This window comes from Pseudomonas sp. MF08875 (assembly GCF_059862525.1).
The window spans coordinates 1-57,671 of the sequence record NZ_JCBCUW010000024.1; the positions used below are offsets into that span (position 1 = coordinate 1).

Annotated in this window: 48 protein-coding genes and 2 pseudogenes (1 of these 50 running past the window's edge); 29 read left to right on the top strand and 21 right to left on the bottom strand. The window is 62.7% G+C overall.

Annotation, left to right across the window (positions count from 1 at the left end):
* The 4 genes and pseudogenes from AC19YT_RS15450 to AC19YT_RS15465 form a co-directional block, all read left to right on the top strand.
* Positions 1-120, top strand: a pseudogene (locus tag AC19YT_RS15450) (IS30 family transposase); the annotation flags it as partial.
* Positions 121-320: 200 nt separating this feature from the next.
* A complete protein-coding gene (locus AC19YT_RS15455) occupies positions 321-836 on the top strand; it encodes an ABC-three component system protein (protein ID WP_500610592.1) in 516 nt (171 codons plus the stop codon).
* A 3-nt stretch (positions 837-839) separates the two neighbouring features.
* Positions 840-1,271 carry an ABC-three component system middle component 2 gene (locus AC19YT_RS15460; RefSeq protein WP_096144583.1) on the top strand — a complete coding sequence of 144 codons (432 nt, stop codon included), beginning with the start codon at positions 840-842 and terminating at the stop codon, positions 1,269-1,271.
* Entirely contained in the window at positions 1,271-3,088 is a 1,818-nt protein-coding gene (locus AC19YT_RS15465; RefSeq protein ID WP_096144582.1) for a hypothetical protein, read from the top strand. The genes AC19YT_RS15460 and AC19YT_RS15465 overlap by 1 nt, the downstream gene beginning before the upstream one ends.
* Positions 3,089-4,266: 1,178 nt before the next feature.
* Here AC19YT_RS15465 and AC19YT_RS15470 read toward each other — a convergent pair.
* Positions 4,267-5,517, bottom strand: coding sequence for an MFS transporter (locus tag AC19YT_RS15470; protein ID WP_095109753.1), 1,251 nt, complete (start codon positions 5,515-5,517; stop codon positions 4,267-4,269).
* 102 nt (positions 5,518-5,619) lie between these two features.
* On the opposite strand from AC19YT_RS15470, the gene AC19YT_RS15475 reads away from it, so the two are divergent.
* Entirely contained in the window at positions 5,620-6,588 is a 969-nt protein-coding gene (locus AC19YT_RS15475) for an AraC family transcriptional regulator (RefSeq protein WP_500610554.1), read from the top strand.
* A 66-nt stretch (positions 6,589-6,654) separates the two neighbouring features.
* Here AC19YT_RS15475 and AC19YT_RS15480 read toward each other — a convergent pair whose 3' ends face one another.
* Together AC19YT_RS15480 and AC19YT_RS15485 are read right to left on the bottom strand one after the other, a co-directional pair.
* Positions 6,655-8,049, bottom strand: coding sequence for a sensor histidine kinase (locus tag AC19YT_RS15480; protein ID WP_500610555.1), 1,395 nt, complete (start codon positions 8,047-8,049; stop codon positions 6,655-6,657).
* A complete protein-coding gene (locus AC19YT_RS15485) occupies positions 8,046-8,705 on the bottom strand; it encodes a response regulator transcription factor (protein WP_500600002.1) in 660 nt (219 codons plus the stop codon). Before AC19YT_RS15485 ends, AC19YT_RS15480 begins: the two co-directional genes overlap by 4 nt.
* A 132-nt stretch (positions 8,706-8,837) precedes the next feature.
* Between AC19YT_RS15485 and AC19YT_RS15490 the strand changes: the two genes are divergently transcribed.
* The 4 genes from AC19YT_RS15490 to AC19YT_RS15505 all read left to right on the top strand — a co-directional run bounded on the left by AC19YT_RS15490 (position 8,838) and on the right by AC19YT_RS15505 (position 12,886).
* The gene (locus AC19YT_RS15490) at positions 8,838-9,161 is read left to right on the top strand and encodes a PepSY domain-containing protein (protein WP_095109757.1); all 324 of its coding nucleotides are present in this window, start codon (positions 8,838-8,840) and stop codon (positions 9,159-9,161) included.
* A 93-nt stretch (positions 9,162-9,254) separates the two neighbouring features.
* Positions 9,255-9,725 carry a DUF2271 domain-containing protein gene (locus AC19YT_RS15495; protein WP_500610556.1) on the top strand — a complete coding sequence of 157 codons (471 nt, stop codon included), beginning with the start codon at positions 9,255-9,257 and terminating at the stop codon, positions 9,723-9,725.
* Between the two features lie 25 nt (positions 9,726-9,750).
* Positions 9,751-11,931, top strand: a complete 2,181-nt coding sequence (locus AC19YT_RS15500) for a PepSY domain-containing protein (RefSeq protein WP_500610557.1) — start codon at positions 9,751-9,753, stop codon at positions 11,929-11,931.
* On the top strand, positions 11,915-12,886 hold the full coding sequence (locus tag AC19YT_RS15505) for an FAD:protein FMN transferase (RefSeq protein WP_500610558.1): 972 nt from the start codon (positions 11,915-11,917) through the stop codon (positions 12,884-12,886). Before AC19YT_RS15500 ends, AC19YT_RS15505 begins: the two co-directional genes overlap by 17 nt.
* A 105-nt stretch (positions 12,887-12,991) precedes the next feature.
* Here AC19YT_RS15505 and AC19YT_RS15510 read toward each other — a convergent pair.
* A pseudogene (locus AC19YT_RS15510) lies at positions 12,992-13,132 on the bottom strand (aldehyde dehydrogenase family protein); the annotation flags it as partial.
* Between the two features lie 28 nt (positions 13,133-13,160).
* On the opposite strand from AC19YT_RS15510, the gene AC19YT_RS15515 reads away from it, so the two are divergent.
* From AC19YT_RS15515 to AC19YT_RS15565, 11 genes are all read left to right on the top strand, one after another.
* On the top strand, positions 13,161-13,457 hold the full coding sequence (locus AC19YT_RS15515; RefSeq protein ID WP_500610593.1) for a LysR substrate-binding domain-containing protein: 297 nt from the start codon (positions 13,161-13,163) through the stop codon (positions 13,455-13,457).
* Between the two features lie 160 nt (positions 13,458-13,617).
* Positions 13,618-15,666 carry a mechanosensitive ion channel family protein gene (locus AC19YT_RS15520; RefSeq protein WP_095109760.1) on the top strand — a complete coding sequence of 683 codons (2,049 nt, stop codon included), beginning with the start codon at positions 13,618-13,620 and terminating at the stop codon, positions 15,664-15,666.
* A 278-nt stretch (positions 15,667-15,944) separates the two neighbouring features.
* Positions 15,945-16,904 (top strand): AAA family ATPase, encoded by a 960-nt coding sequence (locus AC19YT_RS15525; RefSeq protein WP_003218556.1) that lies wholly within the window; start codon positions 15,945-15,947, stop codon positions 16,902-16,904.
* Between the two features lie 5 nt (positions 16,905-16,909).
* Positions 16,910-17,848, top strand: a complete 939-nt coding sequence (locus tag AC19YT_RS15530) for a DUF58 domain-containing protein (RefSeq protein WP_095109761.1) — start codon at positions 16,910-16,912, stop codon at positions 17,846-17,848.
* Positions 17,845-18,339 carry a DUF4381 domain-containing protein gene (locus AC19YT_RS15535; protein WP_095109762.1) on the top strand — a complete coding sequence of 165 codons (495 nt, stop codon included), beginning with the start codon at positions 17,845-17,847 and terminating at the stop codon, positions 18,337-18,339. The genes AC19YT_RS15530 and AC19YT_RS15535 overlap by 4 nt, the downstream gene beginning before the upstream one ends.
* Positions 18,332-19,408: a vWA domain-containing protein gene (locus AC19YT_RS15540; protein ID WP_500610559.1), complete on the top strand. Its 1,077-nt coding sequence runs from the start codon at positions 18,332-18,334 to the stop codon at positions 19,406-19,408. Before AC19YT_RS15535 ends, AC19YT_RS15540 begins: the two co-directional genes overlap by 8 nt.
* Positions 19,405-21,129: a vWA domain-containing protein gene (locus AC19YT_RS15545; protein ID WP_500610560.1), complete on the top strand. Its 1,725-nt coding sequence runs from the start codon at positions 19,405-19,407 to the stop codon at positions 21,127-21,129. The genes AC19YT_RS15540 and AC19YT_RS15545 overlap by 4 nt, the downstream gene beginning before the upstream one ends.
* A complete protein-coding gene (locus AC19YT_RS15550; RefSeq protein WP_500610561.1) occupies positions 21,126-22,754 on the top strand; it encodes a BatD family protein in 1,629 nt (542 codons plus the stop codon). The genes AC19YT_RS15545 and AC19YT_RS15550 overlap by 4 nt, the downstream gene beginning before the upstream one ends.
* 117 nt (positions 22,755-22,871) lie before the next feature.
* Entirely contained in the window at positions 22,872-24,122 is a 1,251-nt protein-coding gene (locus AC19YT_RS15555) for an exonuclease SbcCD subunit D C-terminal domain-containing protein (RefSeq protein ID WP_500610562.1), read from the top strand.
* On the top strand, positions 24,119-27,760 hold the full coding sequence (locus AC19YT_RS15560) for an AAA family ATPase (protein WP_500610563.1): 3,642 nt from the start codon (positions 24,119-24,121) through the stop codon (positions 27,758-27,760). Before AC19YT_RS15555 ends, AC19YT_RS15560 begins: the two co-directional genes overlap by 4 nt.
* Positions 27,757-28,359, top strand: coding sequence for a glutathione S-transferase (locus tag AC19YT_RS15565; protein WP_500610564.1), 603 nt, complete (start codon positions 27,757-27,759; stop codon positions 28,357-28,359). The genes AC19YT_RS15560 and AC19YT_RS15565 overlap by 4 nt, the downstream gene beginning before the upstream one ends.
* Positions 28,360-28,374: 15 nt before the next feature.
* Here the strand turns inward: AC19YT_RS15565 and AC19YT_RS15570 are convergent, their stop codons facing one another.
* Both AC19YT_RS15570 and AC19YT_RS15575 read right to left on the bottom strand, forming a co-directional pair.
* Complete coding sequence (locus tag AC19YT_RS15570; RefSeq protein ID WP_176465129.1) at positions 28,375-28,548, bottom strand: hypothetical protein; 174 nt, start codon at positions 28,546-28,548, stop codon at positions 28,375-28,377.
* 176 nt (positions 28,549-28,724) lie between these two features.
* On the bottom strand, positions 28,725-29,027 hold the full coding sequence (locus tag AC19YT_RS15575) for a DUF5629 family protein (RefSeq protein ID WP_500610565.1): 303 nt from the start codon (positions 29,025-29,027) through the stop codon (positions 28,725-28,727).
* A 172-nt stretch (positions 29,028-29,199) separates the two neighbouring features.
* On the opposite strand from AC19YT_RS15575, the gene AC19YT_RS15580 reads away from it, so the two are divergent.
* A complete protein-coding gene (locus AC19YT_RS15580) occupies positions 29,200-34,014 on the top strand; it encodes a hypothetical protein (protein WP_500610566.1) in 4,815 nt (1,604 codons plus the stop codon).
* A 60-nt stretch (positions 34,015-34,074) separates the two neighbouring features.
* Here AC19YT_RS15580 and AC19YT_RS15585 read toward each other — a convergent pair whose 3' ends face one another.
* The 8 genes from AC19YT_RS15585 to AC19YT_RS15620 form a co-directional block, all read right to left on the bottom strand.
* Positions 34,075-36,450 carry an efflux RND transporter permease subunit gene (locus AC19YT_RS15585; protein ID WP_095109771.1) on the bottom strand — a complete coding sequence of 792 codons (2,376 nt, stop codon included), beginning with the start codon at positions 36,448-36,450 and terminating at the stop codon, positions 34,075-34,077.
* 35 nt (positions 36,451-36,485) lie between these two features.
* On the bottom strand, positions 36,486-37,538 hold the full coding sequence (locus AC19YT_RS15590) for a WD40/YVTN/BNR-like repeat-containing protein (protein ID WP_095109772.1): 1,053 nt from the start codon (positions 37,536-37,538) through the stop codon (positions 36,486-36,488).
* 369 nt (positions 37,539-37,907) lie between these two features.
* Entirely contained in the window at positions 37,908-40,565 is a 2,658-nt protein-coding gene (gene pepN / locus AC19YT_RS15595; RefSeq protein WP_500610567.1) for an aminopeptidase N, read from the bottom strand.
* Between the two features lie 12 nt (positions 40,566-40,577).
* Positions 40,578-41,408 carry a DUF2797 domain-containing protein gene (locus AC19YT_RS15600; RefSeq protein ID WP_095109774.1) on the bottom strand — a complete coding sequence of 277 codons (831 nt, stop codon included), beginning with the start codon at positions 41,406-41,408 and terminating at the stop codon, positions 40,578-40,580.
* The gene (locus tag AC19YT_RS15605; RefSeq protein WP_095109775.1) at positions 41,405-41,665 is read right to left on the bottom strand and encodes a YeaC family protein; all 261 of its coding nucleotides are present in this window, start codon (positions 41,663-41,665) and stop codon (positions 41,405-41,407) included. The genes AC19YT_RS15600 and AC19YT_RS15605 overlap by 4 nt, the downstream gene beginning before the upstream one ends.
* Before the next feature lie 34 nt (positions 41,666-41,699).
* Positions 41,700-42,572, bottom strand: a complete 873-nt coding sequence (locus AC19YT_RS15610) for a rhomboid family intramembrane serine protease (RefSeq protein WP_095109776.1) — start codon at positions 42,570-42,572, stop codon at positions 41,700-41,702.
* Positions 42,569-43,543: a metallophosphoesterase gene (locus AC19YT_RS15615; protein ID WP_500610594.1), complete on the bottom strand. Its 975-nt coding sequence runs from the start codon at positions 43,541-43,543 to the stop codon at positions 42,569-42,571. The genes AC19YT_RS15610 and AC19YT_RS15615 overlap by 4 nt, the downstream gene beginning before the upstream one ends.
* Complete coding sequence (locus AC19YT_RS15620) at positions 43,540-44,430, bottom strand: NAD(+) kinase (protein WP_095109778.1); 891 nt, start codon at positions 44,428-44,430, stop codon at positions 43,540-43,542. The genes AC19YT_RS15615 and AC19YT_RS15620 overlap by 4 nt, the downstream gene beginning before the upstream one ends.
* A 101-nt stretch (positions 44,431-44,531) precedes the next feature.
* Here AC19YT_RS15620 and AC19YT_RS15625 point away from each other — a divergent pair, with 101 nt between their 5' ends.
* Together AC19YT_RS15625 and AC19YT_RS15630 are read left to right on the top strand one after the other, a co-directional pair.
* Complete coding sequence (locus AC19YT_RS15625; RefSeq protein ID WP_500610568.1) at positions 44,532-45,467, top strand: DUF1853 family protein; 936 nt, start codon at positions 44,532-44,534, stop codon at positions 45,465-45,467.
* A 58-nt stretch (positions 45,468-45,525) separates the two neighbouring features.
* Positions 45,526-45,744 (top strand): DUF2970 domain-containing protein, encoded by a 219-nt coding sequence (locus tag AC19YT_RS15630; protein WP_095109780.1) that lies wholly within the window; start codon positions 45,526-45,528, stop codon positions 45,742-45,744.
* Between the two features lie 6 nt (positions 45,745-45,750).
* Here AC19YT_RS15630 and AC19YT_RS15635 read toward each other — a convergent pair whose 3' ends face one another.
* Entirely contained in the window at positions 45,751-46,833 is a 1,083-nt protein-coding gene (locus tag AC19YT_RS15635; RefSeq protein ID WP_095109781.1) for an ABC transporter substrate-binding protein, read from the bottom strand.
* A 478-nt stretch (positions 46,834-47,311) separates the two neighbouring features.
* Here AC19YT_RS15635 and AC19YT_RS15640 point away from each other — a divergent pair, with 478 nt between their 5' ends.
* Together AC19YT_RS15640 and AC19YT_RS15645 are read left to right on the top strand one after the other, a co-directional pair.
* A complete protein-coding gene (locus AC19YT_RS15640) occupies positions 47,312-48,970 on the top strand; it encodes a nitrite/sulfite reductase (protein ID WP_500610569.1) in 1,659 nt (552 codons plus the stop codon).
* A complete protein-coding gene (locus AC19YT_RS15645) occupies positions 48,954-49,448 on the top strand; it encodes a DUF934 domain-containing protein (RefSeq protein WP_095109783.1) in 495 nt (164 codons plus the stop codon). Before AC19YT_RS15640 ends, AC19YT_RS15645 begins: the two co-directional genes overlap by 17 nt.
* Positions 49,449-49,511: 63 nt before the next feature.
* On the opposite strand, the gene sohB is transcribed toward AC19YT_RS15645, so the two are convergent.
* Positions 49,512-50,534, bottom strand: coding sequence for a protease SohB (gene sohB, locus AC19YT_RS15650; protein ID WP_500600289.1), 1,023 nt, complete (start codon positions 50,532-50,534; stop codon positions 49,512-49,514).
* 207 nt (positions 50,535-50,741) lie between these two features.
* Here sohB and AC19YT_RS15655 point away from each other — a divergent pair, with 207 nt between their 5' ends.
* From AC19YT_RS15655 to AC19YT_RS15670, 4 genes are all read left to right on the top strand, one after another.
* Positions 50,742-51,452, top strand: a complete 711-nt coding sequence (locus AC19YT_RS15655) for a histidine phosphatase family protein (protein ID WP_095109785.1) — start codon at positions 50,742-50,744, stop codon at positions 51,450-51,452.
* A gap of 51 nt (positions 51,453-51,503) precedes the next feature.
* Entirely contained in the window at positions 51,504-51,818 is a 315-nt protein-coding gene (locus AC19YT_RS15660; RefSeq protein WP_095109786.1) for an SCP2 sterol-binding domain-containing protein, read from the top strand.
* Between the two features lie 109 nt (positions 51,819-51,927).
* Complete coding sequence (locus AC19YT_RS15665; protein ID WP_500610570.1) at positions 51,928-52,791, top strand: LysR family transcriptional regulator; 864 nt, start codon at positions 51,928-51,930, stop codon at positions 52,789-52,791.
* Positions 52,792-52,884: 93 nt separating this feature from the next.
* Positions 52,885-54,009, top strand: a complete 1,125-nt coding sequence (locus AC19YT_RS15670) for an SRPBCC family protein (protein ID WP_500610571.1) — start codon at positions 52,885-52,887, stop codon at positions 54,007-54,009.
* 45 nt (positions 54,010-54,054) lie between these two features.
* Here AC19YT_RS15670 and AC19YT_RS15675 read toward each other — a convergent pair whose 3' ends face one another.
* The 5 genes from AC19YT_RS15675 to AC19YT_RS15695 all read right to left on the bottom strand — a co-directional run.
* Complete coding sequence (locus AC19YT_RS15675; RefSeq protein ID WP_095109789.1) at positions 54,055-54,288, bottom strand: HP1242/YdcH family protein; 234 nt, start codon at positions 54,286-54,288, stop codon at positions 54,055-54,057.
* A 240-nt stretch (positions 54,289-54,528) separates the two neighbouring features.
* Positions 54,529-55,188 (bottom strand): DUF799 domain-containing protein, encoded by a 660-nt coding sequence (locus AC19YT_RS15680; RefSeq protein WP_095109790.1) that lies wholly within the window; start codon positions 55,186-55,188, stop codon positions 54,529-54,531.
* The gene (locus tag AC19YT_RS15685; protein ID WP_095109791.1) at positions 55,185-55,559 is read right to left on the bottom strand and encodes a DUF4810 domain-containing protein; all 375 of its coding nucleotides are present in this window, start codon (positions 55,557-55,559) and stop codon (positions 55,185-55,187) included. The genes AC19YT_RS15680 and AC19YT_RS15685 overlap by 4 nt, the downstream gene beginning before the upstream one ends.
* Before the next feature lie 30 nt (positions 55,560-55,589).
* On the bottom strand, positions 55,590-56,264 hold the full coding sequence (locus tag AC19YT_RS15690; protein ID WP_176465133.1) for a CsgG/HfaB family protein: 675 nt from the start codon (positions 56,262-56,264) through the stop codon (positions 55,590-55,592).
* Between the two features lie 153 nt (positions 56,265-56,417).
* Positions 56,418-57,671, bottom strand: the end of a protein-coding gene (locus tag AC19YT_RS15695; RefSeq protein WP_500610572.1) for an error-prone DNA polymerase. 1,848 nt of this gene lie beyond the right edge of the window; only the last 1,254 of its 3,102 coding nucleotides appear in the window; its start codon lies off the right edge, out of view; the stop codon is at positions 56,418-56,420.

The window sequence follows — 57,671 nt, forward strand, 5'->3', positions numbered from 1 at the left end:
CTGACCGTCGAAGCCGTCAATCGGACAGTAGCGAGGATCAATCTACGCCCGCGCAAGCGCTTGGGCTGGAAGACGCCGTACGAAGTGCATACAGGGGTGAGCGTTGCACTTATGTGTTGAATTCAGGTCGTTTTGTCACACCGAAAGGCTGTAGCTCTGATTGCATTGATATGCTGGTCAATAAGTCTCGCATCAAGACGGAGATCATACAGCGGTGGGATATGGAGTGTCGTGACAAAATCACAAAGACAGAGTCGATCCTGCTTGAGGGTGCTTTACTGAATTATCTGAATACTATCGACTTCTCCTTTATTGACGAAATGTCTGCCCAGGAATTAGTCGACAAACATCAGAAGACACCGTACCACTCAGCACGTTTTGGTAGTTATCATCTAAAACGCCCGCAATTGAAACAAAATATTCCTGAATTAGTCGGGGATAATGAAAAGATTTATATCGAAGCTCTTCTGCATGCTTTTTCCGATGTTGATGGAAAAGAATATTCACATGCGGACGCTTTGAGCAGTGACTATGCAGAGGATCTTGAGCGGGCCAGGATCAACTTCTTCAGTGCCGAATCTTTAGAGGTGTTTTCACGGGACGCATTTCCCGAAGGTTGTTATCGGGAGCTCAAAGATGATTGCTATGAAAGTTTGCATAGTGTATTGCGCCAGGATCACAAAAATGGATATGAGCGATTTCTTCAAGTAAGCACCCAGGCGGTTAATGTTCCATATGATTCCCATCCGCTTGTTCACTACATCCGGCCCTCCGATCGGAAAGGGCTGTGTCATCAACTGGTGAATGATAAAAAAATTAAGTGGGTCAGGAGATAGTTCATGAATTCCAGGGATGTGTTTAATAGCTCTATAGAAGTCGGAGCGAGAATCGTTCTTTTGCTTGCCGGGCTTGGTCGGAAACTTGATCTGGACGACCTTGTATATTTTGACTATGCGTCTATTTATAGTGGTGACTTTCAAGGTGAACCAAGCCTGCATCCGGTATTGGTGAATCGTCTAGCTGAACTTGTTAGAAGGCGTGAAATTTTCCCGGCTGCCATAAAGCTCTTCACTTCGAAAGGACTAGTTAGCTCCCAAGTGGATGAACTTGGCGTTCGATATTATACAACCAAGGAAGGCAGTGATTTCGCCGGCAAGCTCTCTTCTGATTATCACACTGATTTTCGGCGTCGGGTTTCGTGGGTTGACGCGAATTTTGACCACCTCACGGCTCAGCGCAGCACTATTTATAAAATTGACAGGGTGATCTGATGTTTATTGAAAGTGTTGTTGTTAGTGGCCCTGAACTCCCGGATGCTTCTGTTTATTTCACGAAAGGTGCCAATGTCGTTCAAGGCGGGTCTGACACGGGCAAGTCTTATATTGTTCAATGTATCAAGTTTGCTTTGGGTGCGACCGAACCGCCAAAGCCAATCGCTCTTTCGAGGGGCTATACCTCCGTTAAACTCAAGTTTGAAAACGATGATGGAAGTATCTTTACCCTAGAGCGGCCGTTAGTAACGAACGCGAAAGCCACTCTGGTAGATGAAAATGGAATAGTTTCAATTCTAGGCGCAAAGCACAGTGCAAAAAGAACAGATACCATATCCAGCCATTTTTTGCGCAAGATGGGACTCGATGGGAAGTTATTGCTTTCAGGCGCCGAATCACTGAATAGCAGCTCTTTTTCATTTCGTGATTTTGAAAAGACTCTTCTGATTGATGAGTCAAGGATCGTTGCTGATTATTCACCGCTGGGCACCGGCCAGAATTCGGAAAAAACCAAAGAGAAATCAATATTGAAATTACTGCTCACAGGGCAGGACGATTCTGCGGTGAAGGGTGCAAAGAGGGATTTGGCTTCAAAAGTTTTATTGAAGCACAAGGTGGATGCCGTTGAAGAAGTTGTAAGGAAATTCTATCCGGATGATGACGGCGCTCAACTTCAAGAGCTTCAAAGGCTGGACTCCTTCAAAAGCCAAGTGACTGTTCGATTGGGCTTGGCCGAGGCCGAATTGAAAAGTGCTTTCGAATCAAGTGGTGATCTTTTTGAACAGAAAGCACGGCGCATCTCAGAGCTAGAGGTGGCCGAAATCAAAGTTTCTGAGGATAAGGCGCTCCTAAGCCGATTCAGCATGCTTGGCCAAAAGTATGAATCAGACCGGCAACGACTAGTTGGAATTGAACAAGCGGCAACCCTGCTTGATGCTTCTGATACGGTGCTCTGTCCCACCTGCGGTAACAAATTCGACTCTGACACGTGTACATCTGATGTAGATGACATCCGGAAGGGTGTTTCCTTCGAGCTCGATCGCATTTCGAAGAATATTCATGAGCTTTCGGAAGCTCAGGGCTCCCTGTCTGCGGCAATTGAACGAAACACCTCCAGCGCGCAGTCCTCGAAAGCCGCCATTGCTACATTGGAGAAACAGATAGCCTCAGAGCTCCAGGATTCAGTACAGGCCGTCAGTGACCTCAAGGAACTTTCCTCGTGTATCAAGCATGATTGGACTGCCCTGGAAGAGCGAGTAGCCGCTAAGACCAAGCTGACCGAAGAGTTGAAACGGCTGGGCCTTCTTCTGCTGGAGGAACAAGATGGGTACACCGCTGATAGCTTTGAAGACGCCGTGAAGCCACTGGTTTCGGAGATTCAGTCAATCCTTGGCCGCTGGGGATTCCCAAATTATCTTCCAGTGGACTTCGATTTCAAAACGAGAGATATCACTATCGGTGGCAGCGCAAGAGGTCATTTTGGTAAAGGGTATCGGGCCGTTGCGTTCTCTGCCTTTGTTCTGGGGTTAATGAATCTATTGAAGCTCTCTGGCCGACATCCTGGCTTCGTGGTGCTCGACTCGCCACTGACTACTTACAAAGAGGGAGACGAACTACCGGATGACGAGCGCGACGAAGTCTCCGGTGACCTCATATACGCTTTCTATCGCGATATTGCGGACAGCTTCAAAGACTCTCAAATCATAATTTTTGAGAACCAAGAGCCTAATATGTCCGTAATCCCGGCGCTAAATTATCAACACTTTACTAAAAATCGGGGACACGGTCGATATGGCTTCTTCCCATTGAGAGACTAGCTCACATACATTCAGCCCGATTAGAACTATAGGTCAAGCGGCGTCGGATGCTGAGCGCGCAGTTCTGCGAGCGGATACGTGAGCCACCACGTATCCGCTCGCCATGTACTAGCGGGATAACAGCAGAGTTTTTTTCCAAACGGCGCTTTGCTCGTTCTGCTCGGTTGATGAATGGCCACAAACGAATATTGGCATTCAGTCATGAGAGAATGATGGCTAGCTAAAAATGCCCGAGTTCCCATCCCCCTAACCAGTCACTCAAACGGGGAAAATCATGAACATCCATCCAATAAAACCAACCGAAAGCCCCAGCCAAGGCCATGATCAAATTTTCTTCGGAGAATACGAACTTTATTGTATTTACAGGTTTCGGGTTCACCACGCCTTGCGGCGCTACCTATCGCCCTCGCCCGAAGCTCCTTGCGGACCGTCCAAATTGGCAACTCATTAACACTCGCCTTCACTATTCAGGTTCTGCACTGAAGGGCTGCCCAGGGACACGAGACTCAGCCGTCTCTCAGATGGCATAGCTACCAAGATCCAAAATATCCGTGGGAGTAAATGTGGGAGTAATTTTGTAGACATGAAAAATCCCAACCTTCTCAGATTGGGGTAAGTCATTGAAAAATATGGTCGGGACGGAGTGATTCGAACACTCGACCCCTAGCACCCCATGCTCGCGCACATCGCCCCCCAGTCCTCACAGACTACGCAGGCGCTGCAGACAGACCTCTGCTTGTTGGCGCTGATGCGATTTTGACGCAGGCTACCGGAATTCATTGACCCACTCGAGTACTCAAGAAATGATGACCTTGCGGGTGATCTCGGAGGCAGCGTGTGGGTCAGTCAAAATCAGCAACCTGGGTCAAAATCGCATCAGCGCCGACCTCTAGGCAGCTTGGGTTGCTGATCCAGTACACGGAGGCGCACTGAATACCAGCCACGTCCACCCCGCCCCGCTTCAGAAATCGCCATTCGCGATCGCTCGCACACCCGTTGTAAATGGGGGCAAAACTGGGGGCACAATTCTATTTTTTCAGGCTGTAACTACTGCCCTAGAGCCCAGTCAAAATGTTTTTTGGCGATCCTGAGAGTCTTTAGGCGTCGTCGGGCAGGCGCAGAACTCGTCCAGTTTCAGTCCTGATTACGGACGAGTCGCGGCGCTGTGGCAAACCGGATCAAAGGTGCAACGCGGGCTTGGGCTGGCGAACGTCATAGGCTGAAGGGACGCGGACGCGCAACGCAATCAGCAACGCGGCGAGCAGCATCAGCACGGCCGCCGCTACGAATACGCCTGCGCTGCCACTGAGGCTGAACATTGCACCGCCAGCGGCCGCGCCGGTGGCAATGGCTGACTGCACAGAGGCCACTACCATGCCTCCGGCGCTTTCCGCCTGATCGGGTACCGAGCTGGCGACCCAGTTCGACCACGCCACCGGCACACCACCAAAGGCCAAGCCCCAGACCGCCAGCAGTGCCGCCTGCCCCGGCACCGAGGCCGGCAACAGCACCAACGCCAGTGCTGCAACGCCGACCAGCGCGGGCATCAGTACCAAAGTGGCCAGCGGGTGGCGCTCCAGCAGCCTGCCGGCCAACAGCGTGCCGACGAAGTTCGCCGCACCAAAACCCAGCAGCATCAGTGACAGCCCTTGCGGGCCGATGCCGGTAGTCCCTTCAAGGAACGGCCGAACATAAGTGAACATCGCGAAGTGGCCGCTGTGCACCAGCACACAACCGAACATGCCGATGGCGATGCCTGGGCGCTGTAACACCTCGAGCACGGTGCGCAGACGTGCCGGCCGGCGCGGCGCGAGGCGCGGCAGAGTGAGCGACTGGAAAGCCAGGGTCACCATGCCGACCGCCGCCGCTGCAAAGAACGCGCTGCGCCAGCCATATAGCCCGCCCAGATAGCTGCCCAGCGGCACAGCAACAACCGTGCCGACGGCAATACCGCTGAAAATGATCGACAGCGCCCGGGGCAACAAAGCACTGGGCACCAAGCGCATCGCTACCGCTGCCGCCATGCTCCAGAACCCGCCAAGGGCAATGCCCAGCAAGATGCGCATCAACAACAGCACCGCGAAGCTGGAGGAAACGGCGACCAACAGATTGGAGGCGACCATCAGCGTGGAAAAACCCAGCAACACCCAACGGCGGTCGATGCCGCGGGTCAGGCCTGGCACCAACAAGCCAGCGAACAGCGCCACCACGGCGGTCACGGTTACCGCCTGGCCAGCCAGCGATTCGGACACTCCCAGGTCGGTCGCCATCAGCGTTAATAAACTGGCCGGAAGGTACTCAGCGGTCAGTAATCCAAACACACCCATTGCCAACGAGAAGACGGCCATCCACGCGGGCGTCGCAGGCTCTACATCCGCGCCGACGCCGGGATGGCGGTCGGACACGGCGTTACATACACAGTCAGTCATTGCACGGATCTCCCAATATTCATTGCGAGCCGAAGTCTAGGCGCCGAAAACTGGATGATCTATGATCCAAAGTCTCTACTTTTTGACTAAAACACCTGAACGATGCCTGCAGATCAGTTTGCGCTTTCCTCGGACCTCATCAACGAGCTGTTGCGTGGCATGCGCCTACGTGGCGTTGAATACCGGCGTATCCAAACGGGCCCAACCTTTGGTTTGGGTTTCGCGGAAAAACCTGGGCATGCCTGGTTCCACTTCATGGCCGTCGGCCATGCGCTAATGCGAATGGAGGACGGCAGCACCTACGCGCTGTCTGCCGGCAACGCCGTGTTCATCTCCCACGGCGCAGCCCATCAACTGTCTTCCCATTCCCACGTGCCTGTTCAAGACATCGACCGTCTAAACGGCGCGCCCTTAGGTGACACCGTCAGCGCGGTGGATACCGGAACCGATGCCAGCCCCACGCCGAGCACCCTTGTGTTCAGTGGTTGCATGGAGTTTGAACTGGGCAGTATCCATGGCCTTGGCCGGCTGATGCCGGGCCTCATGCTGATTGATGCCGGCGGCCAGCGTTACCCCGGGCTGGTGCCAATCCTGACCACCATGGAACGCGAGGTCAGTGCCGCCCGTGTCGGCTTCGCCGGTATCCTCGCGCGGTTGGCCGACGTGGTGGCCGCCATGGTCGTTCGCGGTTGGGTGGAGTGCGCCTGCGGGAATGCTTCTGGCCTGGTCGCCGCCTTGCGCGATCCACGCTTGGCCGGTGCACTGCTGGCGCTCCATCAACAACCGGGCCGCGACTGGACCGTCGCGCAGTTGGCAGAGCAATGCAATACCTCGCGTTCGGTCTTCGCGGACCGCTTTCAAGTGACGATTGGCATGACCCCGCTGCGCTATGTCACCGAACTGCGAATGCGGCTTGCAAGCCAGTGGCTGACCCTCGAAAGGCTGCCGATTGAAGAGGTGGCGCAGCGCTTGGGCTATACCTCCCAGGCCGCTTTCAGTCGCGCATTCAAGCGCATTACGGGCAAGACCCCGGGTTTGAGTCGCAAGGTGAGGCAGCACGCGGTTACTTGAAGCCGAGCGCAAGCAGTGGATGATCCGTGCCTGTGATTCATTTACCGCCCGTGCCACGCCACGAATTCAACGCTCGGGGGGTGTTCTCGACGCGCAGGGAGCGCCAAGCGCAGCCTGGCGACCGGCTGGGATTTTGGCGAGCGGTAACCAGACGCAGACCTCGAACCCCTCCTGTCGCCCTGTTGCAGGGGAGACCAATTTCATTCTCGCGTTGACACCCTGCACAACGGCTTTGGCAATCGCCAACCCCAGCCCTGAACCGCTGATTTCACTGTGACCGCGCACAAAACGCTCGGTGAGTTGCTGCAACACCGGCGCGGGCACCGGCGGACCACCATTGACCACCCGCAGCAGCGCCTGATGGGTGAGGCTGACTTCGACTGGTTGATCCGCAGCGCCATACTTGAGTGCGTTCTCGATCAGGTTGCGCAACAGAATGGCGAAGGCGTCCGGGTCTATCGTCGAGTACACACTCGTCTGGGTTGGCAGGTGCAGCTCGATCCGGTGCCCACTGCTGTGGTACCACTCATCGACCACATGGGCCAGCAGCGGGATGAGGTCCTGGGGCGTTTCGGACAACAGCCCGCCCCCCTCGGCCTTGGCCAACTGCATGAGTTTTTCCGAGAGCCGAGCCAGTTCGCGCAACGCGCTTTCGATTTTAGCCGCGCGTAACCGCAACGGGCCCTCGGGCGCTTCGTGTTGCAAACGCTGAATCTGCGCCAAGGTCGCGGCCAGTGGCGTGCGCAGTTCATGGGCACTGTTGGCCGTAAAGCTGCGCTCGGCCTCCAACGCCTTGCGCAAACGTTCCAGTAGATGATTGACCGCCTCGGCCAGTGGCGCGATTTCCGCCGGCAATCGCGCTCCGCTGATCGGCGACAGATCACCCACGCCCCGCGCTTCCACGGCACGACGGTAGGCCAATACGCTGCGCAGGCTGATGCGCACAAACATCCAGGTGCCTAACAGGCTGATGGGGATCAGCACCAGTAGGGGCAACAACAAGGCAAGCGACGCTTCCCACGCTGCTTCACGGCGGTGCTTCAGCGGTTCGGCGACTTCGATGAACACCGTCTCACGCAGCGCACTGGCGCCGTACAAACGGTATTTTTTAGTGGTTGAAAAGCCTTCGACAGGGTGTGGGTTGAAGATCTTCGGGTTGGCGTCGTGGGACTGCATCAGCACCTGGCCCTTGGCATCGCGCACTAGGTACGTCAGGTGTTCCTTGTGCATTTTCAGGGTGGCGACATGCTGCGCCTGCGTGGGGTCTTCCCGGTTGCTGATTTCCAGCACGGCCAGGGGCAGGATGCGCTGTGCAGTCTCTTGCAGCGCGCTGTCGAACACCTCGTTCAATTCATGTTGCACCACCAGCCAGGCACCGACGGTCGCCGCCAGCCACAGCAAGGTCGTGCCCAACGTCAAACCCAGGCCGAGACGTTTTTGCAGGCTTGACGACGGCTTCATACGGACATCAACCGGTAGCCCATGCCCCGCACGGTTTCAATCAGCTCGCGGCCGAGTTTTTTACGCAGCCGGCTGATGTAGACCTCGATGGTATTGCTCTCGATTTCGGCGCCGAAGGCATACAGCCGGTCCTCCAACTGCGACTTGGACAGCAACGCGCTGGGGCGTTGCACAAAAGCCTCGAACAGCGCCCACTCCCGCGCCGTCAGGTCCACCGTCGCGCCGGCCCGTTGCACTGTGCGGGCGCTCATGTCGACCTGCACATCACCGAGCTTGATCTGCGGATTGGGGTTGCCGCTATAACGTCGGGCCACCGCTGCCACACGGGCCGAGAGTTCAAACAAGTCGAACGGTTTGACCAGGTAGTCGTCGGCGCCAGCATTGAGGCCGGCAATACGATCGGAAATCTGATCCTGTGCAGTCAGGATAATCACCGGGGTCACGTCCCCTGCCGAGCGTTGCTGACGTAAAAATTCCAGCCCCCGGCCATCCGGGAGCATCAGATCCAGAAGGATCAAGTCGTACACCGTGGTACGCACGCTGTTGCGCGCATGCTCCAGGCGCTGCACCCAATCGACGGCGTGGCCATCATCGGCAATCTGTTCGCGCACTGCCTCCCCCAACCCCGCTGCGTCCTCGACCAATAAAACCCGCATCTGGCATCTCCTGGGATGGTTGTCGTGCAGCAGCTTAATTGCCTTACCTGACGTGAATCTGAAGATTCAGCTGGTTGTCAGGAATGCACCTTAAGGTACGCCCCTGACGCCGACCTCGGCAGGAGACAGATCATGAAATCAGGTTTTATTGCCAACACCACGCTGCTGAGCCTGCTGCTCAGTGGTTACGCCCTGGCGGATGACCATTGCAGCGACCCGGTGAGCGACTGGCAACCGCGCGAAACCCTGCGTCAGCAGGTAGAGCGGCAATACGGCTGGAGCGTGCAACGCATCAAGGTCGACGACGGTTGTTACGAGCTCAAGGGGTTGGACCGCAAAGGCAATGCCATCGAAGCCAGCTATTCGCCGGCCTCACTGCGCCTGCGCACGTTCGAGATCCATTTCCTCGACGACGGCGATGCCAGGGATTACCTCGGCACCCCGCTCACCGAGTGATGCCTTACCTGCCGATGAGTTTTTCCTGCGCTTCAGGTTGCTGTCAGCAAGCAGGTCCAGGCTCTTGGCCTAACGATCAAAAAGGACACCCCCATGAAAAAGATCATCGCAGCCACTTGCCTTGCCGGCGCCATTGCCCTGCCGGGCCTGGCCCAGGCCCGTGAAGTGACCTTGACCACCCAGCTCAAGAACTACAGCGGCAATGAAGCTTACCTGGCGATCTACGTGACCGACGCCAACGGCCAATACCAAAAAACCCTTTGGGTGGCCGGTAAGAAGGCCAAGTACTACAAGCATCTGGGCGACTGGGCCCGGGGCAGCGCAATGAACCCAAGCGAGTTCGACGGGGTCAGCGGCGCCAGTGTCGGCAGCGGGCGCACGCTCAAAGTCAGCGTCGAACTGACCGACACCCTGATTGATGCCGGGTATCAGATCCGCATCGACAGCGCCGTCGAAGACAAACGCGATGCCCGCGCTGATGTCAGCGTGCCCTTGACGTCTGAGGGCGCAGGCAAGCCGGCGCCCGGCAATACCTACGTCAGTTCCTTTACTTACGACCTGTAGCACCCGCCATTTCTGGAGGCTGAACATGCTTCGCCAGTTCCATTCCCTACCTGGCCTGATCGCCGCCCTGTTGGTCATGCTGTTGGCCATCAGCGGCGCGATCCTGTCCGTCGAGCCGGCCCTGGAGCACCTGCAAAGCACGCCCACTTCTACTGGGCAACTCAATGTCGGCCAACTGGCCGGACGCATTGCCAGCCACTTTCCGGGCGTGGAGCAGATCCAGCGCACAGCGTCCGGCACGGTGCTCGTCTACTACAACCAGAACGGCCAGGCCGGGGCGCAAACGGTCAACCCACTGACCGGCCAAGGCCTCGCCCCATACGAGCCCTCCCCGTTCTCCCGTTGGGTGAAAGAACTGCACCGCTCACTGTTTCTTGGCACGCCGGGCCACGGCGTATCGGGAGCCGGCGCGCTGTTCATGCTGATGCTGTCGGTGTCGGGTGCGCTATTGCTGGCCCGGCGCCTGGGCGGCTGGCGCAACCTGCTGCGGCCACTGCGGGGTACCTTCAGCCAGCGCTGGCATGCTGAAGTCGGGCGCCTGGCACTGCTCGGGCTGCTGCTGTCGGCATTGAGCGGGCTTTACATGTCCGCCACCGGCTTCGGTTTTATCGCCGACGGCAGTCAACCAGAGCCTGCCTTCCCCGCCCACGTCAGCACCGGCCCGGCCTTGCCAGTAGGGAAGCTGCAAGCGTTGCAGGCCACCGACCTGAACGACCTGCGCGAGCTGGTCTTCCCCAGCCCTGGCAACCCGCGCGATGTGTTTTCCCTGCGCACGGCCCAAGGCGAAGGGTACGTGGATCAGGCCAGCGGCGCCTTGTTGTCGTATCAAGCCTACGACCCGATGCACAACCTCTACGAGTTGATCTTTCGGTTGCACACCGGCGAAGGCCTCTGGTGGCTAGGCCTGCTGCTTGGGCTCTGCGCCCTCTGCGTGCCGCTGATGAGCGTGACCGGCATCCTGTTGTGGTGGCGCCGCCGCAAGGCTGGCCCGACTATCCGCCACAACACCCCGGCCCACTGCGCCGACAGCGTGATTCTGGTGGGCAGTGAAAACAACAGCACCTGGGGCTTTGCCAACACCTTGCACGACGCACTGCGCCGCAGTGGCCATCAGGTGCATAGCGCGCCGATGAATGAATGGACGGGCGACTACCCCACTGCCCAACGGGTGTTGATCCTCACCGCGACCCACGGAGACGGCAATGCACCGGCCTCGGCTTCGCAGTTCCTGGCGCGGTTGGCCAAGACCGGCCTCAAGCCCGGCCTGCCCTTTGCCGTGCTGGGCCTGGGCGACCGCCAGTTTACGCAGTTCTGTCAGTACGCCCATCAGGTCCAGGAGGCAATGTCCCAGGCCGGTGGCTCGCCCTTGCTGGGGCTGGAAACCGTCAACCGCCAGTCCTCTCAGGCGTTTGCGCGCTGGGGCCACGCGCTGGGCGAAGCGTTGGGCCAGGAACTGCTGCTGGTTCACACCCCGCAGCCGCCGCGTACACATCAATTGCAACTGACAGAGCGGGTTGTCTATGGCGAACAGGTGAACGCGCCGACCCACATACTGCGCTTCAAAGCCCGCGGCAAATTGCCGGGCTTTCTGGCCGGCGACCTGGTGGGGATTGTGCCCCCCGGCAGCCCGATCCCGCGTTTTTACTCGTTGGCCAGCGGCTCCCAGGACGGCGTGCTGGAGATCTGCGTGCGTAAACACAGCGGTGGCCTGTGCTCGGAGTTCCTTCATGGCCTGGGCATCGGCGCGCATATTGAGGCGTTTATCCAGCCCAACCCGCAATTTCGCCCGGCATCGGGCGCCCACCCGGTGATCCTCATCGGCGCCGGCACCGGCATCGGTCCTCTGGCCGGTTTTATCCGTAACAACAAGGCCCGGCACCCCATGCACTTGTATTGGGGTGGGCGCAACCCGGCCTCGGACTTTCTCTACGAGCCGCAGCTTAACCAATACTTGTCGGACCACCGCCTCACGGCACTGCGCGCCGCCTTCTCTCAGAGCCAGGACCACAGCTATGTGCAAGACCGGCTGATCGGCGATGCGCCGGCCTTGCGCCGACTGATTGAAAAAGGCGCCCAGGTGCTGGTGTGTGGCAGCCGCGAAATGGCCAAAGGCGTGATGCAGGCCCTCGATGAGGTGTTGGCGCCTCTGAACCTGAATGTGCTGACCCTCAAGGCACAAGGACGCTACCGTGAAGACGTCTACTGAGTTGCCGCGCCACAGCCTGAGCGGTGAAACCATGGGCACTCGCTACACCGCCCTGTTTTATGCCAACGCCGGGATCGATGTCGACGATGTTGGCCGTCGCCTAGCCCACGCCGTGGCTCGGGTGGACCAACAAATGTCCACCTGGAAACCCGGCTCGGACCTCAACCACCTCAACGCCGCCCCCGCTCACGAATGGGTGCCCGTTCCCAAGGAACTGGCCACGGTGCTGGCTGCTGCACTGCGCGTCAGTCAGCAATCCGGCGGCGCCTTCGACATCGCGGTGGGTGATCTGGTCAACGCCTGGGGGTTCGGCCCTGGGGAGCAGACGGGCCCGGAGCAAGCGCTCGGTACCCTGGCGCCGAGCCCCCGCGTGTTGTCCAGCGCCGCGCTAGTGGTTGACTCGCAACGCAATCAGGTGCGCAAGCGCTCGGCGCTGAACCTGGATTTGAGTGGCATCGCTAAAGGTTTTGGCGTGGATGAGCTGGGCCGTTGCCTGGAGGGTTTGGGTATCACCCGCTACCTGGTCGGCATCGATGGCGAGATGCGCGCCCGGGGCATGAAACCTGACGGCCGGCGCTGGGCCGTGGCCCTGGAAAAGCCCACCCGCGGCGTGCGTGAAGTGATGGGTGTGATGGAACTCAGCGATGCCGCTATCGCGACCTCCGGGGACTATCGACATTGGGTGGACGTGGCCGGTCAGTCCTATGCCCACACCATGAACCCGGCTACCGGCGCACCGCTGCGCAATCGGCTCGCCGCCGTCACCGTGGTGGCGGCCTCGTGCATGCTCGCCGATGCCTGGGCCACGGCGCTGATGGTCTTGGGCGAAACCCAGGGCCCACGCCTGGCCCAGGCACGCGGGATGGATGCGTTGTTCGTGCTGCGCGAGGGTCAGCAGTACAAAGAAATCTCGATTGTTGGCGGCCAGTTGCAGGCGCAGATTGAAAGCCGCTGACACCGAAAACTGGAAGGTGGGCATCACAAACAGGTCCGCTAGCAGCGGCCAGGCCTCGGAACGGCTATTCAGGGCGACAACTAAACTGTCGCCCTTTAGGCTCCCCTAGAGCGGCAAGTACCCGAACAGCGACTTGCTCTCCAGGTACTGGTCAAATCCCGCCTCACCCCACTCGCGCCCGTTACCCGACTGTTTATAGCCGCCAAAGGGCGCGGCTTGGTCGGCTCGGGCGCCGTTGAGCTGGACCCTGCTCTACAACGAACCCATCGCCATGATGGCCAATGCCACACAGACCGCCGGTATCGACGATGCCGTGGAGTTGCTCAAAACCCAGCCGTTCATTCGCTACGACAGGTCCACGGCGGTGGGCCGCAAAGTGCAGTCGATCATCAAGAGCGAATCGGTCGAGCCGTTGGAGATTCTGGAACTGAACTCGATCATTGGCATCGCCGACCTGGTTCGCCAACAGGTCGGTGTAGCCATCGTGCCGTTGCTCAAGAACTTCGACTGGCATAAAGACCCCGGCCTGCGGGTGCTAAACCTCCCCTTCGCCCTACAGGCCGATCGCTGACCATTGTTTGGCTACCTGTGCTTCTGGTGGTCGTGGGCTGGTTACGCGTTGGGCGCCTGGCCCAAGCCTGAAGCCAGGGCCGCCGCAGGCAGATAAAACCGAACTCCCAGGGCTAAAACCGATCAGTTCCTTACAGACCCTGGCGTAAGGAGCCTGCATTTTGTTCACGTCCCGTACCGCCCGACTGCTCGGCGCCTGGCTGTTGTGCGCCAGCGCCGCGCTGCATGCAGCCCCTGAACCCACCCCGGCCGCCGAGCCTGAGCCGGCCAAGGCCGAACTGTTGGTCGAGGGCGGTTTGCTCGGCGCCATCAGCTCCAGCATCGAACAAGTGCAAGACAAACTGGACCTCAACGAGCACCTGATCGACGCCTGGCGCTTACGGGCCGACCGCGCTGCGGATGAGGTGGGGCGCTTGGTCAACCAGCCGTCGCAGCGCTCGCCGTGGAGCGTGGCCGGGGATTTTGTGCTGTTGTCGGCCCTGTGGGTCGGTACCTTCGCCACCCTGAACCTGCTCGGGCGCTGGGCGGTGGCGCGTTTGCAGCGTCGCGGTTTTGTAAAGGCCCGCCCACGCCTGCTGGCGGTGTTGGGCTATGCCCTGCCCTGGACGTTGCCCGCGCTCATCTGCCTGCCCCTGACGCTGTACGTCAGCCACTGGCTGCCCACGTCGGTGGGCCGCGCCCTGGCTTTGTGTTTTGCCTATGCCACCAGCAGCGGGATTGTCTCCACCTCGGTGCTGCTGGGCGTGATCGTGATGTTCAACCTGGGGCACAAGCGCCCGGCGGTACGGATCATCCGCCACTACTGCCCGCAGCCGTTGTTCTTGATCGGCTTTCTCGCCGCTCTCAGCGATGCCCTGACCAGCCCGCAGATCGCCCGGCAATTGGGCTCCAACATCACCAGCAGCGTCGCGGTGCTCACCGGCCTGCTGGCCTCGGTGGTGTTCGGCCTGCTGGTGATCCGCCTGCGCCGCCCGGTGGCGCACCTGATCCGCAACCGCTCCCTGGCCCAGCGCTTGAAGCAACCGGCGCTACAGGAGTCGCTGCGGATTTTTTCCGGGTTGTGGTACTGGCCCATCCTCCTGATGGTGCTGGTGTCGGCAATCAACCTGATCGGCGCCGGCGAAGACAGCCAGAAAGCCCTGCGCTGCGCCCTGTTCACCACCGTGCTGCTGATTGCCACGGTGTTCCTCAGCACCCTGTTGCAGCACCTGTTCAGGTCCCGCAGCGCGGTGGCGGTGCAACGCAGCAGCGCCTATAAGGAACGCTTCCTCAGCCTGTTGCATGCGCTGTTGCGCATCGTCATGGCGGTTGCCTTTATCGAGATCCTGGGGCGCATCTGGGGGGTGTCGCTGTTCGAGTTTGCCCAGCGCAACGCCGTGGGCCGGGCCATCAGCGACTCGTTGAGCAGCATCGGCTTGATCCTGCTAGTCACCTGGCTGTTCTGGGTGGTGCTGGACACCGCCATTCAGGAAGCCCTCAAGCCACCGGCCAACAAGCGCTCCAGCCGCCAGCCCAGCACCCGGATCAAGACCATCCTGCCGCTGCTGCGCAACGCGGTGAAAATCATCCTGGTGGTGATCTGCGCCATCACCACCATGGCCAACCTGGGCATCAACGTCGCGCCGCTGTTGGCCGGTGCCGGGGTGGTGGGCCTGGCCATCGGTTTTGGTTCGCAGCAACTGGTGCAGGACGTGATTACCGGCCTGTTCATCATCATCGAAGACACCCTGTCCATCGGCGACTGGGTGGTGCTCGACTCCGGCCACGCCGGCACCGTCGAAGGCCTGACCATCCGCACCCTGCGCCTGCGCGACGGCAAGGGCTTCGTGCATTCGGTGCCGTTCGGCCAGATCAAAGCCGTCACCAACCAGTCGCGGCAGTTTGCCTATGCGTTCTTCTCGGTGCAGTTCACCTACGACACAGACGTGGACAAGGCCTTGGAGCTGATCCGCGAAACCGGCCATTCGATCCGCGAAGACAGCTTCCTCAAGTACAACCTGCAAGGCCCGCTGGAGGTATTCGGCGTCGACAAGATGGACCTCAACGGCGTGACCCTCACGGCGCAGTTCCGCACCGTGTCCGGCGGCCAGTACGCGGTGAGCCGGGCGTTCAACCAGCGGCTGAAGAAATTGGTGGATGGCGCGCCGCAGGTGCAGTTTGCGCAGACGTTTGGCAATGCCGCTGCCGGGGCGCTTGCGCTGAGAGGCTGATGCAACGCCTGTGGGAGCGCAGTATTCCCACCGCGATAAATGCTTGCCTGTACCGGCCTCATTGCGGGCAAGGCCCGCTTGTGGCGGGCGGGAACACCCCCAGCTCGACAACCGGCAAGTACCCCTGCTCGCGATGGTGGCGCCCATCCGGCCTCTGTAGTGACGGCTAGCGGCGAAAAAGCCGTTAGTCGCCACCCCCCGCGATGGATTAAAGTAGCCACCCCAGCCCGCGGGTTATTTCGACGCCTCGGGCCACCCCCTTCCAGGAACCGTCATCGATGGAACATCGTGAAGCGCTGCTCGCGCTGCGAACCTTTCTTTCAACGCAGATTCTCGGCCAGGAAAAACTCATCGAGCGCCTGCTCATCGCCTTGCTCGCCGACGGCCACATGCTGGTCGAGGGCGCGCCGGGGCTGGCCAAGACCAAGGCCATCAAAGAGTTGGCCGAAGGCATTGAAGCGCAGTTCCATCGCATCCAGTTCACTCCCGACCTGCTGCCCGCCGACATCACCGGCACCGAGATCTATCGCCCGGAAACCGGCAGCTTCGTGTTCCAGCAAGGGCCGATCTTCCACAATCTGGTGCTGGCCGACGAAATCAACCGCGCCCCGGCCAAGGTCCAGTCGGCGTTGCTCGAAGCCATGGCCGAGCGCCAGGTCAGCGTCGGGCGTAGCACCTACGAGTTGTCACCGCTGTTTCTGGTGATGGCCACGCAGAACCCCATCGAGCAGGAAGGCACCTACCCGCTGCCCGAAGCCCAGCTCGACCGCTTCCTGATGCACGTGAAAATCGGCTTCCCCGATGCCGCCGTCGAGCGGCGCATCCTGCAACAGGCCCGTGGCGAAGCCCTCAACGGCGAAACCAAGCCCGAGCGGCGGGTCAGCCAGCAGGCGATTTTTGCCGCGCGCAAGGAAATCCTCGGCCTGTACATGGCCGACGCCGTGGAGGAATACCTGGTGCAACTGGTGATGGCCACGCGCACACCGGCCAAATTCGACCCGGAAATGGCCGAGTGGATCGCCTATGGCGCCAGCCCGCGCGGCTCCATTGCCCTGGACCGCTGCGCCCGCGCCCACGCCTGGCTGGCGGGGCGCGACTTCGTCAGCCCCGAAGACATCCAGGCTGTGCTGTTCGACGTGCTGCGCCACCGCATCATCCTGTCCTTCGAGGCCGAGGCCGCGGGCATCGACCAGGACCGCGTGGTGCAACGCATCCTCGACGTCGTAGCCGTCGCTTGAGCCCCATGGCCGCCAGCGAACCGGGAATCCGCGTCAGCCTGGGTGAGTTGATCCAGATGCGCCACCGCGTGCGCGAAGTGCAGCTGTTTTCCACCCCCAGCCAGCGCAGCCCGCTGATCGGCCTGCACCACTCCAAGCTGCGCGGGCGCGGCGTGGACTTCGACCAGGTGCGGGTCTACCAGGCCGGCGACGACGTGCGCACCATCGACTGGCGCGTCACCGCCCGCACCCAGGAACCCCACACCAAGCTGTTCCACGAAGAGCGCGAGCGGCCGATTTTTATCATGGTCGAGCAAAGCCGCCGGTTGTTCTTCGGCTCCGGGCTGATGTTCAAATCGGTGCTCGCCGCCCAGGCCGCCAGCCTCATCGGTTGGGCCGCACTGGGCCACAACGACCGGGTCGGCGGCCTGGTGTTCGGCGACAACCAGCACTACGAAGTCAAGCCGCGGCGCAGCAAGCAGAGCCTGCTGCAACTGCTCAACCGCCTCGTGCGGGTCAACCAGGGCCTGGGCACCGACAGCGAACCAGACCGCGACGCCCTGGGCATGGCCCTGCGCCGCGCCCGCGAGGTGCTGCGCCCCGGTAGCCTGGTGATCGTGATCTGCGACGAACGCGCCTTGTCCGACGGCGCCGAACAGCAATTGAGCCTGCTGTCGCGCCATTGCGACCTGCTGTTGCTGCCGCTGTCCGACCCGCTGGACCACGCCCTGCCCGCCGCCGGCCTGTTGCGTTTCGCCGAACGCGGCGCGCAACTGGAACTGGACACCCTCAACTACGACTTGCGCCAGGCCTACCGCGCCCAGAGCGAAGCGCGCATCGCCCGTTGGGAACTGCTGGCGCAAAAACTGCGGGTGCTGCTGATGCCCCTGAGTACCCAAAGCGAGATGGTCGAGCAACTGCGCGAATACCTGAACCCGCAGCAGCGCCCGGGGAAAACCCCATGAACGAACTGGCGCAGTTGCAACCGCTGATTGCCCCGCCGCCCGTGGCGTTCTGGCCGCCCGCGCCGGGCTGGTGGCTGCTGGCATTGCTGCTGCCGGCACTGGGGTTCGGCCTGTGGCAACTGCGGCGCTTCCTGCCACGCCGGGCACCGCTGGCCCGCACCGAACAACCCCTGGACCCAGTGCGCCTCGCCGCCCTGGCCGAACTGGCGCTGCTGCCCAAACCCTACGACGGCGCACCGGCCGGCGCCTGGCTGCAACAGCTCAATGGCCTGCTCAAGCGCCTGTGCCGCAACCACTACCCCTATAGCCAGAGCCACACCCTCAATGGCCGCAAATGGCTGGCGTTCCTCGACAACCGCTGCCCGGCCGCTGGCCTGACACGCTGGATGGTGTTGGTCGAAGGCGCCTACAAGCCCGAATGCAAGCTCGACGACAAGGCCATCGCCGGCCTGACCCAAGCGGTCGAAACCTGGATCCGCAAACATGTTTGAGTTCGCCTGGCCCTGGCTCTTCGCCCTGCTGCCGCTGCCCTGGCTGCTGCGCATCCTGCTGCCGGTGGCCGACAGCGGCGAGCCGGCCCTGAGCGTCAGCTTCCTCGCCGACCTCGAAGGCCTGGCCCGGCGCCGCGCCCGGGCCAACCTGCCCACTTGGCGCCAGCAGGCCCCGTTTATCCTGTTGTGGCTGTTGCTGCTGGGCGCCGCCGCCCGCCCGCAATGGCTCGGCGAGCCGCTACCGATTGCCGCCAGTGGCCGCGACCTGCTGGTGGCGGTGGACGTCTCCGGTTCGATGGACTTCCCCGACATGCAATGGCAAGACGAAGACGTCAGCCGCCTGACCCTGGTCAAGCACCTGCTGGGCGACTTCCTGGAGCAGCGCGAAGGCGACCGCGTAGGCCTGATCCTGTTCGGCAGCCAGGCCTACTTGCAGGCTCCGCTGACCTTCGACCGCAACACCGTGCGCACCTGGCTCGACGAAGCCCGCATCGGCATCGCTGGCAAGAACACCGCCATCGGCGACGCCATCGGCCTGGGCCTCAAGCGCCTGCGCCAACGCCCGGCCCAGAGCCGGGTGCTGATCCTGGTCACGGACGGTGCCAACAACGGCGGCGAAATCGACCCACTCACCGCCGCACGGCTGGCGGCTGAAGAAGGCGTAACCATCTACCCCATCGGCATCGGCGCCGACCCACAGCAAAGCGGCACCCTGAGCGTACTGGGGGTCAACCCGAGCCTGGACCTGGACGAACCGACCCTAGAAGACATCGCCCGGGTCACCGGCGGGCGCTACTTCCGCGCCCGCGATGCCGAGCAATTGCAGGCTATCCGCAACACCCTCGACCAACTCGAACCCGTCACCCAGCAACCGACCCAGGCCCGCCCCGCCCAGGGCCTTTACCACTGGCCGCTGGCGCTGGCCCTGTTGCTGAGCATGCTGCTGGTGGTGCGCGAGCGCTGGCCGGATAACCCGGTGCAACGCCTGCTCAACAAAAAGCACTTCCTGCAACCGCTGCCAGACTGGCGCCAACGCCTTAAACGCCTGCGGCTGCGGAGGCGCCGATGATTGCCCTCTGGCCGCAATGGCTGCGCCCCGGCTGGCTACTGGTGCTGCCCCTGCTGGGGTGGTTGCTGTGGCACCTGTGGCACCGGCAAAAACGCGCCGGGCGCTGGCAGATGATTCTGCCGCCCGCCTTCCACCGCGTGCTGCTCACCGGCGGCAATGGCCGCGAAAGCCGCTTACCGTGGATCGTGCTGGGGCTGGCGTGGCTGTTGGCCGTGCTGGCGCTGCTCGGCCCCAGTTGGGAACGCGTGGAGCAAACCAGCCAGAAACCCGCCGACCCGCTGGTGGTGGTACTGGAATTGACCCCGCAAATGCTCGCCAGCGACGTCACGCCCAATCGCCTGGAACAAGCGCGGCGCAAACTGCTGGACCTGCTGCACTACCGCAGCGACGCGCAGACCGCCATCGTCGTCTACGCCGGCAGCGCCCACACCCTGGTGCCGCTGTCCGATGACCTGGCCACCAGCCGCAACCTGCTGGAAACCCTCAAGCCCTCGATCATGCCCCAACCCGGGCAACGCGCCGACCTGGCGGTGGAAAAGGCCCTGACCCTGCTCCAACGCGGCGCCCTCGGCCAGGGCCGCATCCTGCTGATCGGCTCGACCCTGTCGGAGCAGGAACGCCAAGGCATCCGCCAGGCCCTGGGTAGCCACGGCCCGCAGTGGCTGATGCTCGGCATCGGCAGCCGCGAAGGCGCGCCCGTGACCCAGGAGGACGGCAGCCTGCTCAAGGACGAACAAGGGGCGATTCTCGTCTCTCGCCTGGACAGCCCCAGCCTCAGGGCCTTTGCCAATGACTTGGGCGGGCGCTACCGCCAGGCGCGCCTGGACGACAACGACCTGCGCGGCCTCGGCCTGTTGGACGGCCCCCGCGCCTTGCGCAGCGACGGCCAGACCCTGCGCCTGGATACCTGGGCCGACCAGGGCCATTGGCTGCTACTGCCATTGTTGCTGCTGGCCGCGTGCGCCGGGCGCCGGGGCTGGCTGTTTTGCCTGCCGCTGCTGTTCATGCTGCCGCAGCCCAGCCAGGCCCTGGACTTCAACGACCTGTGGCTGCGCCCAGACCAACAGGGCCAGCGCCTGCTGGAGCAACAGCGCCCATTGGAGGCCGCCCGGCACTTCCAGGACCCGCAGTGGCAAGGCGTGGCCCTGTATGAAGCCGGCGACTACGCCACTGCCGCCGAGCGCTTCGCCCAGGGCAACGACGCCCGCGCCCACTACAATCGCGGCAACGCCCTGGCCCGCAGCGGCGAACTGGAGGCCGCGCTGGACGCTTACGAACAGGCCCTTGAGCGGCAACCCGAGTTGCAACCGGCCCTGCGCAACAAAGCCCTGATCGAACGCTTGCTCCAGCAACAGCCGCCCGCCCCGCAAGCCACCCAGCCGCCGGCCGACAACGACGGCGAACCGGCTCAGTCCAACCCCGGCGGCGCCCCCAAGGCCGGCGACAGCGACCAGCCATCCACCGAACAACCTTCGGCCGCAGGTGAAGGGCAACCCCAGGAGCCACGGCAACCGGGCCATACTGACAACCCGCCTGGCGAGCCGAGTGATGACGCCACCACCACCCCGCCCCTGCGCGGCGCCGTGGCGGGCAGCGACGAAGAACACCGCCAGGCACTGGAACAGTGGCTGCGCCAGATCCCCGACGACCCGGGCGAGCTGCTCAAGCGCAAGTTCTGGTACGAACAGCAACACCAACAGGATCAGGGAAAAACTCGATGACCCGCTGCGCCCTTCTCTTGCTTGCCCTGACGCTCTGCGCCACCCAGGCCCAGGCCGCGCAACTGCTCGCCAGTGTCGACCGCAGCCGCCTGAACGCGGGCGAAACCGTGGAACTGACCCTCGAATCCAACGACGTCACCCTGTTCGGCAAACCCGACCTGACGCCCCTGGACAACCTGTTCGAGGTACGCGGCACACGCCAGGTCAACCAGCTCACCACCCTGGGCGACGACAGCCGCGCCACCACGCGCTGGATCATCACCCTGCTGCCGCGGCGCACCGGCAGCGTAGAAATCCCATCGCTGCAACTGGGCCAGGCCCAAAGCCCGGCCATCGCCCTGCAGGTGCTGGAAAACGCCACCAACGAGCGCGTCGACAACCTGCAAGCGGTGTTCATCGACGCCAGCCTCGACCAGGCCAGCGTCTATGTGCAGGCCCAGGCCATCCTGACCCTGCGCATCTACCACTCGGTGTCGCTGTACGACGACAGCAGCCTGACCCCACTGCACATCCCCGACGCGCGCATCGAACAACTGGGGGAATCGCGCACCTACGAAAAGCTCATCAACGGCTTGCGCCACGGCGTGATCGAGTTGCGCTACGCGATCTACCCGCAACACAGCGGCGAACTGCTGATCCCGGCCCAAGTGTTCAGCGCCACGCTGGTGGACACCGAGAACGGCCAGCCCCCACGGCAGGGCAAGTTGATGCGCGTCAGCTCGGCGCAAATACCCCTGGAGGTCAAGGCCAAACCCGCCGCCTACCCGGCCGACACGCCCTGGTTGCCGGCCCGCAGCCTAAGCCTGAGCGAAAGCTGGAACCCCGATCCGGCGCAAAGCCAGGTCGGCGACTCCTTGACCCGCAGCCTGACCCTCAAGGCCGAAGGCCTGTCCAGCGCCCAGTTGCCACCGCTGCCGGCCACCGCCGTCAACGGCTTGCGCCGCTACCCGGACCAACCGGTGCTGAGCAACCAGAACACCGAACGCGGCCTGATCGGCAGCCGCGAAGACCGCGAGGCCCTGGTGCCCAGCCGCAGCGGCACCTTCGAGCTGCCGGCCGTGGAGGTGGTGTGGTGGAACACCCATGAAGATCATCTGGAGCGCAGCAGCCTGCCGGCGCGTACCCTGCAAGTGGCGGTCAACCCCAGCCTGGTGGTCGATACCCCGGCCAGCGCCACGCCGGGCACCGCGCCCGCCGACAACCGCGCGCTGTGGCCATGGCAACTGAGCACCCTGGTGCTGGCCATCACCACCCTGCTGGGTTTCGGCCTGTGGTGGCGCGCACGCTGGCAACCCGCGATCCTGCGCGCCACGCAAACCGGCCCGAGCCCGCGCACCCTGCTGGACGACCTCAAGCGCGCCAGCCTGGCCAACGACCCGCAAGCCACGCGCCAGGCCCTGGACGCCTGGGCCCGGCAGCAGGCAGAAACCCTGGCCGACATGGCGGCGCGCTTCGTGCCCTTGTCCGATGCCCTGGACGGTCTCAACGGCGCGCTCTACAGCGAAACCGGCCAGCACTGGCAAGGCGAAGACCTGTGGCGCGCGATCCGCACCCTGCCCCAAAGCGAACGCGTGCAAGACCCAGTCAGCGACAACGGCAGCCTGCCGCCGCTTTATCCCAAATGATTTTTTGTCTGTTGCCAGGTAGCAAGCGGGCTCACCCGCGCTGGGGGCGCAGCGCCCCTGGGCGGGCGAGCGCGTTTGCTACAACAACAACCCTCGCTGAATTTCACGGAGTCTGCCTTGCGTCTGTTTCACACTTCCGACTGGCACCTTGGGCAAAGCCTGCACGGCCAGGATCGCGATTTCGAGCACAGCTGCTTCCTCGCATGGCTGTTGCGCCAACTGGCGGCAGAACAGCCCGATGCGCTGCTGATCGCCGGCGATATCTTCGACACCGTCAACCCGCCGGTCACCGCCCAGGAGCGGCTCTACGACTTCATCGTCAGTGCCCATGAGCAACAGCCGACGCTGACCATCGTGATGATCGCCGGCAACCATGACTCTGGTTCACGCATCGAACTGCCCGCGCCGCTGATGCGCCGTTTGCGCACCCACGCCATTGGCCGCGTGCTGTGGCTCGACGATGGCCAGCTAGACGCCGAACGCCTGCTCATTGCGTTGCCACGGGCCGACGGCACCCTCGGCGCCTGGTGCCTGGCGCTGCCCTTCCTGCGCCCGGCCGAAGTCACCGGTACGCACCTGGGCGACGACTACCTGCGCGGTATCGGCCAGGTGCACGAAGGGCTGATCGCTGCCGCCAACGCTCGACGCGAGCCGGGCCAGGCCCTGATCGCCATCAGCCACGCCCACATGGCCGGCGGTTCGGTGTCCGAAGACTCCGAGCGCAGCCTGATTATCGGCAACGCCCAGGCCCTGCCCGCCAGCCTGTTCGGCCCCAGCATCAGCTATGTCGCCCTCGGCCACCTGCACAAGCCGCAGAAGGTCAACGGCGAAGCGCGCATCCGCTACTGCGGCTCACCCATCCCGCTGTCGTTCTCGGAAATCGGCTACCAGCACCAGATCCTCGACGTGCGCCTGCGCGGCGAAACCCTGGTCAGCGTCGAGCCACGGCTGATTCCCCGCGCCGTCAACCTGCAACGCCTGGGCCCGGCCCCCTTGGCCGACATCCTCGTGCAACTGGCCGACCTGCCCGACATCGACCTGCTGGCCGACACCCAGCGCCAACCCTGGCTGGAGGTGCGGGTGCGCCTCGACGAGCCGCAACCGGACCTGCGCCAACAGGTGGAAACCGCCCTGCAAGGCAAAGCCGTGCGCCTGGTGCGCATCGCCGCCGAATACGCCGGCACCGGCACCGGCAGCCGCGAGGGCGAGGCCGACGGCGCGCGCCTGATCGAGTTGGACCAACTCACGCCCCAGGAGCTGTTCAGCCGCGCCTGGCACGACAGCTATGGCAGTGCGGTCGATGAACAGACCCTGAGCGACTTTGCCCAACTGCTGCAAGACGTGCAGATGCAGAGCGAACAACCATGAAAATCCTTGCCATCCGCCTGAAAAACCTCGCCTCCCTGGCCGGCCCCATTGAGATCGACTTCACCGCCGAACCCCTGGCCAGTACCGGCCTGTTCGCCATTACCGGGCCCACCGGCGCCGGTAAAAGTACCTTGCTCGACGCCTTGTGCCTGGCCCTGTTCGGCAGCGTGCCACGGCTGAACAACACCGGCCGCGACGCCAAGGTGCCGGACGCCGACGGCGAAATCGCCACCAGCGACCCGCGCACCCTGCTGCGCCGGGGCACCGGCGAAGGCTACGCCGAGGTGGATTTCGTCGGCATCGACGGCCGCCGCTACCGCGCCCGCTGGGAAGCCAACCGCGCCCGGGACAAGGCCAGCGGCAAACTGCAAGCCAGCCGCCAGAGCCTGCGCGACATCGACCAGGATCGCTTGCTGGCCAGCCAGAAAGGCGAATACAAAACCCAGCTCGAAGCCGCCCTGGGTCTCAACTTCGAGCAGTTCACCCGCGCCGTGCTGCTGGCGCAGAGCGAGTTCAGCGCCTTCCTCAAGGCCGACGATAACGACCGCAGCGAACTGCTGGAAAAACTCACCGACACCGCCCTCTATACGCGCCTGGGCAAGCGCGCCTTCGACAAGGCCAAGGAGGCCCGCGAAACCCACAAACTGCTGCAGGATCAGGCCAGCGGCGTCACACCCCTGGCGCCCGAGGAGCGCGCGGCCCTGGATGTGCGCTTTAACGAAGCGCAGCAGCAGCTCAAGGCGCGCCAGGCCAGCCTCAAGCAGTTGGAAGCCCAACACGGCTGGCTCAAGGAACTGCGCCAGTGGCAAGCGCAGCAACACAGCGCCGCCGAGCAACTGCACCAGGCCCAGCAGCACTGGGACAGCCTTGCCGGGCAGCGCTTGCAGGTCGCGCGCTTGGAGCAACTGGCACCGCAACGCCATGAGTTCGCCCGCCAGGCCCACCTCGCCCAGCAGCTCACGCCCCTGGCGGCGTCTATCGAACAGCACCTGAGCCAACAAAGCGCCCTGCAAGCGCAACAGGCCCAACTCGAACGGGGCCAGGCGCAGGCACAACAGGCCCTGGCCGAGGCCGAACAAGGCCAACATCGCGCCGCGCCCCTGCTGCGCCAGGCCTTCGCCGAACAACTGACCCAGGCCCGCTTGGCCAAAGACTGCGCCCACAGCGCCGAGCTCAAGCAGCAAGCCGAACAGGCCTGCGCCGAAGGCCAAGCCACCCTCGACGCTTTGCGCGCACGGCAAACGGCCGTCGCTGCGCGCTTGGACAACATCGCCACGCAACTGGCCCAAAGCACGCCACTCGCGCCCCTGGCCGACGCCTGGAACGCTTACCGCGATCGCTTGCAGAACCTGGTGCTGGTGGGCAATCGCCTCAACCAAGGGCAAGCGGAGCTGCCGGAACTGGCCCGCAGCGCAGCCGTCGCCGCCGAGCAACTGACCCAGCAGCGCCAACAGCTGGAGCTGCTGTACCAAGAGGCCGGGGCCGAGCCTCAGGCCGTGGCCGAGCAGATCCAGTTGCTCGGCACCCTGTTGCAGGACAACCGCAAGCACCTGCGGGCTCTCGAAGAACTGACCCGTCTGTGGCGCCAACAGCAAGAGCTGGACAGCCGCAGCCTCGACCTGCAGCAGCGCCAACAACAAGCCCTGCAACACCGCGAACGCCTGACTGGTGAAGGTGTACAGGCCAAGCAGCAACTGAGCGTCGCCGAACAGGCCCTCAACGTCACCCGCGAACTGCTGGAGCGCCAACGCCTGGCCCGCAGCGCCAGTGTCGAAGAACTGCGCGAGCAATTGCAGGACGACCAACCCTGCCCCGTCTGCGGTAGCGCCGAGCATCCCTACCATCAACCCGAAGCCCTGCTCCAGAGCCTGGGCAAGCACGACGAAGGCGAGCTGACTCGCGCCCAACACGCCGTCGAACACCTCAAGGAAACCCTCATCGAGCTACGCGCCCAGGTCGGCGGCGTGATCGCCCAGCAAAAAGAGCTGCTGCAACAACAGGAGCAACTGGCCAACCAGCAGCAGGCCCTGGCGCCCCTGCTCGACGCCCACCCCCACGCGCCGGCGTTGCTTGCCCAGGAAGCCGCCGCCCGCGACGCCTGGCTGGCCCAACAAAGCAGCCAGTTGGAGCAGCGCATCAGCCAGGACGAACAGCGCCAAACCGCGCTGCAAGCCCTGCAACAGGACGCCACGCGCTTGCAGCAGCAACTGCGCGCCGCCGAAACAGCCGCCCAGCAGAGCGCGCAAGCCCTGGAAAAACAGCAACAAGCCCTGGACAGCGACCGCCAGCGCCAGGAGGAAGAGTGCGGGGTGTTCGCCAGCCTGTTGCCCGCCACCACCCTCGCCGCCCTGGGCGAAGCACCGGCCGCCACGTTCATGCAGTTGGACCAGCAGATCGCCCAGCGCCTGGAGCAATTGCAGCAGCAACGGGACGAGCGCGAGGAACAACAACAGCGCCAACAAACCCTGGAGCTGGAGCAAGAACGCCAGCAGGCCCGCCAGCTTCAGCAACAGGCCGCCGAACAACAGTTCAGCACCCTCGCCGCCCAGCAACTGGCCAGCCAGCAAGCGCTCACTGCGCTGCTGGGCGAGCAGCCCGGTGCCGAACAGTGGCAACACACCCTGCACGAACACGTCGAGCAGGCCCGCAGCGCCGAAGCCGCCGCCCGCCAGGCGCGCCAGGACAACAGCGATCGCCTGCTGCAACTGAGCGCCGAACTCAACGCCGCACAACAACGCCAGCAAGCGCTCCAGGGCGAGGCGGCAGAACTTGAGGTGCGCCTGGTGCAGTGGCGCGCGCGCCATCCGCAACTGGACGACGCCGGCCTGGTGCAATTGCTCGACATCGACGAAGTGCAGTTCAACCAGATGCGCCAAGGTCTGCAGCACAGTGAAAAAGCGCTCGAACAGGCCAAGGTGCTGTTGCACGAGCGCGACCAGCGTTTGCAGGAGCATCAGGCTCAGCACAATGACTACCTCGACGCCGAACCCCTGGCCCAGGCCTTGGCCGAGGTGCAAGGGCAACTGGCCGCCAGCGAAGAACACAGCGCCCAGTTGCGCGCCGAGCAGGCCGAAGACCAGCGCCGGCAAGCGGCCAACCAGGCCCTGGCGCAGCAGATCGCCCAGGCCTATGACGAGTATCAGCGCTGGGCGCGGCTCAATGCGTTGATCGGCTCGGCCACCGGCGATACCTTCCGCAAGATCGCCCAGGCCTACAACCTCGACCTGCTGGTGCACCACGCCAACGTACAACTGCGCCAACTGGTGCGCCGCTACCGCCTCAAGCGCGGCGGCAGCATGCTGGGGCTGTTGGTGATGGACACGGAAATGGGCGACGAACTGCGTTCGGTGCATTCGCTGTCGGGGGGCGAAACCTTTTTGGTGTCCCTGGCCCTGGCGCTCGGTTTAGCATCCATGGCCTCCAGTACCCTGAAGATCGAGTCGCTGTTTATCGACGAAGGCTTTGGCAGCCTTGACCCCGAATCCCTGCAACTGGCCATGGACGCCCTTGATGGCTTGCAGGCCCAGGGGCGCAAGGTGGCGGTGATTTCCCACGTGCAGGAAATGCACGAGCGTATCGCGGTGCAGATCCAGGTGCGCCGCCAGGGCAATGGCCTGAGCACCGTGGAGGTGAAATGAGTGAGGTGACGCTGTATTCCTTCCGCCGCTGCCCTTATGCCATGCGCGCGCGCATGGCTTTGCGCTACAGCGCGGTGGCGCTGCGTATCGTGGAAGTGAGCCTCAAGGCCAAGCCCGCCGAAATGCTCGCCCTGTCGAGCAAGGGCACGGTGCCGGTGCTGGACACGGGTGCGGGGGTAATCGACGAAAGCCTGGAAATCATGCTCTGGGCCCTGGCCCAGCACGACCCCGACGATTGGCGGCTACAGGGCAACCTGCCCGCGCAACAGGACAGCGCCGCGCTGATCGAGGCCAACGACCGGGTGTTCAAGGTGCACTTGAACCACTACAAGTACGCCGAGCGCTATCCCGCGCACTCCATGGCGTTTTATCGCAGCCAGGGCGAAGTGTTCCTCACCGACCTGGAGCAACGCCTGCAAGGGCGCGACGCGTTGGTGGCCGGGCACCTGAGCCTGGCCGACTTTGCCCTGGCGCCGTTCGTGCGCCAGTTCGCCCATGTCGACCGCGACTGGTTCGAGCAGGCACCGTACCCACGTGTACGCGGGTGGCTGGGGTCGATTCTGGCGGCGCCGTTGTTTGTCGCGATCATGGCCAGGTAAACCTGGCCACGTACCTCAGCGCGGGGTCTTGTGATCCAGGGCGGCGTAGAAGTTGGCGCTCTGTTGCAGGTATTTGTGGGTGTAGGTGGCGGATTTCTTGTCGCTGATTTCCACACTGGCACTGGCCGGCAGGACCACGCTGGCAGAGATGGCGGATGCGGCAATAACGGAGAAGAGATTGAAATTCATCGCGTAAACCTCGGGGTGTTGGTTGGCTTGCTTGCCCGTTGGGGCCGTGAAGCCAACTTACGCCCGGGGCAACGCCGCGATGAAATTCTTTGTAACACTACTTTCTATCACTGGGATTGATACTAAGACGCAGCCCCCATCAACCGCGGGCTGCGACCGAGTGACGCAGCCTCCCCTCAAACCCCCTCAGATTCGTTGTCGCCCTCATCGCCGTCGTCGCTGGGGCTGAATGCACTCATGCACACCAGCAAGTGCTCGCCAGAGTCGCTGCTGATGTTCCAGCGATTGAATACCGCGTCAAACCGGGCCTGGGCCACTTGTTGGGCATTAAAGCGCCAGCGCCGGGTGTCCCGGCCATCCATGCACTCGACCTGCAACAGGTCGTTGTCGAACGAAAATTCAAAACAGAACAACCCATCGATTTCCAGCATGTTGCTGTCTTTGAGGGCGCTGCTCAGGGTTTGGCTTGCATCAGTCATTGGAGGCGATCAGTCGTGGAAGAGGCGACATCATAGGCCAAAACCCTCCATCGGGCCCCAGCCAAGTGCGGTCCAAGGCAGTTTCTGTCGGTAGCCGGTTACCGCATGCGGTTATTTTTTGCGTTTTACCCTTGGGCCAGATTCCCCCCAATCACACGCAAAGGACTGCTTCATGCCCGACTCCGATACCTCATTGCCCTACCGCGCCACGGCGACCCTGGCCGATATCGTGCAAGCCCGCTTCGCCGACCGCCCAACCTTGCGATCGGTCGTCACCCAGATGCTGCGCACAGCCATCACGGAAAAATACTTTGACCTGGATATCGAACGCCTGCGGCTTGCCCGGCGCGGCCACCAGGACGCCCGGCTGCTGGTGGACATTGCCCTGGACTACCTGGGCACCTCGGCTGGCCTGGCTGTCTTCAGCGCCGAGGACGCCTACCTCGAACTGGACGCCGTGCCCCTTACCTACGCCACCGATGCCACCTACGAAGGCGAGAACAAGACGCTTGACCTGGAGGTCATCGCCCAACTGATCCGCGAGCTGCCGCTGACCCTGCATATCGTGTTCCAGGAGCGGCTTGCCGTTTACTGGAACCAGGAGGCCGAACCCGGCTTTAGCCGCTGGCAGTGGCTGGCCGACCTGTTGCAGGGTGCCTTGCGCACGGCGTCGGCGCGCACCGCCGGGCTGAACGCCGAGCAATTACACCTGCTGGCGGCGATCTGCGACTTTCCCGATCGCCGTGACCGCGCCAAACAGGCCCTGGTCGCCCATGCCTATACCCTCGAAACCCGGGTCACCCGCGCCGGCCTTAGCGTGGATATCCAGGCCCCGGACCTGTTGTTGGTAAACGGCCAGACAGCCTTGCTGTTCCGGGTATCCGGCACCTTGGAGCGCTACCCGAACCTGGACGCATTCGGCATCGCCTGGGGGCAACGCCTGGAGCAACAATTCCTGGCCGACACGCTGACCTGGTGCCGCTACGAGCCGGACGGCGATATCTTCGATATCCAGGCAGCGTTGATTCTCAATCAGCAACTTGAAGACCTTGCCACCCTCAAGCTGCCCACCCGGGGCGGGGTCGAGCGCCTGGAGCAACGCTTCGCCAACCTCACCAACCCTGCTGTGCACTTTCTGGGCAGCCCCAGCCCCGCACCGGCCACCCTGGAGCCACTGGCCCGCGCCCTACCTGGCTGGCTGCGCCAAGCCTCGGCCGAAGACAGCTTCGCCTACCGCCAGCGCCTGCTAGCGCAAGTAGGCCTGCACCAGGCGAACCAGGGCCGCTCGTACCTGGACGGTATCGAAGACATCCGCCGTTTCGCGGCCAAGCGTTTGCGCGAGCAGATGCGCCTCGACCAGCCCCAGGCTCCAGGCTACGATCCCGACCAATTGGAACTGACCTTCGCAGTACCGGTCGGCACCCTGGGCAGCGGCTATCTGGAGCCGGTGACCATGAGCCTGACCGACCTGGCCCTGAAAAACCTGACGGGTAAGCCCAAGGGCAGCATGACCATCCACCACACCGGCGACCAATTGATCCAGGACTGGACCACGCCCCAGTACCTGGAAGATCTGGTCGGCCGGATTGACATCGGCAAGCACTACCCGCAACTGATCGCCAGCCTGTTGATCGATGACAGCACGCAGGCTCGCGAACGCGAGGCATTGTTCCGCCAGCAACGGCCCGCCGAACTGGCGCAGTTGGCTCTGGAGCTGCAAATCAAAGGGCAGTTCGGCCTGACCCGGCGGGGCTGCCGCTATGTCGATGCGGTCATGCAGCCGACCACGGCCCGACGCATGATCGACGACAATGAAATCGTCATGCGCCCCTTGGCCCTGTTGCGCAGACCGGGGGCAATGGCAGACGTGGTCAGCCACATGTTCATCATCGAGCCGTTGAACCCGGATATTGGCCCGCATTTGCTCTATCGGCCTCTGTATGCCGAACAACTGCACGAGTACCCGAGCCGCGCCGCGCTGCTCCAAGCTATCGCCCAACCGGGAGCGTTGCAGGACAGCGTGCTGACCTGGCTGAGCAATGGCGCGCGGGCAGTCTATGACCACGGTGGTTTTATCGAGCCACACTATGTGCGCTTTGGTGTGGGCTCCGAGTTCGCCCCTCTGGAGCGCCCGAAACCCGCAACCCTGGCCGCACCCGACGACGACAGCGCGCTGGAGTGGCTGGCGGCGTTGCGCAGCGGGCAACTGCTGGCACAACTGTACGGCAGTGAGGCCCGGGCCCTGGTGGATCAGGCAGAACAGCAATCGGTCTCGACCGCCGAAAGCCGCTGGGCCGTATTTCTGGAAGGCTCGGGCCTGCTGTTCAACACCCTATTGATGGCCGTGCGCGGCCCACTGGCGGCTGTGGGTTGGCTGTGGCAACTGACCGCCAGCCTGCAGCAAGACATTCCGGCCCTGGCCGACAATGACCCGGCCACACGGGAGCCGGCCCTGATTGACCTGTTGCTCAACATCGCTCAGGTCCTGTTGCACGCCGGGTTGCCGAGCGAGCCTGCCCCCTCCCTGGCTGGCGACGCCATACGGGACACCCAACTGGCCCTCGAACGCGTGCGCCGCCCCACGCCCTACGACACGCCGGGCCACCGCGCGATCTTGCAACAAGGCACCGTCGGCATTCCCGCCGAGCCACCGGCGGGCGGGCGAACCTTGGTGGACTTCCCCCGTTCGGCTAGCCGCGACTCGGCACTGGCCCACTTGCTGGAGCAATTGCTCGGCTTCAATGTGCCTTGGCCCTCACCTCTGCCAGAACCTTACGAGTACCCACCGTTAAAAGGCTTGTATCGCATTGACGGCAAGTTCTATGTATCGGTCGCTGGCCTGCTATTCCGCGCCTCAGTGGTGCCAGGATTCAACGAGGTGTTCATCATCGATGAAAAGCGCCCCGACCACCGGGGCCTCAAGCTTAAAACCGATGGCCACGGGCGCTGGACACTGGACCGCGGGTTGACGCTCGAAGGCGGCGGCCCAGGGCCTCGTATCCAGGCGCTGCTGCTGCAACAGCGCCAGGAGGCCGAACGCCTGGCCACGCGCAAACTGCAGATACAGCAAGACCTCAACCCCTTGATCGACACCCAGAACGACGCCCTGATCCGGCTTAGGGCGACGCGCACGGAGCAAGAGGTCCAGCACCGCAAACTGCAACTGGTGTGGAGGCTGCTCAATAGCGCCGACGACGCCCAACTGCCCGGGTTGCAGGCGCGCCATACTCAGGAAATGGAAAACGCCCACGCCCTCAGGACCCAGGTCAAGATCCTGCTTGAGACCTACCAGCAGCGCCTCCAGGACACCATGGCACTGCGCCAGGAACTGATCGACGTGCTGCGCAAAATCGAAGATATCGACCGCAAGCCCGTCCATGCCGCCGAGCGATATCAGGCCTACACGACCATTTGGCGGCTGCAACTGGCGGCTAACCTGATGATTCGCGAACTGGGCAGAGACCTGATGTTCAGCAGCCGTGGCGAACCGCTTTATGAGCTGCGCAAACGGACGCCGGAATACCTGAACCAGGGCATTCCTGTGGCGTACTACGAGTTCATTGCCAACTACACGGAAAACCTGGCCATCACCGACCAGTTGATCGCCGCCACCGAAGACACGGAGCAGACCCTGGCCCAACTGGCCCTGGACTCGCCGGCCGGCGCCGCCACCCGCGATACCTTGCTCGCCAGCGTGACCCAACCGGAAGTGTTTTTCGCCATGAACCTCAAGCTCAACAGCCTGGAACTGCTGCGCGAGCTAAGCCTGGACCTGACCGCCGCGGAAGGCAATCCGATGGAGACCTATTACAGCAACCAGCTCCAGGCCTCCGAATTGCGCAAGGTGATTACCGCCCACATTGAGATGCGTTGCAGCAGTGGCTACAGCCTCCAGGAGCGCCGCAGCGTGTTCGAAACCATCCTGGTGCAATACAAGCAGTTCCATACCTCCAGCTCGGCACTGGCGGACCTTAATTCGGCTTACTTGCGCCAACCCTTCCAGGCCCGGTTCGTCGAACGCCTGCACGAAGCGCTGAACAGCGTAGAAAGCGAACTCGAAGCCCTGGCCCGCGAAGAAGAGCAACTGCAGGTCAACTTACCGGTGTCCGTGCCATTTCGCCCCAAAGCCGCGAGTAAGCGAGTGTTCAAGGTGCGCAACAAAGGCTCCCTCATCGGCGATGTCACCCCCCGCACGGCGGACCAACCCCTGCCACAGATCGACGTGGTCGACGTAATGACCCGCCAAGCGATATCCAGCTTCAGCGAGCACGAAGATGGTTGGGTGGAAGTCATCACCCAGGCGCCCCAACGAGTTGCCCCGGTGACACCGCCGCGCGCCCTACCCGCCCTGCGCGAGGCTGGGCAAAAACTCATGGCACAACGCGCCGGCATCGAAGGCACCATCAGGTTCCAGCAGAACAAACTAAAAGACCCGCAACGCCGACAGGGGATCAACCCCCTGGACTGGGACACTATGCTCAACACCCAGGCCGACCAGTTGGACCGCGTCGCCGATGAAATTCGCGCGACGCACCTGGACAACCCCCAGGCGCAGGCGCTGCTCGACGAGTTCCAAGGTGCCGCCCGAGACATGCGCCAGCAAGCTCGGCAGTTCTGCATTGACGGCTATAAACAGCAGTTACCGTCCCCGGAACATATCGACTACCTGTGGATCAACGGCGCCGTGGACATCAACCTGGTGCATCGGGCCAAGCCAACGGCAGCCGGTGATTTTCTTGCCGAATACGCGATCCGCGAAAAAGGCGCCCCGGCAGACAAGGTGCTGTGGTACGCGCACTTTCACTACGCCAGCGCCGACGCCGCCAAGGTTGACTACAGCCGCGCCCATCTGAAGCTGCCGCACCAACGCTTCCTGACGCAAAAGGATTTGCTACTGCGCCAGCAGCCGGGCCAGGAAAAAATAGCCGACGTGGTGTATGTGCGGATCTATCCGCCGCTGGATCGGAAGCTGTTCCTCAATCTCTGACCGGCGCCCAATAAAAAAGCCGCGACCTGAGGGTCGCGGCTTTTTCAGTTTTCAGCCCAGTCAGTGGGCGAACAGCGAGTTGCCCTTCTGCCCGGCCAGTTTCTCCGGTTTGATGAGGAACCGCGCCAGCGCTGGCAACAGCCACAGGGCGCCGAACATGTTCCACAGCAGCATGAAAGTCAGCATCAGTCCCATATCGGCCTGGAACTTGATGGCCGAGAAAATCCAGGTAGCCACGCCAATGGCCAGACACAGGCCGGTGAACAATACCGCCTTACCCGTGGACTTGAGCGTCTGGTAGTACGCCTCCTGCAACGGCAGGCCCGCTCGTAGGAAACTCTCCAGGCGACTGTAGATGTAGATGCCGTAGTCGACACCGATGCCCACACCCAGCGCTACCACCGGCAGGGTCGCCACTTTTACGCCAATCCCCATGAAGGCCATCAGGGCGTTGCCCAGCACCGAGGTCAGCACCAGCGGCAGAACGATGCACAGGGTTGCCGCCCAGGAGCGGAAGGTAATCATGCACATGGTCGCCACGCAGATGTACACCAGGATCAGGATGATGAACTCCGATTCCTTGATGACTTCGTTGGTGGCAGCCTCGATGCCGGCATTACCCGCGGCCAGGATGAATTCCAGGCCTTCCTTATTGTTTTCCTTGGCGAATTCCTGCACCGCATGGACGGCACGGTCCAGGGTCTCGGCCTTGTGGTCGTTGAGGAACACCAACACCGGCGCCAGGGAGCAGTTGTTGTTGTACAGGCCGTCGGCACGGGCAATGGAGTTATTCAGTACATCGGGGTTACGCGACAGGGTTTCCCATTTCAGGTTGCCCTCGTTCATGCCCTTAATCATCTGCTTGGACACGGTGACCATCGACACCGCCGACTGCACGCCCTCGGTGTTCTGCATCTTCCACATCAACTCGTCCACCGGGGCCATGGCCTCGTGGCGCGAGCACCCTTCGGGCGGCGTCTTGACCATCACCACCAGCACATCGGAGCTGGTGGAGTAGTTGTTGATGATGAAGCTGTTGTCCTTGTTGTAGCGCGAATCCGGGCGCAGTTCAGGGGCCCCCTGGTCGAGGTCGCCGATTTTCAGGTTCTGGCTGTACCAGAGGCCGCCACCAAAGGCCACCAGGGCCAGGGCGATGGACACCGGGGCGACTTTCGGGCTGGCGAAATTGGACAGCAGGCGCCAGAACGGGTGTTCGCGGGTCGCGTCCTTCTTGCTGCGCTCGATGGCACGCTTGCTGATGCCCACATAGGAAATGGCCACCGGCAACAGGATCAGGTTGGTGAACACGATCACCGCCACACCGATGGACGCGCCGATGGCCAGCTCACGGATCACGCCGATGTCGATAATCAGCAGGGTGATGAAACCCACCGCGTCAGCCAGGATGGCGATCATCCCCGGCAGGAACAATTGACGAAAGGTGCGCCGCGCCGCAGTCAGGGCGTTGTCGGCCTCGCTGGACTGCAAGGCGATACCGTTGATTTTCTGCACACCGTGGGAAATACCGATGGCGAAAATCAGGAACGGCACCAGCATCGAGTATGGGTCCAGCCCGAAGCCGAAGGCGTGCATCAGCCCCAGTTGCCAGACTACCGCCACCAGGGTGGTAATCAGTACCGCGATGGTGCTGCGGATACACCAGGTGAACCAGTACAGCAGCACCAGGGTGATGACGAAGGCCACGCCGAAGAACAGCACGACCATGATGAGCCCGTCGATCAGGTCGCCGACCTTCTTGGCGAAACCGACGATGTGGATCTTCACATTGGGGTTTTGCGCCTCGAACTTGTCGCGGATTTTCTCTTCCAGTTCATGGGAGAACTTCTGGTAGTCCAACGCCAGCAGCTTGCCCTGGTCCTGCGGGTCCGGGTAAGACTCCAGCAGCGGGATATCGATGATGCTCGACTTGAAATCGTTGGCCACCAGGCGCCCGACCTGGCCGGACTTGAGCACGTTGTTACGCAGCAGGTCGAGGCTGTCAGCCGAGCCGTTGTAGCTCTGCGGGATCACCTCGCCACCGGCGAAGCCTTCCTCGGTCACTTCGGTCCAGCGCACGCTGGGGCTCCACAGCGACTTGAGGCCGGAACGGTCGACGCCGGAAATGTAGAACACCTCGTCGTTGATCTGGCGCAGGGTCTCCATGTATTCCTGGGTGAAGATGTCGCCCTCTTTGGCTTCTACCGAGATCCGCACGGTGTTACCCAGGTTCGCCAGGTCGTTGCGGTGCTCCATCATCTTCTCGATGAAGGGATGCTTGAGGGGGATCATTTTTTCGAAACTGGTGGACGGCCGGATCAGCGTGGCCTGCCAGAACAGAAAGGCGCTGACCAGCAGGCAGATGAAGATCACTGCCGGGCGGTTGTTGAAAATCAGGCGTTCGAGAAACGTCGCCTTGTCGTTGTGATGACTGCTCATGGAGATTCCCGCCTTCTTATTATTTGCCCGGCTGCTTATTTGCCCAGATCGGCGCCCGAGGACGTCGCGACGTGTACGCCGCCCTGGCCCACCAGAATCAGGTTGCCATTGCCCGCCGCCGTGACCGCCGACAGCGAGATGCGGTCGGGGCGGTTGAACACGCTGAAGGTTGCGCCGTGGTCATCGCTGCGCGCCACGCTACCGCCGTGGCCGACAATCACCAGCGAACCGTTGTCGAGCAAGGTGGCGCCCGCCAGGCCGAACTCCAGGGCACCGCGGCCGGCCTTGAGCTGGACCAGCTCCCAAGTGGTGCCGAAATCCGTGGAGCGGAACAGGTTGCCGCGCAAGCCGTAGGCCAGCAAGGTACCTGGCTGCCCCGTCCCGATCACGCCGAACAGCGAACCCTGGTATGGGCCTTCGACCCGTTCCCAGGTTTGCCCGTCATCGGCGGAGCGGAACATGCTGCCCTGCTCGCCCACGATGAACAGGCCCGAATCCTTGACCTGCGCGATGGCATTGAGGTGGTACTGGTCTTCGTTGTCCAGGCGATCACTGACGTCTTCCCAGTGCTGGCCACCGTCGGTGGTTTCCAGCACAGCGCCATAGGCACCGACGGCAAAGCCATGGTGGGTGTCCTTGAACCAGACGTCGAGCAGGGGTGATTCACGCTTGACGTCTTCAAATTGCCGGGTCCAGGTGGCGCCGCCATCCTGAGTGGCAAGCACCTGTGCATCATGGCCGACGGCCCAGCCATTCTTGTCATCGACAAAGAACAGCGCCGTCAGCAACTGCCGGGTCGGCACCTTGGCCTGCACCCAGGTGGTGCCCTGGTCATCGGAATAAAGGATATGGCCACGGTCGCCGGTCGCCACCAGGCGTGGGCCGGCGTGGGCGACATCGACCACCAGGCTTTTCGCAGCCTTGGCCGACTCGATGGCATAGACAGTGTCGGCGGCAGGCGTTGCCGCCGCCAGGACGGGCGCTGACAGCGCAGCAGCACCCAACAGCGAGAGCGCTGTGGCCAGCAACGCGAATCTGCGTAATGCCGGCGGGCGGCAGGAAACCACACCCATGACAGGCTCACTCATAGACCTTTCCCCCATTATTATTGTTAGGTCATTCAACCTTTCAGGGCGCCGTCGAGGGCGTTTTGTCTGATGCTGAAAGCGGACCGATGTCCGCAAACCTGCAATCTAGAGCCCCTTCTGAAGCCGGCCTATCCTATCGGGCTTTAGAATCGTATGACAATCGCCGGGACGTTATGTTTTGTTAACCTTTCGGGTCGGCCCGGGTCATGAATGGCTTGGCATTGAGGGAAGTGATCGAAGATGCCCTGTAGCAAGCGGGCTTGCTCGCGCTGGGGTGCGTAGCGCCCCTAAAACGGTGGTGTGCCTGAAACCGTTTTTACGGCCGCCACGCGACCGAGCGCGGGCAAGCCCGCTTGCTGCAACAGCCCGTTACGCCAGGCTTTTGCTGACCACCTCGAACACGTCGCTGGACAGCTCGCCGCAAGCGCGGATGCGCTCCAGTTCGGCTTTCATCAACGCCTGGCGGGCGCTGTCGTATTTGCGCCAGCGTGTCAGCGGCGCCAGTTGCCGCGAGGCGATCTGCGGGTTGAAACCGTTGAGCTGGATCACCAGGTCCGCCAGGAAGCGGTAGCCCGAGCCATCGGCGGCGTGAAAATTGATGAGGTTCTGCCCGGCGAAGGCGCCCACCAGTGCCCGCACCTTGTTCGGGTTCTTGAGGTTGAACGCCGGGTGGCTCATCAAGGCCTTGACCCGTTCCAGGGCGCCCGGCTGGCTGCTGCCGGCCTGCACGCTGAACCATTGGTCCATGACCAGCGGGTTGTCCTTGAAGTTTTCGGCAAACACCCCCAGGGCCTTGGCTTTCTCTTCAGCGAACGGCGAGTTGACCAGCACCGCCAACGCAGTGAGGCGTTCGGTCATGTTGTCGCTGGCGTCGAACTGCTCCAGGGCCGCTGCCAGCACCTGGGGTTTGCCGCTGAGCATCAGGTAAGACAGCGCGATGTTCTGCAGGCTGCGGCGGGCAAAGTGCTCGGCGGCGGCGATGTACGGCGTGCGCTTGGACAGCTCGCGGTTGGCCTGGTAGCGCGCCCACAGGGCGTCGAACAGGCTGTCGGCCAACTGCTGGCGGGTGAATTCGCGGGCAGCGTGGATGGCGTCGATGTCCGCCACTTCGCTGATTTCGGTGAGGTAGGCCTCGCTGGGCAACGAGAGCATTTCCGCGACCATGGCTTGATCCAGTCGTTCGTCTGCCAGCACGGTGCCCAGGGCCGTGACCAGGCGTTGGTCGAGCACCAAGGCCTGGCCCTGACGGTGCTGAACGATCAGTTCCTGCAGGACCTGCACCGCCAGTTGCTGCCCCGCCTCCCAGCGGTTGAAGCCGTCGCTGTCGTGCTGCATGAGGAACATCAACTGGTCGCGGCTGTAGGGGAAGCTCAGCTTCACCGGCGCCGAGAAGCCACGCAGCAAGGACGGCAGCGGTTGCTGGGCCACGTCGACGAAGGTAAAGGTTTGTTCGGCTTCGGTCACCGACAGCACGCGGGAGGTGCCGCCCGCCGCCGCTTCACCCGCCAGACGCAGGGCAATGTCGGTGCCTTGGGCATCCAGCAGGCCCAGTTCGACCGGAATCACGAACGGCAGTTTTTCAACCTTGTCCGGGGTGGCCGGGCAGCTTTGGCGCAACGTCAGGCTGTAGGTCTGGGCCGCGGCGTCATAGTGTTCGCTGACCTCCAGGCGCGGCGTGCCGGCCTGGCTGTACCAGCGTTTGAACTGGGTCAGGTCGGCGCCGTTGGCGTCTTCCATAGCCTTGATGAAGTCGTCGCAGGTCACGGCTTGGCCGTCATGGCGCTCGAAATACAGGTCGCTGCCCTTGCGGAACCCCGCCTCGCCCAGCAGGGTGCGGAGCATGCGCACCACTTCCGAGCCCTTCTCGTACACAGTCAGGGTGTAGAAGTTGGAGATTTCGATAAAGCTGTCCGGGCGTACGGCGTGGGCCATGGGGCCAGCGTCTTCGGCGAACTGGTGGGTGCGCAGGTAGGCCACGTCCTCGATGCGCTTGACCGTGCGCGAGTTCATGTCCGCCGAGAACTCGGCGTCGCGGAACACCGTGAAACCTTCCTTGAGGGAGAGCTGGAACCAGTCGCGGCAGGTCACGCGGTTACCCGACCAGTTGTGGAAGTATTCGTGGGCAACCACCGCCTCGACCCGCTGGTGCGCGGCGTCGGTGGCGGTTTCGGCGCGGGCCAGCACGCAACTGGAGTTGAAGATGTTCAGGCCCTTGTTTTCCATCGCGCCCATGTTGAAGTCGTTGACCGCGACGATCATGAAGATGTCCAGGTCGTACTCACGGCCGTAGACCTCTTCGTCCCAGCGCATGGACTTCTTCAGGCTGTTCATGGCGTGCTGGCACTTGTCGATGTTTTCCGGCTCGACGTAGATGCGCAGCGCCACGTCGCGCCCGCTCAGGGTGCTGAAACTGTCCTCGACGCACCACAGGTCGCCCGCCACCAGGGCGAACAGGTACGCCGGCTTCATGAACGGGTCTTCCCAGGTTGCCCAGTGCCGGCCATCGTCCTGCGGGCCGTTGCCTACAGGGTTGCCGTTGGACAGCAGCACCGGGTAGCGATGCTGTTCGGCGATCACGGTGGTGGTGAAGACGCTCATCACGTCCGGGCGGTCGAGGTAGTAGGTGATCTTGCGAAAGCCTTCGGCCTCGCATTGGGTGCAGAACATGCCGCCAGATTTGTACAGGCCTTCGAGCGCGGTGTTGGTCTCGGGGTGGATGCGTACGCTGGTGTCCACCGTGAAGCGCTCGCTGGCCGGGTGCAGGGTCAGGTGGCTGTCGCTCAACTGGTAGTCGGTGGCGCCCAGGTCCTGGTCCGCCAGTTTCACCGACAGCAGTTCCAGTTGCCGCCCGTCCAGCACCAGCGGCGGCAGGCCGGCGCCACGGGCCGGGTTGCGGCGCATCAGCAGTTGCGCATGGACCAGGCTGTGGTCCTCGAACAGCTCGAAGGTCAGGTGCGTCTCGTCGATCAGGTACTCGGGCGCCTGATAGTCCTTCAGGTAGATCATCTTCGGTTGTTCGGTGCGCATGGGGCAGTCCTTCTACTGATGCACGGCGAGCTGATAGGCCGTGTATTTACGGATATTGATGACGCCGGTGTCGAAGATCAGGTACTGGCCCTTGATCCCCATCAGCGTGCCTTCGGCAATCGGGTTCTTGTCCAGGTTGAAGCTGACGATCTTGGCCGGGTATTGCTCCACCGGGTAGCGGATTTCAAGGGGTTCGACCCCCGTCACCGGCTGAATTGCCTGTAGGCCGAAACGCGCCTGCAACGCCTGGATGCCTTCGGCGCAGGAGGCGAACAACTGCTCGCGCACCGCGGCAAGGTCCACCGGCGCCGCATCGCCCTTGAGCAGTGCGCGCCAGTTGGTCTTGTCCGCCACCTGGCTGCGCAGCAGGTCTTCGACAAAGCCCGATTGCTGGCGGGTGGCGACGCGCATGATCGGTAACGCCTGGCTTGCGCCCTGGTCGAGCCAACGGGTCGGCAACTGGGTGGCACGGGTGATGCCCACCTTGACCCCCGAGGAGTTGGCCAGGTAGACGACGTGGTCGGTCATGCAGAACTGCTCGCCCCAGGACGGCTCGCGGCAGGTGCCGGCGTCGTAGTGGCAGCGCTCGGGGCTCATGATGCACAGATCGCACTGGGCCAGTTTGGTCATGCACGGGTAGCAGTAGCCCTGGCTGAAACTGGTCTTGGTCTTGCGCCCGCAATGGGTGCAATGGATCGCCCCCAGGTATTCCAGGCGCACGGTGGTGCCAATCATGGGGTTGACCGGCACCTCGGCGTCGCCCAGGCGAAAGGCATATTGCACGGCCGGCCCGTCGAGGCGCGCCGACATCTTGCTGATTGCACCGCGGCCAATCTCGATCAATGGATGGCGTCCGACTTGAACAGCAGGTTGGGCACCGGCTCGGCCTTGGAGGCGCATTCCTGGGTGCCCATGTAGCCGGTGTGCTGGTCTTCGGGCAGGTTCTGGATTTCCCAGGCGATCATGGCTTGCAGCGACAGCTCTTTCTGCTCGGGGGTCAACTTGCCGCCGTCGGACCATTTGCCGATCTCCACCGCGGTTTTCAGGCTGAGGTAGATTTGCGGGGTGATGTTTTTAATCATTTCGTTGAAAGAGGACATCAGGTTCTCCGTGCTCGTGATTGAAATAGAGGGTTCAAGCGGCCTGTCTGCGGCGGTTGAAGGCACCGCCCACCAGGCCGGTCAGGCAACCGATCAGCAACCCGCCAACGTGGGCAGCGTTGGCGATCGCGCCGAAGCCGATCATAGAGACCAACCCCGACAGGCACAGCAGCAGCCACACCAGCATCATCGCCAACACGCCGCGCGGCAGGCGATACGCCGGGTTCGGCGCCAGCAACTGGTAGATCCAGCAATGCCCAAGCAAGCCGTAAAGCACGCCGGAAAGGCCACCGAACAGGCTCGGGCCACCAAACAGGTATTGCGCGTAATTGGACACCAGGCTGAACAACAGGGTCAGGCCCAGCAGGTTGATCGCGCCCTGACGGGCTTCGATACGGCGCCCCAGCTCCCAGTACCACATGCCGTTCATGGCCAGGTGCAGGATGCCAAAGTGGATCAGCATCGGTGTCACCAGGCGCCACCACTGCCCCGCCGCCAGGCTCTCAGCGAGGGGCGTGAACAGGATGTAGTCACCCTCGATACGGTAGTCGAGGAAGGTCAGCCAGCTCATGGTGTGCAGGTTGTCGCCCAGCAGGGTGACGCCCGCGACGATCAGGCTCAGCAATAGCACCAGCGCCGTCACCGGGCTGTGGCGCAGTTGCGCGATAAACCCTGGGCGCCGGGCCGCGGGGGCCGCCACAGGGATGTCCAATTGCTGTTCGGGGTCGCCCGCCGGGAAGCGCTCATACAAAGAACGCACGTCCTCGCTGATCTCCACCGGCGCCCACAGCACTTGTTCGCCGCCCTCCTCGCTGACCCGGTGCGGCACGCCCATGCGTTGCAGCAGCTTGACGAAACCGCCCAAGTCCACCGCCAGGGGCAGGCGCAGCACGGCCACGGCAGTCATTGCAGTACCTCGGGACGTTCGACATCGACCCAGACGAACTTGCGTGGGTCGAGGCGGGTTTCCTGGTCCAGGCGATAGGCCACAAGCTTGCCGTAGAGCACCGCGCTGTAGTCCAGGCAGGCCAGGTTCGGGCGGATCGGTGCCGGCTTGCCGCTGCGCCAGTAGTGGCCGACGAACAACAACGGTTCGTCGATGCCGTAGCGCAACAGGGTGTCTTTCTGGGTCGGCGACAGGGGCGTCTGGGCCACGGGGTCGGGTAGCGCGTCGGGTTGGAACACGATGTCTCCGTAGGTTTGCGGGTCGTCTTCCCAAAATTTGGTGCGGAAGAACGCCCGGGTCAGGCCATCGCCACTGGTCATGGTCAGGCCATGGGGCAGGCGCATGTCGGTGCCGCGCAACAGGCGATCGAACACCGTGCAGGCAAAACTGCCAGGCACGGCGGCGGCCTGGAGGAAATGCTCATCGATACAGCCGTCAGGGTGCTGAGCGCGCAGCGGCGCGATCAAGCCGGCGTCCCAACAGGCATGCACCACGCGAAAGCGCCCGGCATCGACGAACAACGGCATCTGGTAGAACCAGCCGAGGAAGTCGTGCCAGTCGCCAGGGTGATGGACAAATTGGTTCAGGGTCTCAGCGATCAGGCGTGCGTGCCGTGGGGTGTGTTCGCGCACGAACCGTTTGCCGCTGCCCGGCGGCGCCGGCGTGCTCCAGCCCAGGGCGTTGAACTCGTGGTTGCCCATGATGCACAGCGCCTGGCCGGCCTCGACCATGTCGTGAACCAGGTGCAACGCCTCGCGGATACGCGGGCCACGGTCGATCACATCACCCAAGAACACCGCCATGCGCGAGGGGTGGCGCCAGATCCCGCCCAGTTTGTGATAACCGAGGCGGTCGAGCAGGTGCTCCAGGGTGTGGGCGCAACCGTGTACATCACCGATCAGGTCATAACTGCGCGCGGGATCGAGCATCAGTCGCCTCCACCACCCAGCCGGCTGCCCCAGCCGAGCTTGGTCCGGCACACTTCGTAGTAGTTGTGGTCCAGCGGGTGGATCAGGCGCAGCTTCTGGGATTTCTTGCTGACGGTGATGGTGTCGCCCGGCGCGCAGGTGAAATGGTTCTGGCCGTCGCAGGACACCTGCGGGTAGATCTGCATGTCCTTGGACACGACGATTTTCAACTCGCTGTTGCCATCAACCACAATCGGCCGCCCAGACAGAGTGTGGGGGTACATCGGCACGATCACGATGGCGTCGAGCTTGGGGTGCATGATCGGTCCGCCCGCCGACAGGGCATAGGCCGTGGAGCCGGTGGGCGTAGCGACGATCAGGCCGTCGGCCTTTTGGCTGCAGACGAACTGGCCGTCTATATAAAGCTCGAATTCGATCATGCGCGTCGATTTGCCGGGGTGCAGCACCACGTCGTTCAGCGCATCGCCCTGGCCGATGGCTTCGCCGTGGCGGCGCACTTCGGCTTGCAGCAGGAAGCGGTTTTCCACCAGGTAGTGGCCGTCGAGCACTTCGGCGACCTTGATTTCCAGCTCATCGGGGCGGATATCGGTCAAGAAGCCCAGGCTGCCACGGTTGATCCCCAGCACCGGCACGTTATGCCGCGCCAGCGCCCGGGCGGCGCCCAGCAGGCTGCCATCGCCGCCGACCACAATAACCATGTCGCAGACTTCGCCCAGCATCTTGCGCGAGGAGGTTTGCAGGCCATGGCCGGGCAGGACTTCGGCAATGGTGTCCTCGAGGATCACGTGCATGTGCCGTTCGAGCAGAAAGCGTTTGAGCCGGCGTACCGTGTCGAGAACCTGAGAACTGCCCAGGCGACCGATAATGCCGATATTGCGAAATTGCTCCATGGGGCTCCTGCAGGGTTCGGGGCAGCAAAAAGAAGGGATTATGGGCGAAAGCGCGCCGCAGACAAAACTCTTTCCCCGGCATAAAAGACTATGCTCGCACAATGATCCTGTTTCCCGACTTGCTCAACCTCCCCCGACAGTTGCGCCACCCCCGGGTCCGCGACCTGGCCTGGGTCATCCTCGCACCGCCGATGCTGGCGCAAACCCCATGGCCCCAACGCCATCCCCTGGCGGGCAGCGACTGGGTGCACACACCCGGCCAATTGGCCGATTGGCTGCACAGCCTCGATGCAGAGCCAGCGGCGTTGCTGCATTGGCTCGACCTGCACCCTACGCGACGCCTGGGGGTGTACTACGAACGGCTCTGGCAATTTGCGGTGCAGCAGGCGCCCGGCATTGAACTGATCGCCGCCAACCTACCGATCCGCCGCGAAGGCCACACCTTGGGCGAGCTGGACATGCTGCTGCGCGACCGCGACGGCGTGCATCACCTGGAGCTGGCGATCAAGCTGTATCTGGGCCCACAACAGGGCGACGGCCAGGATGCCGCGCAATGGCTGGGGCCGGGCTGCCACGACCGACTGGACCGCAAACTGGCGCACCTGTGTCAGCACCAACTGCCCATCTCATCGCGGGCAGAAAGCCGCGAGGTGCTGGCGGCCCTGGACATCCAGCCTCTCACTGCGCATCTGTGGCTGGGCGGTTATCTCTTGTATCCGTGGCCCGGCGTCGCTCAGCCCCCCAGCGGCGCCCATCCCCTGCATCTACAAGGCCGCTGGCTGCACCAACGCGACTGGCCCGCATTCGCGCGCCAGAGCCCTCCCGGCCGCTGGCAACCCCTGCCCCGCCACGCCTGGCTGGCGCCCGCCCACTACAGTGCCGAAGAGGTCTGGGACAGCGAGCAACTCCACGCATGGCTGCTTGAACTGGCCCCACAGGCACCCGCGCAACTGCTGGTGCGCCTGAGCGAGACCGCGACAAACCAGTGGGAAGAAGCCGAACGCCTGTTCCTCGTCGCCGACCAGTGGCCGGCCTGAAGCCGCCACGCAGGGCTGGTCTATGCTTGGGGGCACCCACCCGACAGACGAGGGATGTATGGACGACCCCATCGACAATAAGCCGCCCAGTTTCTGGCAGATGCTGCACAGCGTCATGGCGGCGGCGTTCGGCGTACAAAGCGGCAAAAACCGCACGCGGGACTTCACCCATGGCAAACCCAGCCACTTCGTGGTGCTGGGCATTCTCTTTACCGCCGTGTTCGCCCTGACCCTGTTCGGCATTGTCAAACTGGTGCTGCACCTGGCCGGGCTTTGATTCGGTTCAGTGCATCAGGGTTTGCAGGCTGAACGGGTAGCGATAGGACAGCGGCCGCCCCTTCGCGGAGAAACTGCGGAAATCCACGCCGTATTGGGGGCTGCTGCCCAGCGCCAACAAACGTTGCGCCAGTGGGCGACTAATCAATTGCAACAACCGCGCCTGGCGATCGCGGCCCCCGTAGCGGCGAAAATCCACCCCCTGGTCATAGTCATACAACTGCACCAGGGCCCAGCCACCGAGGCTGAAGTGCCCGCCCACCAACACACTCAGGCGCCCATCCAGCAACGCCTGTAACGCGGGCGGTGACGTATTGACCGCACTGAACAGCGCGCCCTGCCCGGGCTTGCCGCCCGTCTCGGCGTACGCCTGCATCGCACCGAAGGCCATCTCATCATTGGCCGACCACACCAGCGAAACCCCCGGATAGCGCTTGAACAACATCCGCGCCTGCTCATAGGCGCGCTCATGAGTCCAGGCGCCATACACCAACTGGCGCAAACGCACCTCAGGGTGCTCGGCCAGGGCCCGCATCATGCCCTTCTCACGCAATTGCGCCGACGGGGTGATCTTCAACCCGGAAAACGCCAGCAACTCGATGGTCTGGCCCTTGGCGACGCGGGGATGTTTGCGGATCAGCTCCTTGAGCATCAGGTAACCGCCCTCCTCGTCGTTGGACACCAGGCTACCGAGCCAATCGGGGTATTTGCTCTCCAGGTCGCCCAGCAAGCGTGTCTGGTCGGCGGTCAGCGAGTTATTGACGATAAACAGCTTCACCCCGCTGCCCTGGGACAGGCGCAGGATTTCCGGGGCCACATACTGTTCATTGACGAACACCAGGTAATCCGGACGGTCCGGGCCTTGCAGCGCCTCGCGGGCCTGCTGCAGGTTGAGTTGGGGTTGGCGCTCGGAGTAGAGGATCTTGAGGTCCATGCCCAGATCCTTGGCGGCCGCCTGCATGAATTGCGAGTAACTGACCCAGAAAATCTCCTTGCTCGTCCCCGGATTGAGGAACAGCACGGAAGCCGCCTGCGCACAGGGCATCCAGGCGCCCAGCGCCAGCAGCACAACGCAATATAACTTGGACATGGTGATGCGAGCCCCGGAAATTAGCCGTGCATGATAGCAAGCCAATAGCCAACCACTTGCACAATAATTGCCGTTTTTGTCCGACAATCGTCGGGAAAGGGCCCGTAGATAGGGAGTTACTGGTGGCTGACCCAAAAAATCGCGGTCGAAACCACCAGGATTATCAGGAAGAGAATGGCCCATGCATCGACACTGCTATCGCTTTTCCTGGCCTTGGTAGGGTTGCTCATTGCATCGCCTCTTGTCGGTTTTATCGGTGAGTGCATTAACACGCCACCACAGTTAAGCCGACGATTGCCCCCACCACAAATACGGGTATGGCAATAATCAGTCTCATTAGGCGATTTGGTTCTTTACATATACTAAAACATCACTTTTACGCATAACCATGAACTGTTATCTTGCGCCGGCTCCGTTGGGAGTGCGCGGCCGTGCGCGCAGATGTGCTGTAGCTAAGCAGCCTGAGAACAGGACTTATATGTACGTATACGACGAGTACGATCAGCGGATCATCGAGGACCGCGTCAAGCAGTTCCGGGATCAGACCCGACGCTATCTGGCAGGCGAGCTGAGCGAAGAAGAATTCCGCCCCCTGCGTTTACAGAATGGCCTCTACATTCAGCGTTTCGCCCCGATGCTGCGGGTAGCGGTGCCTTACGGCCAACTGACTTCGCGCCAGACGCGGATGATGGCCAAGATCGCTCGCGACTACGACAAGGGCTACGCCCACATCAGTACCCGGCAGAACGTGCAGTTCAACTGGCCTGCCCTGGAAGACATCCCCGACATCCTCGCCGAACTGGCCACCGTGCAAATGCACGCTATCCAGACCAGCGGCAACTGCCTGCGCAACGTCACCACCGATCAGTTCGCCGGCGTGGCCGCCGATGAGCTGGTGGACCCGCGCCCCTGGTGCGAGATCGTGCGTCAGTGGACGACCTTCCACCCCGAGTTCGCCTACCTGCCGCGCAAGTTCAAGATCGCCATCAACGGCTCGACCTCGGACCGCGCCGCCATCGAAGTGCATGACATTGGCCTGGAGCCGGTGCACAACGCTGCGGGCGAACTGGGTTTTCGCGTACTGGTCGGCGGCGGCCTGGGCCGTACCCCGGTCGTCGGCGCGTTCATCAATGAGTTCCTGCCCTGGCAAGACCTGCTCAGCTACCTCGACGCCATCCTACGGGTCTACAACCGCTACGGGCGTCGCGACAACAAGTACAAGGCGCGCATCAAGATTCTGGTCAAGGCCCTGACACCTGAAGTCTTCGCCCAGAAAGTCGACGCCGAGATGGAACACCTGCGCGGTGGCCAGACCACCTTGACCGACGCCGAAGTGCACCGTGTTGCCCGCCACTTCGTTGACCCGCAGTACAAGGCCCTGGCTGACCACGGCGGCGAACTGGCCGAATTGGACAAACAGCACCCAGGTTTTGCCCGTTGGCGCGTACGCAACACCCTGGCCCACAAAAAACCGGGCTATGTGGCCGTAACCCTGTCGCTCAAGCCAACCGGTGTGGCGCCGGGCGACGTCACCGACAAGCAACTGGACGGCATCGCCGATCTGGCCGAGCGCTACAGCTTCGGCCAACTGCGCACTTCCCACGAACAGAACATCATTCTGGCGGACGTCGAGCAGAACCAATTGTTCAGCCTGTGGACCGAACTGCGCGAGCAGGGCTTCGCCACGCCGAACATCGGCCTGCTGACCGACATCATCTGCTGCCCGGGTGGCGACTTCTGCTCCCTGGCCAACGCCAAGTCGATCCCCATCGCCGAATCCATCCAGCGCCGTTTCGATGACCTGGACTACCTGTTCGACATCGGCGAGTTGGACTTGAACATCTCCGGCTGCATGAATGCCTGCGGCCACCACCATGTCGGCCATATCGGCATTCTCGGCGTGGATAAGAAAGGCGAAGAGTTCTACCAGGTGTCCCTGGGTGGCAGTGCCAGCCGTGACGCCAGCCTGGGCAAGATCCTCGGCCCGTCTTTTGCTCAGGATGCGATGCCCGACGTGATTTCCAAGCTGATCGACGTCTACGTGGAACAACGTACCGAAGACGAACGCTTCATCGACACCTATCAACGTATCGGCATTGACCTCTTCAAGGAGCGCGTCTATGCAGCGAATCATTAAGAACAACGAAGTCGTCGACGAAACCTGGCACTTGCTGCCCAAGGACGCGAGCTTCGACGGCATCTCCAACTGCGACGACCTGATCGTGCCGCTGGCCCTGTGGCGTGAGCACGGCCACGCCCTCAAGGCCCGCGATGGCGGCCTGGGCGTGTGGCTGGACGCCGACGAGGAAGCCGAGGAAATCGGCGAGGACGTGGGCCATTTCCAGGTCATTGCCCTGAACTTCCCCGCCTTCACCGATGGCCGCAACTACTCCAACGCCCGTCTGTTGCGTGACCGCTACGGCTATAAAGGCGAGTTGCGGGCCATTGGCGACGTGTTGCGTGACCAACTGTTCTACCTGCACCGTTGCGGTTTCGATGCCTACGCCCTGCGCGCCGACAAAGACCCCTACGAAGCCCTTGAAAGCCTCAAGGACTTCTCGGTGACCTACCAGGCCGCCACCGACGAACCGCTGCCGCTGTTCCGTCGCCGCTAAGCCTGCGCCCACAAAAAAGCCCTGGACCGCCACCGCGACCCAGGGCTTTTTTACACCCGGCGTTTACCAGAAACGCTGCTGGGTCAACCGGCTCCACCAGCTCAGGAGCACGCGGTCCACCGAGCCGCTGGCTGCCATGCCAATGCGTTCCTGCAGGCTTTTACGCTCGGCGTAATGCAGGTGGAACAGCTCGCAGGTTTTCGCCCGTTGCGCCAGGTATTCGTCACTGGTTTTCAACTCGTCCACCAGTTGCTTGTCGAGGGCCGCGACGCCCAGCCAGACTTCGCCGGTGGCCACTTCATCGATGGCCAGTTGCGGGCGGTAGCGCGAAACGAAGTTCTTGAACAGTTGATGGGTGATATCCAGGTCTTCCTGGAATTTTTCCCGACCCTTTTCGGTGTTTTCGCCGAACACCGTCAGCGTGCGCTTGTATTCACCCGCCGTGAGCACTTCAAAGTCGATGTCGTGTTTTTTCAGCAGACGATTGACGTTGGGCAACTGCGCCACCACGCCGATGGAGCCAAGGATGGCAAAGGGCGCACTGATAATCTTCTGGCCGATGCAGGCCATCATATAGCCGCCACTGGCCGCGACCTTGTCGATACACACGGTCAGTGGAATACCCGCCTCGCGGATGCGCGCCAACTGCGAAGAAGCCAGGCCATAGCTATGAACCATGCCGCCGCCGCTTTCCAAGCGCAGCACCACTTCGTCCTTGGGCGTGGCCAGGGTCAACAGCGCGGTGATTTCGTGGCGCAGGCTGTCGGTGGCGGACGCCTTGATGTCACCGTCGAAATCCAGGACGAACACCCGCGGCTTGGTATCGGGCTGTTTCTTCTGCTTTTTCTCGGCCTTGCCCTGGGACTTGCGCAGCGCCTTAAGTTGCTCTTTGCCCAGCAGCGTCTGCTCCAGGCGTTCGCGCAGGTCCTTGTAGAAGTCGTTGAGCTTGCTCACTTGCAACTGCCCGGACGCCTTGCGCCGGCCCTTGCTGCGCAGGGCGGCGAAACTGGCCAGGACCACCAGAATTGCGATCACCAGGGTCACGGTTTTAGCCAAAAAACTTGCATATTCGGCAAGAAAATCCACGGATGCTCCTTATATAAGCGGTGCGGCGCGACGCACTCTGCCGCGCAAGGCCCCAGCATACCCACGCGACCGGTCGACGGCCAGCCGCGAAACGCGGGGCAGCCAGTCTCCAACGGGCATTTCAAACAAGCGTATGTTTTTTCATTGACAGCTCTTCGCCATCCCCATAACCTCGCCCCACTTACAACGTACCGGGACGACGCGGACGTGGGCAGCATTTACCTGATTCGACATGGCCAGGCCTCCTTCGGTGCAGACGACTACGACGTGCTGTCGCCGACCGGTATTCGCCAGGCAGAAGTGCTGGGCAGCCACCTGGCGCAACTGGGCTTGAGCTTCGATCGCTGCCTGTCCGGCGACCTGTTGCGCCAACAGCACACCGCCCGTTCGGCACTGGAGCAATTCAGTGCAGCCGGCATGCCGATACCGCCGCTGGAAATAGACCCGGCCTTCAACGAATTCGACGCCGACGCCATCCTCCGTGCCCTGCTGCCCGGCCTATTGCCCGATGAGCCCGAAGCCCTGCATATCCTGCGCAACGCCGTGCAAAACCGTGGCGAGTTCCAGCGCATCTTTGCCCTTATCATCAGCCGCTGGCTCAGCGGCACCTACGACACCCCGGGCCTGGAAAGTTGGCTGGGGTTTGTCGGGCGGGTCCAGGGCGGGTTGCAACGTATCCTGGAGCAGGCCGACGACACCCAGAAAATCGCCGTGTTCACTTCCGGCGGCACCATCACGGCCCTGCTCCACCTGATTATCCAAGTGCCTGCCGCGCAGGCCTTTGAACTGAACTGGCAAATCGTCAACACCTCGCTCAACCACTTGAAGTTTCGCGGTCGCGAGGTTGCCCTGGCTTCCTTCAACAGTCAGACCCACCTGCAACTGTTGAAGGCCCCGGAACTCATCACCTTTCGGTGAGTGCCGGCTTACTGTGACCCTTGTTGCAATCAACCCTAAAAGGATCGAACCATGACCTCCGTAGCTGACGCCGTACAAGCAATGAAAGCCAAGTTCAACCCATCCGCCGCTGCGGGCCTGGACTTGGTGTTCGGTTTCCGTATCGATGAAGAAAAGAACTTCTCCCTGGTCGTCAAGGACAGCACTTGCGAGCTGCAAGAAGGCGTCAACCCTGACGCTCAGGTGACCCTGGTGATGGACAGCGAAACCCTGCAAGGCATCGTCAGCGGCGAAACCGACGGCATGCAGGCCTTCATGGGCGGCAAGCTGCGCGCTGAAGGCGACATGATGCTGGCGATGAAACTGAGCGAACTGTTCCCAGCCTGATTCCCTGGCCGGCCAACAGCGAATCCCGCCCTTGTGGCGGGATTCGTGTTTCTGGGCCTGCCCGGCGCCTTGGCCTACAATGGCCGCCCCCTTGCCGACCTGAAACCCCATGGACATCGACCTCGCCCGCACTTTTCTGGAGATTGTCCGCAGTGGCAGCCTCGCGGCCGCCGCCGAAAAGCTCCACGTCACCCAGACCGCCATCACCGCTCGGGTGCAGAAACTCGAAAGCCAATTGGCCAGCACTCTTTTCGTGCGCAACCGCGCCGGTGCGCGCCTGACCGCCGACGGCGAAGCGTTCGTGGTCTACGCCAATCAACTGGTGCAGACCTGGGAAGCGGCCCGCCGTGACCTGCCGCTACCTGACGGCTATCGCAACGTGCTGCACATCGGTGGCGAGGTGAGCCTGTGCAACCCGCTGATGCTCAATTGGGCCCGGGCGCTGCGCGAGCACATCCCCGGCCACGCCTTGCGCACGGAAATCCGCGACGGCGAGCACCTGCTGCGCCAATTGGAGCTGGGGGTGCTGGACGCCGCGCTGGTTTACCAGCCGCAGTACTGGCCGCGTTTGCAGGTGGAGCAGTTGTTGGAGGAAAAGCTGATCCTGGTGCGCCTGGTCTCCCGGCCCGAACCCTATGTGTACGTCGATTGGGGCGAGGATTTTCGCCGCCAGCATGACGCCGCGCTGCCGGAACGGGCCCGCGCCGCGCTGAGTTTCAACCTCGGCCCGCTGGCTCTGCAGTACCTCCTGGAAAACGGCGGCAGCGGCTACTTCCGTACCCGCGTGGTGCAAAGCTACCTCGACAGCGGCGTGATGGAGCGCGTGCCCAAGGCTCCGGAATTCAGCTACCCGACCTACCTGGTGTACTCGCGCGACCGCGACTCGGCCACCCTGCAACAGGCGTTCGAGCTGCTGCGGGCACTGGTGCGGGCCGACAACGACTGGTCACAGCGCTGGGACCCGATGATCTGAGGTGTCCGCTTGTGGCAACCCTGGCCCCGCCATTGGCCGAGGAGGCGAACCGGGGCTAGGCTGCTGTCACTGTGCCCACCTGCGGAGCGTACCGTGAACCCCACCACCCAAGCCTTTCGCCAGCGCTATCGTGCTGGCGTCCACCCGCGCTACAACCCCTGGTTGCACGGTGGTTTCGTGCTGGCATTCGGGTTGCTGGCCATTGTTTTTTTTGCCAACACTCTGGAGCAGGTCAGCGTCCTGCAATGGCTGGCGCTGCCCGCCACCTTGCTGTTGTTCAACCTGGGCATTTACCTGGTGCACCGCTACCTGGGCCACCATAAACGGGGCTGGGCGCGGCTGTTCTACGCCCGTCACACGGGCGATCACCACAGTTTTTTCAGCCCCGGCCACATGACCTACGACAGCCCCCGGGACTGGCGGGTGATTCTGTTCCCGGCCTGGCTGATCGTCGCCCACAGCCTGCTGATAACCCTACCAGCGTGGTGGCTGTTGCAGTACTGGGACGCCAACGTGGCCGGGCTGTTTGGCGCGGGGATGATTCTGGGCTACCTCAGTTATGAAGTGTTCCACGCCTGCGAGCACCTGCCGCCCGAACACAGGCTGGCGCGCCTGCCGTGGATTCGCCAAATGCGCCAACTGCACGCACTGCATCACCGCCGCGAGCTGATGCAGGGGCGCAACTTCAATATCGTTTTGCCCCTGATGGACTACCTGTTCGGCACCCTACACTGGGAGCCGGATGACACCCACTCGCCAAGCAGCACCATGACCTGCCTCCAGCATCAGGTCGACATCCCGCACCCACCCCAAGCCGTGCTGGCCTATGCCAGCAGCGTCAGCCAATGGCCGCAGTGGCACCCCTCATCCCTGCGGGTCGAGGCGCCACCCGGGCCGCTGGCGGTCGGCGCACATTTCGAGGAAGACATCCACGCCGGCGGGCGCGCCGGGCACCTGAGCTGGGAGGTACACGAATACTTGCCCGGCCACCGCTGGGTAGCCCACGCCCACGGCGAAGGCCTGCACCTGCGCCTGACTTACGAGTGCCAGCCCACCGCGAGCCTGGGCACGCGGTTTATCCGCACCCTGGAATATCGCTTCAGTAGCAGGTGGATGCGCCTGGCCAACCGGCTCTTGCTCAAGCGGCGGATCGAACGGGAATCGGCGGCCTCGATGCTGGCCTTGCGGGACGTGGCACAGCGTGCATTGGCAGGGTAGAAACAGCAGGCGGGGCCATTTGGCCCCGCCCTGGGTGGAACGAATTCAGGAAGGTGCGACCAGGCGCTGGGAAATTTCATCCTTGAGGTTCACTCGCTTCTCCTTGAGCTTCTTCAGCTCTTCATCGCTGCGGGCCTCAGCCTCGGCCTGGAGCACTTGTTTATCGAGGTTGGCGTACTTGTCGATCAGTGCATCAAGATGCGGATCTTGCGCCCGACGTCCTTGAATCTCGTCGTGCGAGCGGTTCAAGTCCTGGCACAGGTCATGTTTCACCGGCATGGAACACCTCCGTCTAGTGATCGGAAGCCAGCACAGGGCATCGTGCTGGCCAGTCAACAGCATGGCCTCGGCGATGACCTTCTGTCGACCTCCCATCAGACCAGCGGCCCTTTTAACCCTGTAGCAAGCGGGCTTGCCCGCGCTCGGGTGCGCAGCGGCCGTAAAAATCCGCCAGGCGCCACACTGCTGGAGGGCTGCTACGCAGCGCAGCGCGGGCAAGCCCATTTGCTACATACGGGGTCAATCGCTGCCGTACTTGGGCGAACGCGGGCCGTACAGCAGGCCGGCAGGTTGCCCGGCCGAGAGCAGGCGCTGGCTGGCGACGCCGGCAATCGGGTGCCCAGCGTCAGTGGAGCTGTTGATGACCTGCTTGACCGCAGCGGTAATCAACATGCCCACCAACCCACCGGCGTTGGCGTTGTTGCCCTCCTCGCTCGAAGCCCGGGCAGTGCCGGTCCACAGCGCGGCGCCGGTGCGCAGGTCCACCAGGCGAGCGCTGGCAGTCACGGCGGTTTCGCTGGTAATCAGCATGTAGCTGGTGCCGTATTCCTTGACCGTGATGTACAGCGCCGCGTCCGCGCCAAAGATCTCTTGCAGCTTGGCCGGCGACACCTGGTGGATATCGCCTGGGGTGTTGAGGCCGTTTTGCTTGAAGGTCTCGTCCACCAGGGCGATCGGCATCACGTAGTAGCCGGCCTCGGCCAGCGGGTACGTGACCTGGGACAGCAGGCTGTAGGTGGCTTTGACATCCGGCGACTCATTGAGTGGCGGCAGCACCAGGATAGTCTTGGGGCGGCTCTGCTTGAACGCCGAGTAATCCACCGTCTTGGGCGTCGCGCAGCCGCCCAGCAAGGCCAGGGCACACAAGCCCACCAGGGTTTTAACCATGCGCAGGCTCATTTGGCGTCTCCGGTCTTGGCGTTCTTGAGCAAAAAGTCCATGTACGGCCCCGATTCGGGGAACAAGGCTTTTTCGGTGCGCAGCTGCTGCACCATCTGGTCATCCTTGCCCATGCTCAGGTACAGCATGCCCAGGTGGGCGTGGTAACCCGGCGGTGCCTTGTTGCCGGTGGAGGCGATTTTCTGCAAGTCGCGCTCCAGGGCTTCGGCCTGGGCCTGGGCAGGCTCTTCGCCCTTGAAGTACTCGTACACCTGGGGTTGGTAGCCTTCCCATTGGTAGAGGGTTTTCGGGGCGCTGGCACAGCCGCTCAGCAGCAGGGCAGCGGCCAGCGCGCAGGCCGGCAGCGCCCGTGAAGTCTTGATAAAGCCCATTGCGATGAAACTCCCTGTGTTCGCCACGTATCAGTTCGAAGGTTTCCAGGCGCCGGCATCGATGCCTTCGACCAAGCGATTGATCGCCTCGCGCATGGCCAGGTCGAGCACCTTGCCATTGAGGGTGGAGTCATAGCTGGCGGTGCCGCCAAAGCCGATGATTTCGCGGTTGGACAGTTCGTACTCGCCCGCGCCCTGGGTCGAATACACCACTTCCGAGGTGCTGATGTTGACGATGTTCAGGTTGACCTTGGCGTAGGCCACTTGGGTCTTGCCGCGCCCGAGGATGCCGAACAACTGGCGGTCGCCCACTTCCTTGCGGCCGAACTCGGTGACGTCGCCTGTGACCACGAAATCCGCGCCCTTGAGGCGTTGGGCCTGGCCCTTGAACTGGGCTTCCTGCTGGATTTCGCCGAGGTTGTCGCGGTCCAGCACATTGAAGCGGTTGGTCTGCTGCAGATGGGTAATCAGGATGGTCTTGGCCTGGCCACCGAGCCGGTCCACGCCATCGGAAAAAATCCCGCGCATGTAGCTGGAGCGGTTATCGAACTTACCAACGGCCATCGGTACACGCACGCCGGAATACACCCGGCTGGCGCTTTCGACCTTGGTCACCGTCAGCGCGCGGGAGCTTTCGGTGGCGCAGCCACCCAAGGTGCCCAAGGCCGCGACGGCAAGACCAGACAACAAAAACCGCGAGATCATTCTCACTGTGCACTTCTCCTGAAAAACCAATAAAGGGTGACGTCCTGGACGAAACCGCGGGCGATTATGACGAGATACCACCCGTGCGCACAGAAAAAAAATCATTCGCACTTCTCAAAACCTACAAAAAAAACGCCCAGAAAAGCCTGCCTATCAACGGAAATCCCGGCTGCGCACGGCGATACCTTCAAGCATCGCGCTCAGGTCCGTGAGGCGCCCGGCGATGATGTGGACCACGCCGTCCTTGGTCTCCAGGGTGCCCTCGACCTTGAGCAGTTGCGCCCCCACCAGCACCCGCCGCTGGCGTTCGGCCAAGTCGCGCCAGACCACCACATTGAGGTTGCCGAACTCGTCTTCCAGGGTGACAAACGTCACGCCGCTGGCAGTGCCGGGGCGTTGGCGCCCGGTGACCAGCCCGGCGACACGCACCGCCCGCCCATTCTCGACCGCCAGCAAGGCTTTGGAACTGCGGCAGCGCAAGGCGTTCAAGGACTCGCGCAACAGCGCCAGCGGATGGGGCCCCAGGGTGGTGCCCAGGGTTAAATAGTCGGCTTGCACGTCTTCGCCAACGCTGGGGCTGGGCAGGCGCACCTCCGGTTCGGCCTGCTCCGCCAAGCCGGCGAACAGGCCCAGTTGCGTCTGCACCCCGGCCACCGCCCAACGGGCGCGGTGGCGGTCGCCGGCTAAACCGCGCAAGGCGCCGGCATCGGCCAGCAGTGCCTGGGCGCGGGCGTCCAGTTGTGCGCGCTCGGCCAGGTCGGCGATATCGCGAAAAAGCGCCCCTCGGCGCGCCGCTTCAAGGCGCACGGCGTCTTCCTGGGCAAAGCCCTTAATCATGCGCAGGCCCAGGCGAATCGCCGGTTGCGCACCGGCCATGGGCTCCAGGCTGCAATCCCAACTGCTGGCACCCACGTCCACCGGGCGCACCTGCAAGCCATGGCGGCGGGCATCCTGGAGAATCTGGTCGGGGCTGTAGAACCCCATCGGCCAACTGTTTATCAGCGCACAGGCGAACGCCGCCGGTTCGTGGCATTTGAGCCAGCAACTGGCGTAGGTCAGCAGGGCAAAACTGGCCGCATGGGATTCGGGAAAGCCATAGCTGCCAAAGCCCTTGATTTGCTCGAAGATCTGCGCCGCGAAGGTTTCGCTGTAACCGTTGTTCAGCATGCCCTCACGCAGGCGCACTTGGTGGTGCTGCAAACCGCCGTGGCGCTTCCACGCAGCCATGGAGCGGCGCAGCTCATCGGCCTCACCGGGGCTGTAGTCGGCGGCGACAATCGCAATCTGCATCACCTGCTCCTGAAACAGCGGCACCCCCAGGGTGCGCTTGAGCACTGACTCCAGCGCAGGGGATGGGTAGGTGGCGGCCTCCTCGCCGTTACGCCGGCGCAGGTACGGGTGGACCAT

What these genes read in the sequence shown, in the direction of transcription:
- AC19YT_RS15535 (WP_095109762.1), top strand. Translation starts at nt 17,845, where the DNA reads ATGAACGAACTGGCGCAGTTGCAACCGCTGATTGCCCCGCCGCCCGTG.
- AC19YT_RS15490 (WP_095109757.1), top strand. Translation starts at nt 8,838, where the DNA reads ATGAAATCAGGTTTTATTGCCAACACCACGCTGCTGAGCCTGCTGCTC.
- AC19YT_RS15560 (WP_500610563.1), top strand. Translation starts at nt 24,119, where the DNA reads ATGAAAATCCTTGCCATCCGCCTGAAAAACCTCGCCTCCCTGGCCGGC.
- AC19YT_RS15470 (WP_095109753.1), bottom strand. Translation starts at nt 5,517, where the DNA reads ATGACTGACTGTGTATGTAACGCCGTGTCCGACCGCCATCCCGGCGTC.
- AC19YT_RS15550 (WP_500610561.1), top strand. Translation starts at nt 21,126, where the DNA reads ATGACCCGCTGCGCCCTTCTCTTGCTTGCCCTGACGCTCTGCGCCACC.
- AC19YT_RS15475 (WP_500610554.1), top strand. Translation starts at nt 5,620, where the DNA reads ATGCCTGCAGATCAGTTTGCGCTTTCCTCGGACCTCATCAACGAGCTG.
- AC19YT_RS15645 (WP_095109783.1), top strand. Translation starts at nt 48,954, where the DNA reads ATGCAGCGAATCATTAAGAACAACGAAGTCGTCGACGAAACCTGGCAC.
- AC19YT_RS15675 (WP_095109789.1), bottom strand. Translation starts at nt 54,288, where the DNA reads ATGCCGGTGAAACATGACCTGTGCCAGGACTTGAACCGCTCGCACGAC.
- AC19YT_RS15640 (WP_500610569.1), top strand. Translation starts at nt 47,312, where the DNA reads ATGTACGTATACGACGAGTACGATCAGCGGATCATCGAGGACCGCGTC.
- AC19YT_RS15610 (WP_095109776.1), bottom strand. Translation starts at nt 42,572, where the DNA reads ATGACTGCCGTGGCCGTGCTGCGCCTGCCCCTGGCGGTGGACTTGGGC.
- AC19YT_RS15540 (WP_500610559.1), top strand. Translation starts at nt 18,332, where the DNA reads ATGTTTGAGTTCGCCTGGCCCTGGCTCTTCGCCCTGCTGCCGCTGCCC.
- AC19YT_RS15575 (WP_500610565.1), bottom strand. Translation starts at nt 29,027, where the DNA reads ATGACTGATGCAAGCCAAACCCTGAGCAGCGCCCTCAAAGACAGCAAC.
- AC19YT_RS15660 (WP_095109786.1), top strand. Translation starts at nt 51,504, where the DNA reads ATGACCTCCGTAGCTGACGCCGTACAAGCAATGAAAGCCAAGTTCAAC.
- AC19YT_RS15590 (WP_095109772.1), bottom strand. Translation starts at nt 37,538, where the DNA reads ATGAGTGAGCCTGTCATGGGTGTGGTTTCCTGCCGCCCGCCGGCATTA.
- AC19YT_RS15455 (WP_500610592.1), top strand. Translation starts at nt 321, where the DNA reads ATGTCTGCCCAGGAATTAGTCGACAAACATCAGAAGACACCGTACCAC.
- AC19YT_RS15635 (WP_095109781.1), bottom strand. Translation starts at nt 46,833, where the DNA reads ATGTCCAAGTTATATTGCGTTGTGCTGCTGGCGCTGGGCGCCTGGATG.
- AC19YT_RS15665 (WP_500610570.1), top strand. Translation starts at nt 51,928, where the DNA reads ATGGACATCGACCTCGCCCGCACTTTTCTGGAGATTGTCCGCAGTGGC.
- AC19YT_RS15515 (WP_500610593.1), top strand. Translation starts at nt 13,161, where the DNA reads ATGGCCAATGCCACACAGACCGCCGGTATCGACGATGCCGTGGAGTTG.
- AC19YT_RS15605 (WP_095109775.1), bottom strand. Translation starts at nt 41,665, where the DNA reads ATGTCCTCTTTCAACGAAATGATTAAAAACATCACCCCGCAAATCTAC.
- AC19YT_RS15630 (WP_095109780.1), top strand. Translation starts at nt 45,526, where the DNA reads ATGGACGACCCCATCGACAATAAGCCGCCCAGTTTCTGGCAGATGCTG.
- AC19YT_RS15570 (WP_176465129.1), bottom strand. Translation starts at nt 28,548, where the DNA reads ATGAATTTCAATCTCTTCTCCGTTATTGCCGCATCCGCCATCTCTGCC.
- AC19YT_RS15485 (WP_500600002.1), bottom strand. Translation starts at nt 8,705, where the DNA reads ATGCGGGTTTTATTGGTCGAGGACGCAGCGGGGTTGGGGGAGGCAGTG.
- AC19YT_RS15585 (WP_095109771.1), bottom strand. Translation starts at nt 36,450, where the DNA reads ATGAGCAGTCATCACAACGACAAGGCGACGTTTCTCGAACGCCTGATT.
- AC19YT_RS15565 (WP_500610564.1), top strand. Translation starts at nt 27,757, where the DNA reads ATGAGTGAGGTGACGCTGTATTCCTTCCGCCGCTGCCCTTATGCCATG.
- AC19YT_RS15500 (WP_500610557.1), top strand. Translation starts at nt 9,751, where the DNA reads ATGCTTCGCCAGTTCCATTCCCTACCTGGCCTGATCGCCGCCCTGTTG.
- AC19YT_RS15580 (WP_500610566.1), top strand. Translation starts at nt 29,200, where the DNA reads ATGCCCGACTCCGATACCTCATTGCCCTACCGCGCCACGGCGACCCTG.
- AC19YT_RS15620 (WP_095109778.1), bottom strand. Translation starts at nt 44,430, where the DNA reads ATGGAGCAATTTCGCAATATCGGCATTATCGGTCGCCTGGGCAGTTCT.
- AC19YT_RS15545 (WP_500610560.1), top strand. Translation starts at nt 19,405, where the DNA reads ATGATTGCCCTCTGGCCGCAATGGCTGCGCCCCGGCTGGCTACTGGTG.
- AC19YT_RS15530 (WP_095109761.1), top strand. Translation starts at nt 16,910, where the DNA reads ATGGCCGCCAGCGAACCGGGAATCCGCGTCAGCCTGGGTGAGTTGATC.
- pepN (WP_500610567.1), bottom strand. Translation starts at nt 40,565, where the DNA reads ATGCGCACCGAACAACCGAAGATGATCTACCTGAAGGACTATCAGGCG.
- AC19YT_RS15680 (WP_095109790.1), bottom strand. Translation starts at nt 55,188, where the DNA reads ATGAGCCTGCGCATGGTTAAAACCCTGGTGGGCTTGTGTGCCCTGGCC.
- AC19YT_RS15685 (WP_095109791.1), bottom strand. Translation starts at nt 55,559, where the DNA reads ATGGGCTTTATCAAGACTTCACGGGCGCTGCCGGCCTGCGCGCTGGCC.
- AC19YT_RS15460 (WP_096144583.1), top strand. Translation starts at nt 840, where the DNA reads ATGAATTCCAGGGATGTGTTTAATAGCTCTATAGAAGTCGGAGCGAGA.
- AC19YT_RS15525 (WP_003218556.1), top strand. Translation starts at nt 15,945, where the DNA reads ATGGAACATCGTGAAGCGCTGCTCGCGCTGCGAACCTTTCTTTCAACG.
- AC19YT_RS15495 (WP_500610556.1), top strand. Translation starts at nt 9,255, where the DNA reads ATGAAAAAGATCATCGCAGCCACTTGCCTTGCCGGCGCCATTGCCCTG.
- AC19YT_RS15480 (WP_500610555.1), bottom strand. Translation starts at nt 8,049, where the DNA reads ATGAAGCCGTCGTCAAGCCTGCAAAAACGTCTCGGCCTGGGTTTGACG.
- AC19YT_RS15465 (WP_096144582.1), top strand. Translation starts at nt 1,271, where the DNA reads ATGTTTATTGAAAGTGTTGTTGTTAGTGGCCCTGAACTCCCGGATGCT.
- AC19YT_RS15690 (WP_176465133.1), bottom strand. Translation starts at nt 56,264, where the DNA reads ATGATCTCGCGGTTTTTGTTGTCTGGTCTTGCCGTCGCGGCCTTGGGC.
- AC19YT_RS15625 (WP_500610568.1), top strand. Translation starts at nt 44,532, where the DNA reads ATGATCCTGTTTCCCGACTTGCTCAACCTCCCCCGACAGTTGCGCCAC.